At 63.2% G+C, this 57,045-nt stretch carries 53 protein-coding genes (1 of these 53 only partly in view); 32 read left to right on the forward strand and 21 right to left on the reverse strand.

Features of this window, described 5'->3' with window-relative positions:
* Positions 1-47 precede the first annotated feature (47 nt).
* The gene (locus F758_RS0134435) at positions 48-632 is read left to right on the forward strand and encodes a TRAP transporter small permease (protein ID WP_024512123.1); all 585 of its coding nucleotides are present in this window, start codon (positions 48-50) and stop codon (positions 630-632) included.
* Positions 629-1,969 (forward strand): TRAP transporter large permease, encoded by a 1,341-nt coding sequence (locus F758_RS0134440; RefSeq protein ID WP_024512124.1) that lies wholly within the window; start codon positions 629-631, stop codon positions 1,967-1,969. The genes F758_RS0134435 and F758_RS0134440 overlap by 4 nt, the downstream gene beginning before the upstream one ends.
* Positions 1,970-2,241: 272 nt before the next feature.
* Here F758_RS0134440 and F758_RS0134445 read toward each other — a convergent pair whose 3' ends face one another.
* On the reverse strand, positions 2,242-3,042 hold the full coding sequence (locus F758_RS0134445) for an enoyl-CoA hydratase/isomerase family protein (RefSeq protein WP_035724121.1): 801 nt from the start codon (positions 3,040-3,042) through the stop codon (positions 2,242-2,244).
* A 250-nt stretch (positions 3,043-3,292) separates the two neighbouring features.
* Between F758_RS0134445 and F758_RS0134450 the strand changes: the two genes are divergently transcribed.
* Entirely contained in the window at positions 3,293-4,513 is a 1,221-nt protein-coding gene (locus F758_RS0134450; RefSeq protein ID WP_024512126.1) for an NAD(P)/FAD-dependent oxidoreductase, read from the forward strand.
* Positions 4,514-4,678: 165 nt separating this feature from the next.
* On the opposite strand, the gene F758_RS0134455 is transcribed toward F758_RS0134450, so the two are convergent.
* Positions 4,679-5,605: a ribokinase gene (locus F758_RS0134455; RefSeq protein ID WP_024512127.1), complete on the reverse strand. Its 927-nt coding sequence runs from the start codon at positions 5,603-5,605 to the stop codon at positions 4,679-4,681.
* Positions 5,606-5,622: 17 nt separating this feature from the next.
* Positions 5,623-6,516, reverse strand: coding sequence for a sugar kinase (locus F758_RS0134460; protein ID WP_024512128.1), 894 nt, complete (start codon positions 6,514-6,516; stop codon positions 5,623-5,625).
* A 244-nt stretch (positions 6,517-6,760) separates the two neighbouring features.
* Here F758_RS0134460 and F758_RS0134465 point away from each other — a divergent pair, with 244 nt between their 5' ends.
* The 9 genes from F758_RS0134465 to F758_RS0134505 all read left to right on the forward strand — a co-directional run bounded on the left by F758_RS0134465 (position 6,761) and on the right by F758_RS0134505 (position 15,979).
* The gene (locus F758_RS0134465; RefSeq protein ID WP_024512129.1) at positions 6,761-7,606 is read left to right on the forward strand and encodes a VOC family protein; all 846 of its coding nucleotides are present in this window, start codon (positions 6,761-6,763) and stop codon (positions 7,604-7,606) included.
* A 73-nt stretch (positions 7,607-7,679) separates the two neighbouring features.
* Positions 7,680-8,387 carry a TetR/AcrR family transcriptional regulator gene (locus F758_RS0134470; RefSeq protein ID WP_198026636.1) on the forward strand — a complete coding sequence of 236 codons (708 nt, stop codon included), beginning with the start codon at positions 7,680-7,682 and terminating at the stop codon, positions 8,385-8,387.
* A gap of 270 nt (positions 8,388-8,657) precedes the next feature.
* Positions 8,658-9,440, forward strand: a complete 783-nt coding sequence (locus F758_RS0134475; protein WP_502689202.1) for an ABC transporter permease — start codon at positions 8,658-8,660, stop codon at positions 9,438-9,440.
* 64 nt (positions 9,441-9,504) lie between these two features.
* Positions 9,505-10,500 (forward strand): ABC transporter substrate-binding protein, encoded by a 996-nt coding sequence (locus F758_RS0134480; RefSeq protein ID WP_024512132.1) that lies wholly within the window; start codon positions 9,505-9,507, stop codon positions 10,498-10,500.
* A gap of 12 nt (positions 10,501-10,512) precedes the next feature.
* On the forward strand, positions 10,513-11,352 hold the full coding sequence (locus F758_RS0134485; protein ID WP_024512133.1) for an ABC transporter ATP-binding protein: 840 nt from the start codon (positions 10,513-10,515) through the stop codon (positions 11,350-11,352).
* A 7-nt stretch (positions 11,353-11,359) separates the two neighbouring features.
* Positions 11,360-12,763: an enolase-like domain-containing protein gene (locus F758_RS0134490; protein WP_024512134.1), complete on the forward strand. Its 1,404-nt coding sequence runs from the start codon at positions 11,360-11,362 to the stop codon at positions 12,761-12,763.
* Positions 12,760-13,911 (forward strand): Gfo/Idh/MocA family protein, encoded by a 1,152-nt coding sequence (locus tag F758_RS0134495; RefSeq protein WP_024512135.1) that lies wholly within the window; start codon positions 12,760-12,762, stop codon positions 13,909-13,911. Before F758_RS0134490 ends, F758_RS0134495 begins: the two co-directional genes overlap by 4 nt.
* A gap of 11 nt (positions 13,912-13,922) precedes the next feature.
* Positions 13,923-15,116 (forward strand): dihydrodipicolinate synthase family protein, encoded by a 1,194-nt coding sequence (locus tag F758_RS0134500; protein WP_024512136.1) that lies wholly within the window; start codon positions 13,923-13,925, stop codon positions 15,114-15,116.
* Positions 15,116-15,979, forward strand: coding sequence for a sugar phosphate isomerase/epimerase family protein (locus F758_RS0134505; RefSeq protein ID WP_024512137.1), 864 nt, complete (start codon positions 15,116-15,118; stop codon positions 15,977-15,979). The genes F758_RS0134500 and F758_RS0134505 overlap by 1 nt, the downstream gene beginning before the upstream one ends.
* A 327-nt stretch (positions 15,980-16,306) precedes the next feature.
* Here F758_RS0134505 and F758_RS0134515 read toward each other — a convergent pair whose 3' ends face one another.
* A complete protein-coding gene (locus F758_RS0134515) occupies positions 16,307-17,530 on the reverse strand; it encodes a cytochrome P450 (RefSeq protein ID WP_024512138.1) in 1,224 nt (407 codons plus the stop codon).
* Between the two features lie 237 nt (positions 17,531-17,767).
* Between F758_RS0134515 and F758_RS0134520 the strand changes: the two genes are divergently transcribed.
* The 6 genes from F758_RS0134520 to cnbZ all read left to right on the forward strand — a co-directional run bounded on the left by F758_RS0134520 (position 17,768) and on the right by cnbZ (position 24,959).
* Positions 17,768-18,313 carry a phosphonopyruvate decarboxylase gene (locus F758_RS0134520; RefSeq protein WP_024512139.1) on the forward strand — a complete coding sequence of 182 codons (546 nt, stop codon included), beginning with the start codon at positions 17,768-17,770 and terminating at the stop codon, positions 18,311-18,313.
* Positions 18,310-18,900 (forward strand): thiamine pyrophosphate-dependent enzyme, encoded by a 591-nt coding sequence (locus F758_RS0134525; RefSeq protein WP_024512140.1) that lies wholly within the window; start codon positions 18,310-18,312, stop codon positions 18,898-18,900. Before F758_RS0134520 ends, F758_RS0134525 begins: the two co-directional genes overlap by 4 nt.
* Before the next feature lie 91 nt (positions 18,901-18,991).
* On the forward strand, positions 18,992-19,693 hold the full coding sequence (locus F758_RS0134530; RefSeq protein WP_024512141.1) for a TetR/AcrR family transcriptional regulator: 702 nt from the start codon (positions 18,992-18,994) through the stop codon (positions 19,691-19,693).
* 1 nt (position 19,694) lies between these two features.
* Positions 19,695-20,888 (forward strand): efflux RND transporter periplasmic adaptor subunit, encoded by a 1,194-nt coding sequence (locus F758_RS0134535; protein WP_024512142.1) that lies wholly within the window; start codon positions 19,695-19,697, stop codon positions 20,886-20,888.
* A 100-nt stretch (positions 20,889-20,988) separates the two neighbouring features.
* The gene (locus tag F758_RS0134540) at positions 20,989-24,081 is read left to right on the forward strand and encodes a MexW/MexI family multidrug efflux RND transporter permease subunit (protein WP_024512143.1); all 3,093 of its coding nucleotides are present in this window, start codon (positions 20,989-20,991) and stop codon (positions 24,079-24,081) included.
* A gap of 134 nt (positions 24,082-24,215) precedes the next feature.
* Positions 24,216-24,959 (forward strand): 2-amino-5-chloromuconate deaminase CnbZ, encoded by a 744-nt coding sequence (gene cnbZ, locus F758_RS0134545; protein WP_024512144.1) that lies wholly within the window; start codon positions 24,216-24,218, stop codon positions 24,957-24,959.
* 166 nt (positions 24,960-25,125) lie between these two features.
* Here cnbZ and F758_RS0134550 read toward each other — a convergent pair whose 3' ends face one another.
* The 12 genes from F758_RS0134550 to F758_RS0134605 form a co-directional block, all read right to left on the reverse strand.
* The gene (locus F758_RS0134550) at positions 25,126-26,016 is read right to left on the reverse strand and encodes an ABC transporter permease (protein ID WP_024512145.1); all 891 of its coding nucleotides are present in this window, start codon (positions 26,014-26,016) and stop codon (positions 25,126-25,128) included.
* Positions 26,017-26,019: 3 nt separating this feature from the next.
* Positions 26,020-26,961: an ABC transporter permease gene (locus F758_RS0134555; protein ID WP_024512146.1), complete on the reverse strand. Its 942-nt coding sequence runs from the start codon at positions 26,959-26,961 to the stop codon at positions 26,020-26,022.
* Positions 26,962-27,004: 43 nt separating this feature from the next.
* The gene (locus F758_RS0134560; protein ID WP_035724124.1) at positions 27,005-28,531 is read right to left on the reverse strand and encodes an ABC transporter substrate-binding protein; all 1,527 of its coding nucleotides are present in this window, start codon (positions 28,529-28,531) and stop codon (positions 27,005-27,007) included.
* Positions 28,532-28,540: 9 nt separating this feature from the next.
* Positions 28,541-29,650 (reverse strand): ABC transporter ATP-binding protein, encoded by a 1,110-nt coding sequence (locus F758_RS0134565; RefSeq protein ID WP_024512148.1) that lies wholly within the window; start codon positions 29,648-29,650, stop codon positions 28,541-28,543.
* The gene (locus F758_RS0134570) at positions 29,647-30,636 is read right to left on the reverse strand and encodes an ABC transporter ATP-binding protein (RefSeq protein WP_024512149.1); all 990 of its coding nucleotides are present in this window, start codon (positions 30,634-30,636) and stop codon (positions 29,647-29,649) included. The genes F758_RS0134565 and F758_RS0134570 overlap by 4 nt, the downstream gene beginning before the upstream one ends.
* Positions 30,633-31,343 (reverse strand): DUF1028 domain-containing protein, encoded by a 711-nt coding sequence (locus tag F758_RS0134575; protein ID WP_024512150.1) that lies wholly within the window; start codon positions 31,341-31,343, stop codon positions 30,633-30,635. The genes F758_RS0134570 and F758_RS0134575 overlap by 4 nt, the downstream gene beginning before the upstream one ends.
* A 13-nt stretch (positions 31,344-31,356) precedes the next feature.
* Positions 31,357-33,162 carry a gamma-glutamyltransferase family protein gene (locus tag F758_RS0134580; RefSeq protein ID WP_024512151.1) on the reverse strand — a complete coding sequence of 602 codons (1,806 nt, stop codon included), beginning with the start codon at positions 33,160-33,162 and terminating at the stop codon, positions 31,357-31,359.
* Between the two features lie 111 nt (positions 33,163-33,273).
* On the reverse strand, positions 33,274-34,257 hold the full coding sequence (locus F758_RS0134585; RefSeq protein WP_035724128.1) for an ABC transporter ATP-binding protein: 984 nt from the start codon (positions 34,255-34,257) through the stop codon (positions 33,274-33,276).
* Entirely contained in the window at positions 34,254-35,240 is a 987-nt protein-coding gene (locus tag F758_RS0134590; protein WP_024512153.1) for an ABC transporter ATP-binding protein, read from the reverse strand. Before F758_RS0134590 ends, F758_RS0134585 begins: the two co-directional genes overlap by 4 nt.
* Positions 35,241-35,269: 29 nt before the next feature.
* The gene (locus F758_RS0134595; RefSeq protein WP_024512154.1) at positions 35,270-36,244 is read right to left on the reverse strand and encodes an ABC transporter permease; all 975 of its coding nucleotides are present in this window, start codon (positions 36,242-36,244) and stop codon (positions 35,270-35,272) included.
* A 3-nt stretch (positions 36,245-36,247) separates the two neighbouring features.
* Positions 36,248-37,228: an ABC transporter permease gene (locus tag F758_RS0134600; RefSeq protein WP_024512155.1), complete on the reverse strand. Its 981-nt coding sequence runs from the start codon at positions 37,226-37,228 to the stop codon at positions 36,248-36,250.
* 109 nt (positions 37,229-37,337) lie between these two features.
* Positions 37,338-38,939 carry an ABC transporter substrate-binding protein gene (locus tag F758_RS0134605; protein ID WP_024512156.1) on the reverse strand — a complete coding sequence of 534 codons (1,602 nt, stop codon included), beginning with the start codon at positions 38,937-38,939 and terminating at the stop codon, positions 37,338-37,340.
* Positions 38,940-39,244: 305 nt separating this feature from the next.
* Between F758_RS0134605 and F758_RS0134610 the strand changes: the two genes are divergently transcribed.
* Both F758_RS0134610 and F758_RS0134615 read left to right on the forward strand, forming a co-directional pair.
* Positions 39,245-39,502 (forward strand): DUF6489 family protein, encoded by a 258-nt coding sequence (locus tag F758_RS0134610; RefSeq protein WP_024512157.1) that lies wholly within the window; start codon positions 39,245-39,247, stop codon positions 39,500-39,502.
* Positions 39,503-39,535: 33 nt separating this feature from the next.
* Entirely contained in the window at positions 39,536-40,531 is a 996-nt protein-coding gene (locus tag F758_RS0134615) for an alpha/beta fold hydrolase (RefSeq protein ID WP_024512158.1), read from the forward strand.
* Between the two features lie 61 nt (positions 40,532-40,592).
* Here F758_RS0134615 and F758_RS0134620 read toward each other — a convergent pair whose 3' ends face one another.
* Positions 40,593-41,513: an alpha/beta fold hydrolase gene (locus tag F758_RS0134620; RefSeq protein WP_024512159.1), complete on the reverse strand. Its 921-nt coding sequence runs from the start codon at positions 41,511-41,513 to the stop codon at positions 40,593-40,595.
* Between the two features lie 588 nt (positions 41,514-42,101).
* Between F758_RS0134620 and F758_RS0134630 the strand changes: the two genes are divergently transcribed.
* From F758_RS0134630 to F758_RS0134685, 12 genes are all read left to right on the forward strand, one after another.
* Positions 42,102-42,578 carry a phasin gene (locus tag F758_RS0134630; protein WP_024512160.1) on the forward strand — a complete coding sequence of 159 codons (477 nt, stop codon included), beginning with the start codon at positions 42,102-42,104 and terminating at the stop codon, positions 42,576-42,578.
* Positions 42,579-42,799: 221 nt separating this feature from the next.
* Positions 42,800-43,567 (forward strand): esterase/lipase family protein, encoded by a 768-nt coding sequence (locus F758_RS0134635; protein ID WP_024512161.1) that lies wholly within the window; start codon positions 42,800-42,802, stop codon positions 43,565-43,567.
* A 51-nt stretch (positions 43,568-43,618) separates the two neighbouring features.
* Positions 43,619-44,497, forward strand: a complete 879-nt coding sequence (paaX, locus tag F758_RS0134640) for a phenylacetic acid degradation operon negative regulatory protein PaaX (RefSeq protein ID WP_024512162.1) — start codon at positions 43,619-43,621, stop codon at positions 44,495-44,497.
* Between the two features lie 77 nt (positions 44,498-44,574).
* Positions 44,575-45,567: a 1,2-phenylacetyl-CoA epoxidase subunit PaaA gene (gene paaA / locus F758_RS0134645; RefSeq protein WP_024512163.1), complete on the forward strand. Its 993-nt coding sequence runs from the start codon at positions 44,575-44,577 to the stop codon at positions 45,565-45,567.
* 18 nt (positions 45,568-45,585) lie between these two features.
* Positions 45,586-45,873 carry a 1,2-phenylacetyl-CoA epoxidase subunit PaaB gene (gene paaB, locus F758_RS0134650; protein WP_024512164.1) on the forward strand — a complete coding sequence of 96 codons (288 nt, stop codon included), beginning with the start codon at positions 45,586-45,588 and terminating at the stop codon, positions 45,871-45,873.
* 121 nt (positions 45,874-45,994) lie between these two features.
* Positions 45,995-46,768: a 1,2-phenylacetyl-CoA epoxidase subunit PaaC gene (gene paaC / locus F758_RS0134655; RefSeq protein ID WP_024512165.1), complete on the forward strand. Its 774-nt coding sequence runs from the start codon at positions 45,995-45,997 to the stop codon at positions 46,766-46,768.
* A complete protein-coding gene (gene paaD / locus F758_RS0134660; RefSeq protein ID WP_024512166.1) occupies positions 46,762-47,274 on the forward strand; it encodes a 1,2-phenylacetyl-CoA epoxidase subunit PaaD in 513 nt (170 codons plus the stop codon). Before paaC ends, paaD begins: the two co-directional genes overlap by 7 nt.
* Before the next feature lie 81 nt (positions 47,275-47,355).
* The gene (paaE, locus tag F758_RS0134665; RefSeq protein WP_024512167.1) at positions 47,356-48,435 is read left to right on the forward strand and encodes a 1,2-phenylacetyl-CoA epoxidase subunit PaaE; all 1,080 of its coding nucleotides are present in this window, start codon (positions 47,356-47,358) and stop codon (positions 48,433-48,435) included.
* A 94-nt stretch (positions 48,436-48,529) separates the two neighbouring features.
* Positions 48,530-48,988 carry a hydroxyphenylacetyl-CoA thioesterase PaaI gene (gene paaI, locus F758_RS0134670; protein WP_024512168.1) on the forward strand — a complete coding sequence of 153 codons (459 nt, stop codon included), beginning with the start codon at positions 48,530-48,532 and terminating at the stop codon, positions 48,986-48,988.
* Between the two features lie 30 nt (positions 48,989-49,018).
* Entirely contained in the window at positions 49,019-50,350 is a 1,332-nt protein-coding gene (paaK, locus tag F758_RS0134675) for a phenylacetate--CoA ligase PaaK (RefSeq protein WP_024512169.1), read from the forward strand.
* A 35-nt stretch (positions 50,351-50,385) separates the two neighbouring features.
* Positions 50,386-51,399: a quinone oxidoreductase family protein gene (locus F758_RS0134680; protein WP_024512170.1), complete on the forward strand. Its 1,014-nt coding sequence runs from the start codon at positions 50,386-50,388 to the stop codon at positions 51,397-51,399.
* Positions 51,400-51,510: 111 nt separating this feature from the next.
* Positions 51,511-52,593: a YeeE/YedE family protein gene (locus F758_RS0134685; RefSeq protein WP_024512171.1), complete on the forward strand. Its 1,083-nt coding sequence runs from the start codon at positions 51,511-51,513 to the stop codon at positions 52,591-52,593.
* 23 nt (positions 52,594-52,616) lie between these two features.
* Here F758_RS0134685 and F758_RS0134690 read toward each other — a convergent pair whose 3' ends face one another.
* The 4 genes in view from F758_RS0134690 to F758_RS0134705 are tightly spaced (at most 48 nt apart) and all read right to left on the reverse strand, a layout consistent with a single transcriptional unit that may run on beyond the window.
* Complete coding sequence (locus F758_RS0134690) at positions 52,617-53,840, reverse strand: bifunctional alpha/beta hydrolase/OsmC family protein (RefSeq protein WP_024512172.1); 1,224 nt, start codon at positions 53,838-53,840, stop codon at positions 52,617-52,619.
* 48 nt (positions 53,841-53,888) lie between these two features.
* On the reverse strand, positions 53,889-54,551 hold the full coding sequence (locus tag F758_RS0134695; protein ID WP_024512173.1) for a sulfite oxidase-like oxidoreductase: 663 nt from the start codon (positions 54,549-54,551) through the stop codon (positions 53,889-53,891).
* 15 nt (positions 54,552-54,566) lie between these two features.
* Positions 54,567-55,889, reverse strand: coding sequence for an MFS transporter (locus F758_RS0134700; protein ID WP_024512174.1), 1,323 nt, complete (start codon positions 55,887-55,889; stop codon positions 54,567-54,569).
* A 39-nt stretch (positions 55,890-55,928) separates the two neighbouring features.
* Positions 55,929-57,045: the 3' portion of a cytochrome P450 gene (locus F758_RS0134705; RefSeq protein ID WP_024512175.1), read on the reverse strand. The gene runs 128 nt beyond the window's last position; the window shows 1,117 of its 1,245 coding nt (coding positions 129-1,245); its start codon lies beyond the right edge, outside the window; it ends in the stop codon at positions 55,929-55,931.

Raw genomic sequence — 57,045 nt, forward strand, 5'->3', positions numbered from 1 at the left:
AAGCCCGGCCATGACGCAAGCGGATGCGGTGGGGGAGCGCTTAGCGAATGTCCATCGCCGACAAACTGGTGTTGCAGCGGCAGCGTCATTTGAAATGGCGGGCGCTGGACCGGCTCGAACTGGTGCTGATGATCCTGTGCGGCGTGCTCTGCTTCGGCTTTTCGCTGTCGGTCACCGCCGACATCATCACGCGAACGAGCGGCCATCCCTGGCTGTGGCTGCAGGAAGTCACCTCGACGCTTTTCATTTACGCGATCTTCATCGGCGCCGCGGTGGCCACGCGACGCAACGATCATCTCTACCTCACCGCGATTTCCGAGGCGATGCATGGCACGCCGCGTCTGATCGTCGAGATTGCGATCCGCATCGCCGTGCTCGGCGTCGCGGCCTGCCTGGTCTGGTATGGCTATCTCAACTACCTCCGCGGCTTCGGCAGCTTTCGCTTGCCGTCGGGTACACCGATCGCCTCGCTTTATGCGGTGATTCCGATCTCAGGCCTGTTGATCGCGCTGTTCACGGTCGAGCAGCTCGTCAACGGCATCATCAACGGTTTCGACCATCCGGAGCCCGCGGACGACGGCGCTAGCGCGTCGCCGATCGAGGCCGGCATTCGTCGGAGATCGGGCCCGTGAGCGCGCCTGGCATCCTGGCGCTGATGTCGTTCTGCTTCCTGTTCTTCGGCTATCTCGGCGTGCCCGTACCGTTCTCGCTGATGGCCGGCGTATTCGTCGGAGCCGCCTTGGCGGACGTGTCGCTCGCCGCAATCATCCAGAAGATCTTTGACGGCGTGGATTCCGAGGCCTTGCTCGCGATTCCCTTCTTCTTGCTGGTCGGCGAGCTCATGAGCTCGGCCAATGTGGTGGTAAGGATCGCCAACCTGTCGGTCTCGCTGGTCGGCCATATCAGAGGTGGGCTGTCGCAGGTCGTTGTCGTCTTCAGCATGTTCTTCTCGGAAATGTCGGGATCGACCACCGCCGATGTCGCGGTGATGAGCCGGGCACTCGGCGGCCCGATGCGGCGCGAGGGCTACGAGTCTGCCTTCATCGCCGCGATCATCGCCTCCGCGTCCACGATCGCGGCGCTGGTGCCGCCCAGCATCACCGCGGTGGTCTATGGCGCGGTCGGTAATGTCTCCATCGCCGGCCTGTTCATGGCGGGGGTCGTGCCCGGCTTCATGATCGGCTTCGGGCTGATGATCTATTGCTATTTCTTCGGCCCCTCGGGCCTGCGCAAGCCGCGCGCCACCTTCAAGCAGGTGGCTTTCGCAACAGCGGACGCCGCGCTGCCGCTGATGATTCCGGTGATCCTTCTCGGCGGCATCCTGACCGGCTGGTTCACGCCCACCGAAGCTGGCGTGGTCGCGGTGGTCTGGATCATTCTGGTCGTGATCCCCGCGCTCAACCGGGGGCATCTGAAGAAGATCCCTTACGACTTTTGCCTCGCCGGGCTGATCTTCTCGCTGCCGCTGATCACGATCGGGGCGGCCAACGCCTTCGGCTGGATGCTGGCTTACCTGCGCGGTGCCATGGTGATTGCCGACTGGATCACCTCAATGGCCGGCAATGATCCGCATTACATCATGCTGCTGATGGTGGCGTTGTTCACGGTTGTCGGCGACTTCATCGAGCCGGTGCCGACCATCATCATCTTCATGCCGCTGGTGAATGCGTTGACCCAGGCCGGCGACATCAATGGCGTGCATATGGGCGTGGTGCTGATCGCAACGCTCGCCTTCGGTCTGATCACGCCGCCTTATGGTCTGGTGCTGTTGATGGCCTCGAAATTCGTCGGCATCAGCTTCGGCAAGGCGCTGCGTGCCGCATTGCCGATCTATGTGGTATTCCTGGCAACGATCACCTTCACGATCTATTACCCGAACGTGGTGCTCTGGCTGCCCAAGCATGTGATCCCGGAATCGGTAGGCTGCTTCAAATCGCCGGCGGGAGCGGGGTATATCTGCCCGAATTGACATGGATGATGTTGGTCATGCCCCGCCACCGGGTCGGCGCGAAGCGCCGCCCGATGACAGGCTCCGGCGGGCCATCCAGTAACCACAGGCAGCTCGGCCAATTTGCAGCGCCGCGGGGTACTGGATCATCCGCTTGCGCGGATGATGACGGCCACCACAATGGAGGCGGGGGCGGGCACGAGCCGCCGTTCTGCGAGCGAAGCGAAGCAATCCAGAGCCGTAAGAGACTCTAGATTACTTCATTCGCCTCGCTCCTAGGAATGACGGCGGTGCTACTTCCCCCTACTCAGGAACTTCTTGACCGCGAGGCGAAAGTCTTCGGTTTGCATGCAGTTGATGATCGCGTCGCGCTCGGCGTCGAGCTGCTGTTCGATCGGCGTCATGGGCGAGCGATAGATCAACGCTTTGGTCGCAGCCGACCCTGCCGGCGCGTTTTGCGCCAGGCGCAGCGCCAGTTCGCGGGTTGCCGCTTTCAGTTCGGTCGCGGGAACGACCTTTGCGACCAGCCCCCACTCGAAAGCCTGTTGCGCGGTAAAACTGTCTTCTGCGAGAAAGATCTGCAGCGCGCGGCGGATGCCGACGCTGGCGACCACGCCGACCGTGCCGCCGCCGTCCGGTGATACGCCGATCTTCCCATAGGCAGGCGTGAAGCGGGCATCATCGGCAGCAATGCAGAGATCGGCAACGAAGGCGAGCGACAATCCCGCACCCGCTGCCGACCCATGGACGCTCGAGAGCACGATCTTCGGCATCCGCCGCAGGCTGGTGATGAAGGCGTGATAATGCGCCAGCATCTCGCCGACGACGGGCGCGATATTGTCCGCGGCGGCCGCAGCGCCGATGGTCTGCAAATCGCCGCCGGCGCAGAAGGCGCGGCCTTCGCCCTGGATCACCAGCACCTTGATATCGTCGGATGCCTCGACATGGGCGCCCAACTGTTCGAGCTTCCTGGCGATCGACCGATCGATCGAATTGAAGGCCGCGGGGCGGTTGAGGGTGATGGTGGCGATCGCACCGTCGATGCTCAGCAGTGCGGGATCATCGGGCAGGGACGCGGGGGCTGGTGTCGGCATGGTGAAATCCCGGCATGAGATTGTGCCGCAAATAGATCGCAGAAGGCGCGGGGTGACAATCCCCACCAGTCCCGCCGATGGGTTTCCGCCAGCAAGCGCTCTTGCGCCCGCCGGAATTATGGGGCCAAATGGTGCCATCGTCGTTCGGGACGGACACGAGCGCCGCTCTGTCGGACGAGGATAACCAGCCAAAATCGGTGAGAGGATACGACATGGGTAATTCCTGTGCCCTAGCAGTTGGGCTGTCCCGATGACACAAGGACCGGTTCTGATCGTGGGCGCGGGGCATGCGGGCTTTCAGGTTGCAGCCTCCCTGCGCCAGCTCGGTTTCGCCGAGCCCGTCTTTCTGATCAACGACGAAGCGCATCTGCCTTATCAGCGGCCGCCTTTGTCCAAGGCCTATATCAAGGGCTCCGCCGGCCCGGACAGCCTGTTCTTCCGGCCGGAGAAATTCTATGCCGACCAGAAGATCGCGCTGGTCTCCGATCGTGCCGTCGCGATCGACCGCGCCGCGCGCAAGCTGAAGCTTGCCTCAGGCCGCTCGCTCGATTACGGGCACTTGGTGCTGGCGACCGGCGCGCGCAACCGCTTGCTCGATCTGCCCAACGCCAGCCTGCCTGACGTGAAGTATTTGCGCATCCTCGACGAAAGCGAGGCGTTGCGCACCTGCCTTCCCTCGCATCAGCGCGTCGTGATTATTGGGGCGGGATTCATCGGGCTGGAATTTGCCGCGACCGCACGCATCAAGGGGCTCGAAGTCGACGTGATCGAGCTGGGCAGCCGCGTGATGGCGCGCGCGGTGACTGCGGAAGTCTCGGATTATTTCCAGGAGCGCCATCGCGCGGCCGGTATCCGCATCCATCTCGGCGTGCAGGCGACAAGCATCGAGGCCGCGAATGGCAAGGTCACGGGCGTCAGCCTCAGCGACGGCCGCCATCTGCCGGCGGACCTTGTGGTCGTCGGCGTCGGCGTGCTGCCGAACGTCGAACTTGCAGCGGAAGCCGGCCTGCCGGTGGCGTCCGGCATCATCGTCAACCAGCATCTGCTGACTGCCGATCCCAATGTCTCGGCAATTGGAGATTGTGCTTTGTTCGCAAGCCCGCGCTTCGGCGGCTCATTGCGGCTGGAGTCGGTGCAGAATGCCACCGATCACGCCCGTTGCGTGGCAGCGCGGCTCACCGGCGATGACAAGCCTTACGACGGCCAGCCCTGGTTCTGGAGCGACCAGGGCGAAGACAAGCTGCAGATCGCAGGCCTCACGACCGGTTACGATCGCGTGGTTCTGCGCGGCGAGCCTGCGCAAAAAGCGTTCTCGGCGTTTTGCTACAAGGGCGACAAGCTCCTCGGCATCGAGTCCATCAACCGCGCCGGCGACCACATGTTCGGTCGGCGGTTGCTCGGAATGGACCGTTCGATTGCGCCCGAGCAGGCGGCGGATCAAGGTTTTGATCTAAAAAAGGCGCTGGCCTAGCCGGTTGAGAAGATCGTAGGGTGGGTTGAGCGAAGCGAAACCCCATCAGCTTGAGGGACGACCGCCCTTCCGCCAAGCCCGCAGCAAGCCGCTCGCGAGCGCGCCTCCACACAGCGCCGTAGCGCGCGAGCGGCTTGCTATCTGGCGGCCGGCCCGTTACCCCATCTACAAATCGGGGTCGTCGGGAGCGAGCGCCTCACTCACTTCCCCCGCGTCCGGCATCGACGGCGCTGCGCCCATTCGTTGCACGCAGACCGAGGCGGCTGCGTTCGCGTAAACAAGGGCATCGTGGAGCGTGGCCTCAGTCGCGAGCTGCGCGGCCAACGCACCGACAAAGCAATCGCCTGCGCCGGTGGTATCGACCGCCTTCACCTTGCGTCCGGCAATCACATGGTGCTCGCCACCCGCGAGCGCCACCACGCCGCGGCTGCCGAGGGTCACGCAGATGATCCTGGCGCGACCTGTTTCGAGTGTCCTGGCCGCATCGATGATATGCGCGATCTCGTCATCCTCGCGCAGCTTGATGTTCGCAAGCAAACCAAGCTCGGTTTCGTTGAGCACGAGGATGTCGACCAGGTCAAGCAGCTCCCAATCGCAAGCGCGTGCCGGCGCCGGATTGAGGATGGTGAGCGCACCCGCGACGCGCGCCTTGCGGAAAAAGGCCTTGATCGCCGGCAGCGGAATCTCGAACTGGCTGACCGCGACATCGCCCTCGGCCAGCGCTGCCTGGGCAACGTCTTCGGGACTGACCATGCCGTTGGCGCCCGGTATCACGACGATGGTGTTGTCGGCATTGGCGAGCGTGATGATCGCCGTCCCGGTGTGCAGCCCCGTCTGCGCAATCAGGCTCACATCAACGTCTTGGGCCTGAAGAAAGCCCCTCAGCTCCGCACCAAAGGCATCGTCGCCAAGCCGGCCGATCAGCGTCGTCTTTGCACCGAGCTTGGCGGCGGCGACCGCCTGATTGGCGCCCTTGCCGCCGGGGAAATACAGCACCGCGCTCCCCGCAACCGTTTCGCCGACCTGCGGGTGGCGCTCTGCCGTCGCCACCACATCCATGTTGATGCTACCGGCGACGAAGACGCGTCCCATGTGCTGATTCCAATAGGCTAAACCCGAACCTCGAATTCCTGCCGCACCTGCCCGATATCCGCAAGTGTCGGCAGGCCCGCCTCATTGCCGAGGCGCTGAATCTTGTAGGTGGACGCTGCGCGGGCGAAGTCGAAATGATCCTGCCAGCTTTTGCCGGGATTGGCGAGATAGGAGTAGACATAGGCGCCGTGAAAGACGTCGCCCGCGCCGTTGGTGTCGATGACGCGCTCGCGCGGGATCGGCAGTGCCGGCATGGCCTGGACTGCGCCGGTCTCGTCGTACCAGAGCAGGCCTTTCTCTCCCATGGTGACCCCGCCGACCCGGACGCCGCGGCTTTTCAGGTAATCGAGCATCTTCTCCGGCGTCAGGTCCATCTGCTCGCATAGCCGCTCGGCGACGATGGCGACATCGATGAACTGCAGGAGTTCATGGGTGTTGGTGCGCAAGCCGCCGCCGTCAAGTGAGGTCAGAATGCCGGCCTCGCGGCACAGCTTGGCATAATGGATCGCGGCATCCGGCTGGTGACCGTCGATATGCAGCGCGCGACAATTGCCGAGATTGAGATGCGGAAAGGGGTGGATGTGCTTGTCGTCGCGGCAGCGCACGATGGCGCGCTTGCCGTCTTTCGGCATGATGAAGGACAGCGAAGAGGAGTTGACCTTGCGCCCGTGCAAGGAAATTCCGTATTTCGCGCACATGTCCTGAAACATCCGCCCCAGCCAGTCATTGGCGACGGTCGCGATCAGGTCGGGCACGATGCCGAGCTTGGCGCAGCAGAAGGCGGCAGTGACCGCGTTGCCGCCGAACGAGACCGCGTAGGCTTCCGCGACGTGCTTCTCATCGCCGGTCGGCAAGTGGTCGGTGATGAAGGTGACGTCGATATAGGTTTGTCCGATAAAGAGGGCCTGCATTTGGCTTATCCGTCATGCGCTGATGGGTGGTCCCGGCCGACGCCCGAGATTAGCACTGCAAATATACTTCAAACGTTGAAATTATTCGCAATTGTGCCGTCTCGATCGCTTGAGGTCAGGACCATCCCCGGGCATCGTCGGCTTGCCGAGCAGCCCGTCAACGGGCCGCCGGCTGAGCCGGGTTCCGGACGCGCGCTTACAGGGAGGGATCAATGACCGTCTACTTCCACGTGGGATTTTGGCCGTGATCACCGCTCTCGACCACATCGTCGTCCTGCTCGAAGATGTCAAGGCAGGGACGGCGGCCTACGAAGTGCTGCTCGGTCGCGCGCCGTCGTGGCAAAACAGTGGCGACGGCGCCGATCGCGTGCTGTTCACGCTCGACAATATGAGCCTGGAATTGATGGCGCCGCACGGCTCCAGCGCCGAGGCCGACCGCATCCGCAGCGTGATCAAGGCTTCGGGCGAGGGCCTCGCCAGCATCTGTTTCCGTACCCCCGATATCGCCAAGATGCATCGCAGGCTCGAGCGCGTCGCGCTCAAGCCGGAGCCGATCGCGGAGCTTGAAAACCGCGACTCAGTCTCGGGCGCGACCTTGCGCTGGAGGCGCACCCGTGCCGCGACCGATCTGACCCGCGGCGTGCGGATGTTCTTTCTTGAGCTTGCGGGCGAGCGTCCCCGCTCGGTCGCTACGGTGCCGACGCCCGTGCTCGGGCTCGACCACGTCGTGATCGCGACCGAGGAGTCCGAGCGGGCGGCCGCGCTCTATGGCGCGCGGCTTGGGCTCGACATGGCGCTCGACCTCACGCATGCGGACTGGGGCCAGTTGATGTTCTTCCGCTGCGGCGATCTCATCGTCGAACTCGTGCGCCGCCCGGGGACAAGCGGCGATCGGCTGCACGATAAATTGTGGGGATTGAGCTGGCGCGTCGCTGATATCGAGGCCGTGCGGGAACGACTGGTGGCTTGCGGCATCGAGGTCTCGGAGGTGCGCGACGGCCGCAAGCCGGGCACGCGGGTGATGAACGTGCGCTCAGGCACTCGCGGCATCAATACGCTGTTCCTGGAACGAACGCCGCCGGAGCCGTGAGATGCTGCGCGCGACAGGACAAAGGCGGGCGAGCATGCTAAATGCGTCGTGCGAACAGATTTGAGCGACCGTTTTGGCCAAGACAAAACGCATCTTGAAATGGCAGCGCGACCCCGAGGGTATGCGGCTTCGCATTCTCGAGGCCGCCAAGCAGGAGTTCGCCGCGCACGGCCTTGCCGGCGCCCGTGTCGACCGCATCGCGGCGAAGGCCGGCGCCAACAAGCGCATGCTGTACTACCATGTCGGCAACAAGGAGAACCTTTATCTCGCTGTGCTGGAGGGCGCGTATGAGAAGATCCGTGCCGAGGAACGCGGGCTTGATCTCGAACATCTTGATCCGCCCGAGGCGATCAAGCGGCTCATCGAGTTCACCTGGAACTATTTTTTGCGCAATCCGGAATTCCTTGCGCTGCTCAACACCGAGAATCTGCAGCGGGCGCGGCATCTGAAGCGCTCGACCAAGGTCAAGTCGCTGCACTCGCCCTTTGTCGAGATGATCCGCACCGTGGTCACCCGCGGCGTCGAGAGCGGCGATTTCCAGGTCGCGGTCGATCCGGTGCAACTCTACATTTCGATCGCCGCGCTCGCTTTTTTCTATCTCTCGAACAGCGCGACCTTGAGCGTGATCTTCGGCCGCGACCTGCTGTCCCAGCAGGCCAAGCAGGAGCGGCTCGACCACATGGTCGGCCTCGTGCTCGCGGCCCTGACTGGAAAATCATTCGCCATTTTCGGCCGGAACAAGCCCGCGAGGCTGCGCGTTCCGCTGCCGCAGACGGTTTGAGCGTCGCGCGGACCCGCCCCGCACTTTTTCATTGCCCACCGCATTCCGGGATGATGCGAAGCATCGGACCCGGAATCTCGAGATTCCGGGTCCGGTCCTTCGGACTATTCCGAAGTGACGGTACACGGAGATGGAGATCGCCCGGTCAGGCCCGCCTAAGACCACCGCGCGCAATTGTCGCTAGACAGTATTTATCCAGCGGGTTAATTTCTTGCCGAATAGAAAAAAGCCGGGGAGAGACGCGTGGCGGAGGCGAGAGCCCAAGGCACTATGGCCAAGGCGCTGAACGCCGCCTGGGTGCGGCCATTTTTGTTTCTGATCTTCATCGTGGTCGCCTGGGATTTGGCGATCCGGATCTTCAGGATTCCAGCCTATCAGATTCCGGCGCCCGCCGATGTCGTCGCGGTATTGTGGAACGACTGGCCGGAACTCCTGGGCCAAGCTTGGCCCACGACGTATGCGACGATCTATGGTTTCGTGCTGTCGGCTGCATTCGGCATCCCCGTGGCCATGCTGATTGCCGGCTCGAAAACTGTTGAGAGCTACATTTATCCGCTGCTGGTGTTCTCGCAGTCGGTGCCGAAGGTCGCGATTGCACCGCTGTTCGTGGTGTGGTTCGGCTTTGGCATCATTCCAAAGGTGATTTCCGCCTTTCTGCTCGGATTTTTTCCCGTCGTGGTCTCGGCGGTGCAGGGGTTCAAGTCGGTCGACCCTGATATGGTCGATCTCGCCCGCGCGATGCAGGGCAGTCGTTTCCATGTGTTCCGCGCGGTAAACCTGCCGCACGCGATGCCGGCGATCTTCTCGGGCCTGAAAGTCTCGGTGACCCTGGCCGTGGTCGGCGCGGTCGTTGGCGAGTTCGTCGGCTCCAATTCCGGCATCGGCTATGTAATGCAACGCTCGATCGGCACCTTCGATCTCCCGACCATGTTTGCAGCGCTCGTGATCCTGGCGCTGCTCGGCGTCGTCCTGTTCTGGATCGTCGACCGTATCGAGCGCCTGCTGATCCCCTGGCATGTCAGCCAGCGCGAGGAGATCATTTTCGCTTCGTAGACGACAAACGGCCAGCCCGAAGAAAATGTGATGGCCTGAAAAACACGAATGGGAGGAGAAGCAGATGAAGCGATGGACGGCGGTCGCAACGGCCTTGGGCATGGCAGCGCTCTGGATGGCGCCGGCAGCGGCGGCTGACAAGGTCGTGCTGATGCTCAATTGGTATGTCTATGGCGAACACGCGCCGTTCTACTACGGCAAGTCCAAGGGCATTTACGCGGCCGAAGGCATCGATCTCGAGATCCAGGAGGGTCGCGGCTCGGCTGCGACCACGCAAGCCGTGGCCGCCAAGACCGCTGACTTCGGCTATGTCGACGTTCCCACCATGATGCGCGCGGCGGTGAAGGGCGCCCCTGTCATTGCCACCGGCGTATTGTTGCAGACCAGCCCGATGTCGGTGATGGGCTTTGCCGACAAGAACATCCGCAAGCCCGAGGATATCAAGGGCAAGACGGTCGCGATCACGCCGGCGGATTCCATGACCCAGATCTGGCCGCTGTTCCTGAAGAAGACAGGGTTGAAGGAAAGCGACTTCAAAACTGTCGCGGGCGACGGCCAGACCAAGCTCAACGCCGTGATCAACGGCCAGGCCGATCTGCTGCTCGGCTACGTCATGGACCAGTCCATGAAGATCAAGGACGCGACCGGCAAGGACGTCTATCCGATCAAGTTCGCCGACTACGGCATCAACATGATCTCATCGGGTATCATCGCCAATACCGACTACGTCAAGGCGCATGCGGATCTGGTGAAGCGCTTCATGTCGGCGACGACCAAGGCGGTCGAGGCCGCGGAGAAGGACCCCAAGGCCGCCGCGCAGGCGATCCTCGACGCCAACCCGAAGGGCGGCAAGATCGAGACGCTTACGCAAGGGTTTGAGCTGACTATCCCGCTCTACCGCACGGCGGAAACCAAGACCAAGCGGCCGTTCCAGGTCACCGACCAGAACATGACGGATACGGTCAATCTGATGGTCGAATATGGCGGCCTCGACGCCAAGGCGAAGGAGAACCCGAAGGCGTTCTACACCAACGATTATCTGCCCAAGGGCGACTCCTGACGGGATTGCCGCATGAAGCCCGCGACGAGAATGAGTGCCGATCAGAGGTCAGCGCATTTGCGCCTGGTGAGCGATCGCGCCGACGCGTCCGGCATCAAGCTGTCCGGCGTCTCCAAGACCTATCGCACGCGCGATGGCGACGTGCCGTCGCTGCGACCGCTCGATTTTCATATCAGGGACGGCGAATTCTTTGTCGTTGTCGGCCCGTCCGGCTGCGGCAAATCCACGCTCTTGAAAATGATCTCGGGCCTTTTGCCGCCGTCGACCGGCGACATCCTGGTCGAAGGCGAGCGCGTGACACAGCCGCACGGCAATGTCGGTATCGTCTTCCAGAACGCCCTGCTGCTGCCCTGGCGCACCATTCTCGGCAATGTCCTGCTGCCGATCGATATGAAGCGGCTGCCGCGCGGCAAATATCTGCCGCGCGCGAAAGAGCTGCTGAAACTGGTCGGGCTCGAGGGCTTCGAGAAGAAATTGCCCTGGCAGTTGTCCGGCGGCATGCAGCAGCGCGCCTCGATCTGCCGCGCCTTGGTGCATGACCCCAAGATAATGCTGATGGACGAGCCGTTCGGCGCGCTGGACGCGATGACGCGCGAGCGCATGAATGTGGAATTGATGCGCATCCAGCGCGAAACCCGCAAGACGGTGCTGCTGATCACGCATTCGATTCCCGAAGCGGTGTTTCTGGCAGACCGCGTGCTGGTCATGACCGAGCGGCCGGGTGCGATCGCGGCGATCTATGACGTGCCGCTGCCGCGGCCGCGTTCGCTCGAGACCATGGCCGATCCGCTGTTCACGGAATTGGTGCAGCGCATCCGCAAGCACTTCTTTACTCAGGGCGCGCTGGACTAGAGGTGCCATGCCGTTTCGCCTTGCTGTTCGCGATATCTCCTTGTTTGAGCGCCCGGTGCATTTCGCCCGGCCGTTCCGTTTCGGCGCGGTGACCATCAATGCAACCCCGCAGGCCTTCGTGCGGGTCGAAATCGAGGTCGAGGGCAGAGGGCGAGCGATTGGCGGGAGCGCCGAGCTCCTGGTGCCGAAATGGTTCGACAAGCGCCCCGAGCTTTCCCCTGATGCGACGGTCGCCGAGCTGCGCCGTTCGCTCATGATCGCGCACGGTCTCTATCTTGGCCATGCCGGCTTTGAGACCGCCTTCGGGCTGCATGCGGCGTGCATAGGCCCGCTCCTCGCGGCCTGCACCAGGGAAGATATTCCACCACTCGCCGCTGCTTACGGCGCCGCGGAGATCGACAAGGCCATTCTGGACGCGCTGCTGCGCGCCGCCAATCTCGATGTCTTCGACGGCATGGCGCAAAACATCGCCGGCATCGACGCACGCCTGTCGCCCGATCTGTCGGGTCGCGACATCAGCTCATTTCTCGCGCGCAGGCGTATGCTGGAACGTGTCGCGGTCCGGCATACGGTGGGCCTCGGCGATGATGTCGAGGGCGAGGGCGGCGTTGCCGACACTAACGAAAATTCCGGCGCGCGCTATTTCAAGCTAAAGCTCGGCGGCGATCCGGACAGCGATGCGGCTCGGCTTGCCAGGATCGGCGGAGAGCTTGCGAGCCGGCTGCATGATTACAAGGTCACGCTCGACGCCAACGAGCAATATGCGGACCTCAATGCGCTGGGCGCACTGGTCGACCGGCTCGACCGTGATGCCGCCTTGCGTCCGATCGCGAGCAAGCTGCTCTATATCGAACAGCCGATGCCGCGCGATATCACCAGGCAGTCGCCGCTCGGCGCGCTCGCGGCGCGCGATTTCATTATCGACGAAGCGGATGATTCCTACGGTGCCTTTCCGACCGCGCGGGAGCTCGGCTATGCCGGCATCTCCTCCAAGTCCTGCAAGGGCATCTATAAATCCGTCATCAACGCGACCCGCGCCGCCAAGTGGAGCGAGGAGGGCAGGCGCTTCTTCATCACCGGCGAGGACCTCACCTGCCAGGCGGGCCTAGCCGTGCAGCAGGACCTCGCACTCGGCGCCCTGATCGGCGTCACCCACGCCGAACGCAACGGCCATCATTATGTCGATGGTTTTGCCAGCGCGCCGCTCGCGGAGGCGCAGGCCTTTCGGACCGTGCATTCCGATCTATACGCAGGCGAGGGGGACAATATCCGCGTTGCCATTCACGATGGCGATCTCCTGACGGGATCGCTGGCCGTACCAGGTTTTGCCACCTCCGTTCATCCGGACTGGTCGGCGCTGTCGCCGCTCGAAGAAACAAAGCCAAGAACCCTGCAGGAGCAAATGATATGACCACCCGACGCCTCGGCCTGATCATGAACGGCGTGACCGGCCGCATGGGGCTGAACCAGCATCTGATCCGCTCGATCCTTGCAATCCGCGAGCAGGGCGGCGTCAAATTATCGAACGGCGATCGCGTGATGCCGGATCCGATCCTGATCGGACGCAATGCCGAGAAGGTCGAGCGGCTTGCAAAACAATTCCGTATCGAGCGCTGGAGCACCGATCTCGACAAGGCCTTGGCCGAGAGGGACGACACCGTGTTCTTCGATGCCGCCACCACGCAGGCGCGGCCCGAACTGCTGACCAAAGCGATCAACGCCGGCAAGCATATCTATTGCGAAAAGCCCATCGCCACGACGTTTAAGGAGGCTCTGGGTGTGGTGCGGCTGGCCAATGCGACAGGAATCAAGCATGGCACCGTGCAGGACAAATTGTTCCTGCCCGGTTTGAAGAAGCTCGCCTTCTTGCGCGACTCCGGCTTCTTCGGCCGCATGCTCTCGGTGCGCGGCGAGTTCGGTTATTGGGTGTTCGAAGGCGGCTGGCAGGAAGCGCAGCGACCGTCCTGGAATTACCGCGCCGAGGATGGCGGCGGGATCATCCTCGACATGGTCTGCCACTGGCGCTACGTGCTCGACAATCTCTTCGGCGAAGTCGAGAGCGTGTGCTGCATCGGCAACACCGATATTCCCGAGCGCTTCGACGAGGCAGGCAAGAAGTACAAGGCCACTGCCGATGATTCTGGCTACGCGACCTTTACCTTGAAAGGTGGTGTGATCGCGCACATCAACATGTCCTGGGCGACGCGTGTCTATCGCGATGATCTCGTGACCTTCCAGGTCGACGGCACGTTGGGCTCTGCGGTTGCGGGCCTGACCGATTGCATGATCCAGGCGCGGCAGGCGACGCCGCGGCCGGTGTGGAATCCGGACGAGAAGCGGCTGCATGACTTTTATGGCGATTGGCAGAAGCTGCCTGACAACGTCGCCTACGACAATGGCTTCAAGGAACAATGGGAGATGTTCGTCCGCCACGTCTGCGAGGACGCGCCCTACAAATACACGCTGCTGGAGGGCGCCAAGGGCGTGCAGCTTGCCGAATGCGCTCTGCAGAGCTGGCGCGAGCGGCGCTTCATCGACGTCGCTCCGATCGAGCTTTAGGGAGGAAGGTCATGAACAAGCCGGTCCTGCCGATGTCTTCGCTGTCCTTGAAGCTGCCAGGGGCCGACGGCTCGCTCGAAACCTATCGCCTCGCTGCCTCGCGGAGCTTTCCCGCAAGGCTTGAAGGCACGCTGAACCGTGTGGCGTTTTCCGCGGTGCACGTCGTTGCCGATCCGCTCGCCGATGTCGATCCCTGGCTGTCGGTCGCGGTCGATTGGGACAAGACGATCGCGTTTCGCGAACATGTGTGGGATCTCGGCCTCGGGGTCGCCGAGGCGATGGACACAGCCCAACGTGGCATGGGGCTGGATTGGCCGACGTCGCTTGAGCTGATCACCCGCTCGGTGGCGGCGGCCAAGCGGCGCGGCAATGCCCTGATCTTTTCCGGCGCCGGCACCGATCATCTAGCTGTGGACGACGCGCGAAGTCTGGACGACGTTGTTCGCGCTTACGAAGAACAGATCGCGGCCATCGAAAAAGTTGGCGGCCGCATCATCCTGATGGCCTCGCGCGCGCTCGCAGAGCTCGCCGGCAACACCGACGATTACGCAAAGGTCTACCACCGCGTGCTGTCGCAGGTGCGCGAGCCCGTGATCATTCACTGGTTGGGGGATATGTTCGATCCGGCGCTTGCAGGCTATTGGGGCAGTGCAAATCTCGATGCTGCCATGGATACGGCAGTCGGCATCATCAATGCGAATGCGGCCAAGGTCGACGGCGTCAAGGTGTCGTTGCTCGACAAGCAGCGCGAGATCGACATGCGCCGGCGGCTGGATCCGCGCATCAAGATGTATACGGGCGACGATTTCAACTATGCCGAACTGATCGCCGGCGACAGCTACGGCTTTTCGCACGCGCTGCTCGGCATTTTCGACGCGATCGCCCCGGCGGCCTCCTATGCGCTGTCGCGGCTCGCCGCAGGCGACGAGGCCGGTTTCCAAGACGTGCTAGGACCGACCGTGCCGCTGTCGCGCCACATCTTCAAGGCGCCGACACGCTTCTATAAGACGGGCGTGGTGTTCATGGCCTATCTCAACGGCCATCAGGATCATTTCACCATGGTCGGCGGGCAGGAGAGCGCGCGTTCGACGCTGCATCTGGCCGAACTGTTCCGGCTCGCCGACAAGGCGGGACTGCTCGCGGATCCGGAATTGGCAACCGCGCGCATGAAGGCGGTGCTGACCTTGCGCGGTATCGAGGCGTGATGCGCGACTTTTCTTCCGATCATCGCTGGCTCTCGCTCAACACCGCAACCGTCCGCAAGCAGGGTGATCTCATTCACATCATCGAGGCCTGTGCACGCCATGGCATTCGCGCCATCGATCCCTGGCGCGACCAGGTCGCAGCGGTTGGGCTTGAACGTGCAGTGCGTGCGGTGCGCCACGCTGGACTGGAGCTGTCGGGCTATTGCCGCGGCGGCATGTTCACCTCCGATGCGGCGCGGCGCGGCGAGGTGCGCGACGATAATCGGCGCGCCGTCGATGAGGCTGCGGCGCTTGGCGCCTCCTGCATCGTGCTCGTGGTCGGCGGCTTGCCGCAATATTCCCGGCCCGGCAGCGTGACTTCGAAGGATATCGCGGCGGCGCGCGCGCAGGTGGATGATGCCATTGCCGAGATGCTCGACTATGCGAGGGCAGCAAAACTGCCGCTGGCGATCGAGCCCCTGCACCCGGCCTATGCCGCGGATCGCGCCTGCGTCAACACGACAAAACAGGCGCTCGATATCTGCGATCGCCTCGATCCCGGCCACACCGGCGCGCTCGGCGTCGCGCTAGACGTCTATCACATCTGGTGGGATCCGGAGTTGATGGCGCAGATTGCGCGCGCCGGCCGCGACCGCCTGCTCGCCTTTCACGTCTGCGATTGGCTGGTGCCGACAAAGGACATCCTCAACGACCGCGGCATGATGGGTGATGGCGTGATCGACATCCGCTCGGTCCGCGCCGCCGTTGAGGCGCAAGGCTTTGCCGGCTACTCCGAGATCGAGATTTTTTCGAACGATTGGTGGGCGAGGCCGATCGACGAGGTGCTGCGCACCTGCATCGAACGGCATCGCACGGTGGTGTAGCTTTCGTGGGGTGGGTTGAGCGAAGCGACACCCATCATGTGCGACATCAAGGTTGTTGGGTTCTCGGCGCTCAACCCATCCTTCACGTCAATGATGAAAGAAGACCAGAGGCAGGAAAACATACGTCCATAGGACGAAAACCGCCAATCCGCCTAGGACGGTGGCGTCCTCAAACACGTCGTGCATATCGCGACCTCCACGAGTTCGTGAACCGATGCGACCGGTCATCCGAGCCAACGCGCTATTGCGGCATGCGTTGCATCAATTCCGGTTGCCGTGTCGCTACAGCCCGGTTCGGAGCCTTCCGGCGCCGGCCGGAATAAAGGACTATGCTTCGGTCACGCACGGCACGCTCAAAAATCCTCGGAACCGAACTCTGCCGCCGCGCACCGGCTCGCCGTTCAATGCGTAGTTCGGAAAGCGCGCCAAAAAACGAGAGATGGCAATGGCGGCTTCGAGGCGCGCCAGTGCCATGCCGGCACATTGATGCGCGCCGGTTGCGAAGGCGAGATGGCGGTTGGGGGTGCGCGCGATGTCAAACGTTTCAGGATCGGGAAATTGCGCGGGATCGCGGTTGGCGGCGCCGATGCAGAGCGTGATCGGCGTGCCCGCGTCCATCATCACGCCGCCAAGCTCGACGCGTTCGGTGGTCATGCGGTTGCCGAGCTGGTTCGAGCTCTCGTAGCGCAGCATCTCTTCGACCGCGGTCTTGATCAGGTCCGGGTTCTGGATCAACCGCTGCTTTTGCGTCGGATGCTTCAGCAAGGCGACGAGTCCGTTGCCGATCAGGTTGGTCGTGGTCTCGTGCCCAGCGTTGAGCAGGAAGATGCAATTGTGCAGCAGCTCCTTCTCGCTCAGCCGCTCGCCGTTGGGCTCACCCTGAATCAGGCGTGTCAGCACGTCGCGCTCGGGATTGCCCGGTTTTGCACGGCGGCGCGCCACGAGGGTCTCGAGATAGGCGAGGAAGCCCGCAACCGCCTTGTTGCCGCGGGCGGACGCTTCCGGGCCGATGACCGGCTCGAGCGCGCCCAAAATCGCCAGCGACCAGTCGCGCAAGGGCTCGCGCTCCTCATGTGGCACATCGAGCAGATTGCCGATGACCTCGACGGGAATGGCGGAGGCGAAATCGCCGATCAGTTCGAAGCTTCCCTTCGCCGCAATAGCGTCCAGCAGCCGATCGACCAGTGCGACCAGTGCGGGTTCCATCTCCGCGATCGCGCGCGGCGACAGCGCGCCCATGATCAGCCTCCGCACGCGGGTGTGGATCGGCGGGTCGTTGAAGACGAGGCTGGTGGTGTGGTGCTCGTAAAGCAGGGAAGAGCCGTATTTCGGTGCGAATTCCTTCCTCTTGTCGGAGGAGAACGCGCGTGTCGCCTTGTAGGCCGCAACCAGGTCGTCGTAGCGCGTCAGGAAATAGGAGCCGTTGGGCATCCGCTTGACCGGCTCGTTCTCCCGCAGTGCACGATAGGTCGGATAGGGGTTCTCGTAGAATTCGGGCGTCAGCTTCTCGAGATCGAAGCTCGCCGCCAGCTCTCGCGCGTTTCCATTCATCCGTCACACCTTGGCGGCCGGTTATTAGTTTCACTTGCAACGATGTTAGACGGCAGCGCTGCGCCCATGCAACACAATTCGGCCGGTTTGGGAACGCCTTGACCAACTCGGCTGCTCGCTGCGCAGCCAAATGGGGCGATCGTTACCGCAGAGCCTTATGCCGTTTTTGCGCTTTGAGGAAACAACCGGCTCCGTCTACAGTCCCGCCGTTGTTGCTCGCCAACTGGACCCAACCAAATGCACGCGTGCGCCGATGACTCCGTCGATACAGCCCCCGCCTGGCCCGACGATATCTTTGCAATTTTGCAGCGCTTCGAGGTTCGTCAGGTCCCATACGTGCCGGATGCGGGCCATTCGCAGTTGATCCGCCGCGTGCTTGCGTCGTCCACCATGCGCGGCATTCCCTTGACGACCGAAGAGGAGGGCGTAGCGCTTCTGCTTGGCGCGTGGGCCGGCGGTCAACGCGGCGTACTGTTGATGCAGTCGAGCGGTGTCGGCAATTGCATCAACATGCTGTCGCTGACGCAGATCTTCCGCTTTCCGTTCCTGACGCTCGTCACGATGCGCGGTGAATGGGGCGAGTTCAATCCCTGGCAGGTGCCGATGGGATCGGCGACGCAAGCCGCTTTCGAACTCGCCGGCATCAAGGTGTTGCGCGCTTCGCATGCGCAAGAAGTGCGCGAGGTGGTCGAGGCCGCGGCAAGCCAGGCCTATAACGCGTGCACGCCGACCGCCGTGTTGTTGTCGCAGCGCTTGATCGGCGCCAAGGTGTTTGTCAAATGAGCAAGCCAAACCTTCTCCATCGGCGCGACGTCGTCAAAGCGCTGCTCGCTGACCGCAAGGGCGCGATCGCAATCGGCGGGTTGGGGGCGCCGACCAACGACATCACCGCCGCCGGCGACCACGTCCGCAACTTCTATCTGTGGGGCGGCATGGGCGGTGCCGTGATGATCGGGCTCGGCCTGGCGCTCGCGCAACCGAAGCTGCCGGTGGTGGTCATCACAGGCGACGGCGAGATGCTGATGGGCATCGGTGGCCTTGCGACCATCGGCCTGCAGAAGCCGACCAACCTCTCCATCGTCGTGCTCGACAACGAATGCTACGGCGAGACCGGCGGGCAGATGAGTCACACGGCCGTGGCCGCCGATCTGGTCGGTGTCGCCAGATCGTGCGGGATATCGGACAGCCGCGCCATTTCGACGATGCCGGAGGTCGAGGCTTTCGCGAAATCCATGCAGGACGTCTCCGCCGGCCCGCGCTTTGCCAGCGTGAAGATCGATAGCGCCAATTTGGAGCGGGTGTTGCCGACCAGAGACGGTATGTTCATACTGGCGCGGCTGCGCGGCGATCTGGGCTTGGCCCCTCTCTGAACACGCCTAAGAACTCCAAACACGCACGGAGCGAGTTGCGGCGCAGCATAATACCTTGACTTTTGTCGTAGGTGAGTGCTTACTCACAAAGATGAGCACCCTCCGCATGACCAGCGACCTGCGGCGCCAGTTAATCTTGGGCGCTGCCAAGCGTTGCTTCGCCCGCCATGGATTTGCCGGCACAACGACCAAGAGTGTCGCGGCGGCAGCGGCGATTTCGGAAGCGCTGCTGTTCAAGCATTTCCCATCCAAGGCAGCGCTGTTTGCGGAAATCCTGGCGGAGGAGTGCGAGGCCGATCCCGTGCTCGCTGATCTGCTCGAGCGGGAGCCTTCGACCGCGACGCTGGTCGAGTTCGTCAGGACTATGGTCCAGCACTTCCTGCAGGTCTCGAATGGACCGGACAAGGAGGACGAGCAGCGGCTGCGGCTGATGGTCACGAGCCATCTGGACGACGGCGAATTTGCCCGGCTCGTCTATGCCAAGGTCGAGAGTCTGATCGGCGGCATCTTCGTCGCTTCGCTCGAGCGAGCTGTCGCCGCAGGCGATGCGTCACCCATCGGGATCGCGCCGCTCAACCTGTTCTGGTTCGTTCATCATACGCTGCTTTCGACGGCGCTCATGCGGCTTCCCGCCACGCCCTGTCTCGCCTACGACAATGTAATTGATGTGGAGCGCCAGCTCTGCGAGTTCCTTTTACGTGGAATTGGACTTAACCAGGCCGCAATTGCTTCACATTTGGACCGCCAATTGAAGCCGGCGTCGGCTCAATCGGTGATTGCAGAAAGTGCATGACATGAATATCGCGACCGAACCAAAGCTCTCGGGAAAGCCGATCGAGGAGAAGCCGCGCACCCGGCCGGTGCGGATGGTGCGTTGGTTTGCCATCGTCGGCCTGTTGCTGCTGCTCTTGGTCGGCGCGCTGGTTGGCTTCAATGCCTTCCGCAGCCACATGATCGCGCAGTTCTTCGCCAATAATAAGCCGCCGCCGTTCAACGTTGCGGTCGCCGAGGCGAAGGCCGAGGTGGTGCCGAACCTGCTGACCGCGGTGGGCGAACTCGCGGCCGTGCACCAGGTCAACGTCACCTCCGACGTCAGCGGCCGCGTTACGCAAATCCTGTTCACGCCGGGCTCGCGTGTGACGGCGGGCACGCCGCTCGTGCAGCTATTCGATGCGCCCGACCAAGGCGACCTTGCCAACTACAAGGCGCAGGCCACGGTGGCGCGGCTTTCGCTGGACCGCGCCAAGCAGCTCGCCGAGCGCCAATTCGGTCCGCAGGCGACCGTTGATTCGGCGCAGGCGGCATACGACCAGGCCCTTGCCGGCATTGCCAAGACCGAGGCCATCATCTCGCAGAAGCTGGTGCGCGCTCCGTTCGAGGGCGAACTCGGCGTTCGCCATGTCGAGGTCGGGCAATACCTGACCGCGGGCACGGCCATCGTCTCGTTGACCGATCTGTCCGAGCTCTACGCCAACTTCACAGTGCCGGAGAAGGACAGCGGCCAGTTGAAGGTCGGACAGACCGTTCGCCTTGGCGTCGATGCCTATCCGGGGCGTACCTTCGAGGGCAAGATCACGACGATCGAGCCGCAGGTCGCCACCGACACCCGCAACATCCGCGTGCAGGCGACGATCGCCAATCCTGACCGTATCCTGAAGCCGGGCATGTTCGTCACCACTACCGTGGTGCTGCCGGACAAGCCGCCCGTCGTGACCGTCCCCGAAACCGCGGTGGATTACACCCTCTACGGCGACTCCGTGTTCCTCATCACCGAGAAGCAGGAGAACGACGGCAAGACCAGCCTGACCGCGGTGCGCACCTTCGTGCAGGCCGGCGACCGGGTGAACGGTCGCGCCGAAATCCTCAAGGGCCTGAAGCCGGGCGACCGGGTTGTCGCGGTCGGCCAGCTCAAGCTGCAATCGGGCGCGGCAGTCGCGATATCGACCGATCCGCCGCCGCCGATTCCGGCGCAGCCGCCGCGTTACTGAAAGACGCGTAGATACGCGTAAAGAACTGCGCGCAACAGCGTCATGGCCCGTCCTCGGCTTCGGGTCATGCCGGAATATTTGAAAGAACGAGATCGTCGCGATGGCTTTGACCGATATCTTCATCAAGCGCCCGGTGTTGGCGGTGGTGGTCAGCTTGCTGATTCTGCTGATCGGCCTTCGCGCGGCAACCGTCCTGCCGATCCGGCAGTATCCGAAATTGTCGAACACGGTCGTCAACATCACGACCTCCTATCCCGGCGCGTCCGCGGAATTGATCCAGGGCTTCATCACCACGCCGATCGAGCAGGCGGTCGCCTCCGCCGAGGGCGTCGACTACATGACCTCGTCCTCGGTGCTCGGCACCTCTACGATTCAGGTCTACATCAAGCTCAATTTCGATCCGAACCAGGCGTTGACCGAAGTGCTCGCCAAGGTGAACTCGGTCAAATACCTGATCCCGAAGGAATCCAACGATCCGATCGTCACCAAGACCACCGGCCAGACCACGGCGGTGATGTATATCGGCTTCTCAAGCGAGGAGCTGACCGGCAGTGCGATCTCCGACTATCTGACGCGCGTCGTGCAGCCGGTGCTGTCGACTGTCGACGGCGTGGCCTCGGCTGACATCCTGGGCGGCCAGACGTTCGCGATGCGGCTGTGGCTCGATCCCGTGAAGATGGCCGGGCGCGGGGTGTCGCCGGCTGATGTATCGGCCGCCATTGCCGCCAACAACTTCCAGGCCGCAGCCGGCCAGGCGAAGGGCTATTTCATCGTCTCCAACGTCTCGGCCAATACCGATCTGCAGAATGTCAGCCAGTTCAAGCGCATGATCGTGAAGGCGAAGGACGGCGGCTTCGTCCGCATGGAGGATATCGCGACCGTCGAGCTCGCGGCGCAGAGCACCGATGCTAGCGTCGCCTTCAACGGTGAGCACGCGATCTTCATCGGCGTGCAGGCGACCCCGCAAGGCAATCCGCTCAACATCGTAAGAGGCGTTCGCGCGCTGTTCCCCGAGCTCGAACGCAACCTGCCGCCTTCGCTGAAGATGAAGGTTGCTTACGACTCCACCAAGTTCATCCAATCGTCGATTGACGAGGTCGAGAAGACGCTGGGCGAAGCCGTGGTGATCGTCGTGGTGGTGATCTTCCTGTTCCTGGCATCGCTGCGCTCGGTGGTCATTCCCGTCGTCACTATTCCGCTGTCGTTGATCGGCGTCTGCAGCATGATGCTGGCGATGGGCTTCTCTTTCAATTTGCTGACGCTGCTCGCCATGGTGCTGGCGATCGGGCTCGTGGTGGACGATGCGATCGTCGTCGTCGAGAACATTCACCGGCATCTGGAAGAAGGCGCCCCGCCAGTGCAGGCCGCCATGAAAGGCGCGCGCGAGATCGTCGGCCCGGTCATCTCGATGACCATCACTTTGGCCGCCGTGTATGCGCCGATCGGCTTCCTGGGTGGCCTTACTGGTTCGCTGTTCCGTGAATTCGCCTTCACGCTCGCAGGCTCGGTGATCGTCTCGGGCGTGATTGCGCTGACGCTGTCGCCGATGATGTGTTCGGTATTCTTAAAGAGCGCGGAGGAGGGGCGGTTCGCCAGGCTCGTGAACAAGGTGTTCGGCGCGATGACGCGCTGGTACGGGCGCAAGCTCGATCGCACGCTCGACTATCGCCCGGTTACCGGCCTGTTCGCGTTGACGATCCTCGGCTTGGTCGGCTTCCTCTATATGCACACCTCGAAGGAGCTGGCGCCGGAAGAGGACCAGGGCATCGTGTTCGCGGTGACCAAGGCGCCGAAATACGCCAACATCGATTACCTCGACTATTACGGCGACAAGCTCGACAAGGCCTTCCAGAAATTCCCCGAGACCGACCTGCGCTTCGTGCTCAACGGCATCAACGGCCCGCAGGGCGGCATCGCCGGCATGCTGCTGAAGCCCTGGGACGAGCGGAAGCGTTCATCGATCGCGCTCAAGCCCCTGGTGCAGGGGGAGCTCTCGAAGATCGAAGGCGTCAACGCCTTTGCCTTCAACCTGCCGCCGTTGCCGGGCGGTCCGGGTGGTCTGCCGGTGCAGATGGTGATCAACTCGACGCAAGGTTTCCAGGCCGTTTATGAGCAGATGCAGAAGCTCAAGGATGCCGCGCGCAAGAGTGGCCTGTTCATCGTCACCGACAGCGACCTTGAATTCAACCAGCCGGTGGTGCGGATCAAGATCGACCGCACCAAAGCCAATGACCTCGGCATCACCATGCAGAACGTCGGCGGTGCGCTGGCGACCCTGCTCGGCGGCAACTATGTCAACCGCTTCAATCTCGAGGGACGCTCCTATCAGGTGATCCCGCAGGTTCCTCGTGAAAAGCGGCTGACGCCGGAATCGCTTGGCAATTACTACGTGACGACCTCGACCGGCCAGCAACTGCCGCTGTCGACGGTGGTGTCGATCGAGACCGCGACCGATCCCAACTCGCTCACCCACTACAACCAGTTGAACTCCGCTACCTTCCAGGCCGTGCCGATGCCCGGCGTTACGGTCGGCCAGGCCGTGGACTTCCTGGAGGGGGAGGCGAAGAAACTGCCGGCGGGCTTCAGCCACGATTATCTCGCGGACTCCCGCCAATATGTGCAGGAGGGCAACCAGCTCGCCATCACCTTTGCGTTCGCCTTGATCATCATCTTCCTGGTGCTGGCGGCGCAGTTTGAAAGCCTGCGCGACCCGCTGGTGATCATGATCAGCGTGCCCATGGCGATCGTCGGCGCGCTGATCCCGCTGTTCTTCGGCGCCGCGACCATGAACATCTACACCCAGGTCGGATTGCTGACGCTGGTCGGGTTGATCTCCAAGCACGGCATCCTGATGGTGGAGTTCGCCAACGAACTGCAGCTCAAGGAAGGTCTCGATCGCCGCTCGGCGATCGAAATGGCCGCCCGTGTCCGGCTTCGCCCGATCCTGATGACGACGGCGGCGATGGTCACCGGGCTGCTCCCGCTGTTGACCGCCAGTGGCGCCGGCGCCGCAAGCCGTTTCTCGATCGGGCTTGTCGTGGTCGCCGGCATGTCGATTGGAACGTTGTTTACCCTGTTCGTGTTGCCGGCGGTGTATGTCGCGATCGCGACCGATCACCGCGCGGAGGCCGAATCCGAACGGAACAAGGAGATTGCCGAGCTCGATCTCGGCCGCCAGCTCAAGCCGACCTGATCAGGTACAGCCTGATCGGATGTTGGTTAAGGCATGGGCGGCCCTTGTGGTCGCCCATTGTCGTTTGAACCTCCTCTCGTGATATCCTGCGTACGCAGGCATCCGCATGCGAATGGAATAGCGAGAAAGGCAAAATGATCAGCGTATTTGCACCCGGCAATTACCGGTTCATTCCGGCCGTGTTTCAATATTCGAGTGGCGCGGCCGCCGAGGCCGGTTATGAGATCGAACGCGTGCGGTTCGACAGGCTCGTGCCGCTGGCCGAAGGCTTTGCGCAAATCGCAAACCACATTCAGGCTGCAGGCCGACCGTTGACCGCGTTCTGCGCCTGCGAGCTGCGCTCACCGGCCGCCTTTACCGAGGAAGGCTTTCGCGCCTTCAATCTGCATTATGTGAAGACGCTCGCGGAGTGGGGGCTTTACGACGGCTCGACCAATCCGGTGGCGCGCAGCAATGTCTGTCCCGAGATCGATCCGCCTGCCGAGCCGTCGTTTTATGCCTTCTCCTTCACCCGCGCGAGCCAGGGCACATCGCCGAGCTTTGTCATCGCGGGCGGCGCCGAAGCGCGTGGAGGTGCCGGCAGCTATCCCGAACGCATCGTACGCTATCGCGATCTCTCGCCGGAAGGCGTGCAGGAGAAGGTTCGCTTCACCGCCCGATCGATGGAAGAGCGCCTCGCCGCGTTCGGTTTTGCCTGGAAGGACACCACGGGCGTGCAGGCCTACACCATCCGCGATTTCCATCCCGTGTTCGCCGACGAGCTGGTCCGCCGCGGCGCCGCGCGCTCCGGCCTGACCTGGCATTTTGCGCGACCACCGGTGATCGATCTCGAATTCGAGATGGATTGCCGGCGGGTGCTGCGGGAAGTTGTGATTTGAGCCCGCGGATGTGCACAACGTCGTGTCGACCCGTCATCCTGAGGCGCTCGCGTAGCGAGCCTCGAAGGATGAATGGCCCCCGCTGTGAGAGCCGGGCCGTCTCCTTCGAGGCCGTCGCTTCGCGACGGCGCCTTAGGATGACGGGGATGGAGATGCGTTCGCTCAACTACCGCTGGCGCGGATCGAGCGCGTCGCGCAAGCCGTCGCCGACTAGATTGAGCGACAGCACGACCAGAAAGATCGCCAGCCCCGGCCAGATCGCCATCCACGGCGCGTTGGTGAGAAACCGCTGCGCGGCGTTGAGCATGCTGCCCCAGGACGGCGCGGGCGGCTGCTGGCCGAGGCCCAGAAACGACAGTGCGGCTTCCGCGATGATCGCGGCTGCGATCGACAGCGTCGCCTGCACCAGCAGCGCGGGCAGGATATTCGGCAGGATATGGACCAGCGCGATCCGCCAGGGTGGATTGCCCACGGCGCGCGCGGCCTCGACATAGTCCTCGATCTTCACCGCCATGACCTGTCCGCGAGTCAGGCGGATGAATACCGGCGTCGCGGAAATGCCGATCGCGATCATCGCATTGCCGAGGCTGGGACCCAGGAAGGCGGCGAGCGCAATCGCCAGGATCAGGAACGGGCAGGCCAGCATGGCGTCGGTAATGCGGCTGATCAGAGCGTCGACGAAGCCGCCGCGATAGCCCGCTAATAACCCCAGCGGCACGCCGATCGATAGCGCGATGCTGACCGAGATCAGGCCGGCGAGCAGGGAGGCGCGGGCGCCAAAGATGACGCGGGCGAGAATATCGCGCCCCAAATCATCCGTGCCGAACCAGTGCAGCGCGGAGGGTGGTTTTCGTACCAGTGTCCAGCTCGTCGCAATGGGATTGTAGGGCGAGATCAGCGGCGCAAACAGGGCGAGCAGGATGAAGGTCGCGATCACGACGAGGCCCGCAATCGCGCCCTTGTGCTTGAGGAGCCGGCGCAGCGCGCGGCGGGCCGGGCTTTCCAGCGTCTCATTCGAGGCGGTCACGCCGATGGCGGCGAGAGCGGCGTCGCTCATGATTCAGCCTCTCAGCCGCGGATTGACGAGGATATAGGCGATGTCGGCGACAAGGTTCAGCAGGATATAGACGGTCGCCGTCACCAGCACCACGCCCTGCACGACGGCATAGTCGCGGTTGAACACCGCGTCCACGATCAGTTTGCCGAAGCCGGGGATCGAGAATATCTGCTCGGTCAGCACCGCGCCGGAGAGCAGCGTACCCAGCTCAAGCGCGCCGAGCGTGATCACCGGCGTTAGGGCATTGCGCATGGCGTGCTTGAGGATGACGGAACGTTCGGACAGCCCTTTGGCGCGCGCCGTACGCACATAGTCGCTCTCGAGCACTTGCATCATGGCGCTGCGAGTGTGTCGCATCAGGATCGCCGCGATCGCATTGCCGAGCACGAAGGCCGGTAGGATGGTCGAGGCGAGGCTGCCGCGTAAGCTCTCGGTGAGCGGCACGTACCCGGAGGCGGGCAGCCAATTCAGCTTGATGGAGAACAGGAAGATCAGGAGGATCCCGAGCCAGAAATTCGGTGTGGAAATGCCCCAGAGCGCGAACAGATTGGCGCCGTAATCCCAGGCGGTGCCGCGCTTGACCGCCGAGACGATTCCGGCGGGGATGCCGATCAGGAAGGCGATCACGATCGCCATCGAACCGAGTTGCAGCGTCACCGGCAGTTTCTGCGCGATCAGGTCGCGCACCGGCGCCTTGATGCGCAAGGACTCGCCGAAGTCACCGGACAGCACGCCCTTGAGCCAATAGGCATATTGCACGGGGATCGGCTGATCGAGCCGGTACAGTTTCCGGATCTGCTCGATCACGGCGGGATCGCGCTCCTCGCCCGCCATCGCCAGCGCGGGATCGCCGGGCAGGAGATGCTGCAGCGAGAAGATCAGGACCGACACGAAGAACAGTGTCGGAACGAGCTGGGCGAGGCGGCGGGCAAGAAAGTTCAGCATGAGGTGCACGTGCCTCCATGCAAAGCGGAGAGGGTGCGCATGCTCATTTCAGCTTCAGCCCGACCACGCGCACCAGGCCGTCTGGCATCGACCGATAACCTTCGAGCTTCTTGGTGTGTGCGATGAGGATCTTGCGGTGGAAGAGATAGATGATCGGTTCATCGTTGAGCAGGATCTTGGTCAGCTTCTCGTAGATCGCCTTGCGCTGGGCGGGATCGTTGACGAGGCGCGCGTCCTCCATCAGCTTGTCGGCCTCGGGATTGGAATAGCCGCCGTCGTTTTGCGGCGCCTTGGTATGCATGAAGACATAGGAATTGCCGTCGGGATCGATGCGGCCGCTCCAGTCGATCTGGAAGATCTGGAAATTGCCGGCCTGCGCATCCTTGAACGAGGTCGCAAATTCTATCGTCCTGATCTTGAGATCAAAGCCTGCTTCCGCCGCCATCGATTGCACCACCTGCGCAACCGCCTGCTCCTCAGAGCCTTGCGGAACCATCATGTCGACGGTGATGGGGGGACTGACGCCAGCCTCCTTCAACAGCGCCTTGGCCTTCTCGACGTCGCGCCGGGGAATCGGAAACGCCTTCTGATAATAGGGATGCTCCGGGCTGACCCATTGATTGCCCGGGGTGAACTCGCCGTTGAAGACGACCTGGTTCAATGCCTCGCGGTCGATCGACAGCTCGAGCGCCTGGCGCACCTTGGCCGACTGGCTCAGCGGGCCTTTATTTTTGTCGTTGGCGATGTTGATGGTAAGCCCGAGATAGCCGAGGGAGGGGGCGGTTGCCAGCACGAGGTTCGGATCGGAGCGCACGTCCTTGATGTCGGTCGCGAGCACACGTTCGATCAGGTCGAGACTGCCGGATTTCAGGTTGGCAAGACGAACCGTGGCATCGACAATCGGCTGGTAGACGATGCGGTCGATGAAAACGTTGTCCTTGTTCCAATAGTCGGCGAATTTCTCGAACACGATGCGGTCCTGCTGCACGCGCTCGACGAACTTGTACGGACCGGCGCAGACGGGGTGCAGGCCGAACTTGTCGCCTTCCTCCTTCGCTGCCTTCGGCGAGACCATCATGCCGGCGCGATCGGTGAGCTGCGTGATCAGCGGCGCGAAAGGCGTCTTCAGCACGAGCTTGATGGTCAAGGGATCGACGACCTCGACGTGATCGACGCTGGCGAGCTCCGACTTGCGGAAGGAGGTCGGCAGCGTCATGTGACGCTCGATCGAGAATTTCGCCGCTTCCGCATCAAGCGGTTCGCCGTCGTGGAATTTGACGCCCGGCCGCAGCTTGATCGTCATCGCCTTGCCGTCGGCGGACGTCTCATAGGACAGCGCGAGCTGCGGGACGATGTTGAGCTTCTCGTCGATATCGAACAGCTTGTCGCAGAAGGCGGAGAACACGATCCGGCCGACATAGGTGCGGCCGATCGAGGGATCGAGGATGTCAGGGTCCTGGGCAATGCCGACCCGCAGCGTCGTTTGGGCGAACGCGCCTGCATCGCAGGCGAGGCACAGCGCCGTCGCGAGCCCCGCCAAACCCAATTTCCTTATCGCACTTGTTCTCATCACTCTCACCTACAACGCCTTTGTCGTGGTCTTGCTGGTACCAACCCCGACGCCCGTCTCGACTTCCTTGCCATCGCTGAAGGCTGAGATCAGCCTTTCCAGGGCCGGCGAAAAGCCACCGTCGGACGGCACGATCGCCTCCGCCGGCGGCAGTTCCGCCACGCGATGGCAGGCGGTTGCATGACCCGTGCCATCTGACATCAAGTGAGGCTCTTCGTCGCGGCAACGCGCGACCACATAGGGGCAGCGGCTATGAAAACGGCAGCCCGAGGGGGGATTGAGCGCGCTCGGCAGTTCGCCCTGCAGCACAATACGGCTGCGTTTTGCCTGCGGCTTGGGCACGGGAATGGCCGACAGCAACGCGCGGCTATACGGGTGGCGCGGCGAGGCAAACAGCGCATCCGTCTGCGCGGTCTCAACGATCTTGCCGAGATTCATCACGGCGACGCGGTCGGCGATATGCTTGACCACCGCGAGATCATGAGACACGAAGATATAGGCGAGCCCCAGCCGGTCCTGCAGGTCGCGCAGGAGGTTCAGGATCTGCGAGCGGATCGAGACGTCGAGTGCGGACACCGGCTCGTCGCAGATGATCAGTTTCGGCTCGACCGCCAGCGCGCGTGCGATCGCGATGCGCTGGCGCTGGCCGCCGGAAAACTCATGCGGATAGCGGCGCGCCGCGTTCGACGCGAGCCCGACCAGCCGCAGCAATTCCTCCACCCGCTGGCGGCGCGCCTGCGGCGGCACCAGATCGTGCAGCGCCAACGGTTCGCTCAGGACCTGGCCCACGGTCATGCGCGGATTGAGCGAAGCGTAGGGGTCCTGGAAGATGAGCTGGGCCTTGCGGCGGAAGGCGCGCAGCTCGTTCGCATCCAGCGCGAGCAGGTCGCGACCCTCGAAACGGATTTGGCCCGCATCCGGTTCGATCAGGCGCAGCACCAGGCGGCTGACGGTGGATTTGCCGCAGCCGGATTCGCCGACCAGTGCCAGCGTCTCGCCCGCGTCGACGCTGAAGCTGACGCCTTCGACCGCTTTCACGAACGAGGTCGGCCGGCCGAACAGTGAACGCGCAGCGGCAAAATGCTTGATCAGGCCTTCGGCTTCAAGCAACGCGGTCACGATACCAGCCTTTCCAGCGGCGCCTTGATGCAGCGTGAGGCGTGATTTGCGCTCACCGCGACCAGCGGCGGCGGTGCCTTCAGGCAGATGTCGCTGACGAAGGGGCAGCGCGCCGCGAAGCGGCAGCCGGGTGGCGGCTGAGCCATGTTCGGTACCATGCCTTCGATAGTGGCCAGATGTGTGGTGCGGCGATCAAGCCGTGGGATCGAGCCGAGCAGGCCGACCGTGTAGGGATGCTGCGGCGAGGCGAACAGCTCATCGACGGCGGCGCGCTCAACGATCTCGCCGGCATACATCACCGCGACCTCGTCGCAGACCTCCGCAACTACGCCGAGGTCATGGGTGATCAGGATGATCGCCGCGCCGCTCGCGGCTTTCAGCTCGCGCATCAGGTCGAGGATCTGCGCCTGCAGCGTGACGTCGAGCGCGGTGGTCGGTTCGTCCGCGATCAAGAGGCGTGGATCGCAGGCAAGCGCCATCGCGATCATCACGCGCTGGCGCATGCCGCCCGAGAGCTTGTGCGGATATTCGTCGATGCGCTTCTCGGGCGAAGGAATATGCACGCGGCGCAACAGCTCGATCGCGCGATCACGCGCGGAGCGGCGCGATCCGCCGCGATGGCGCAAAACGGTCTCGACGATCTGGTCGCCGATGGTGAAGCTCGGATTGAGCGAGGTCATCGGCTCCTGGAAGATCATGGCGAGGCGATTGCCGCGCAAATCGCGCAGGGTCTCGTCCGGCGTTTGCAGCAGATCGAAGCCGTCGAAGCGGATCGAGCCGGAAATCTCGGTCGAACGTTTGGGCAACAGGCCCATGATCGCAAGGGATGTGACGCTCTTGCCGCAACCGGATTCGCCGACCAGGCCCAGCGTCGCACCATGGGCGACGGAGAGGTCGACGGCATCGACCGCGTGCATGGTGCGGCCGTCATCGTCGCGAAAGAGAACGCGCAGGCCCTCGATTTCGATCAGCGGGTGCGTGGTCATGGCTTGCTCGCCTGTGCAGCCTGAAGGCTTGCGTCGATAATGGCGCGGTCGGTGATCCCGGCCGGGCTGTCGCGGGTCGGCAGGAATTGTCGGAAATGCACCCAGCGCTCGCGGCTCACCCGCTCGAGCCGCTCGAGCTCGATCAGCGGATCCGGATGATCGTCGACGCGCAGGTCGAGCGCCGGCCACTCCTCGCTTCCGTAGATCAACAGCGCCGCCGATTGCTTGCCGCGCTTGTCGCCGCCGGCCGCCTCGCCGGCGCGCATCGCCGCGATCAGCCGCTGCGGGAATGGCAGGCTGTGATTGGCGGCGTAGGCGCTAGCCGTGTCATCCAGCACATGGGCACCGGCAAGCATGTTGCCCGCGATGGAAAGACCGTCGCCCTGGACATGGCCGCACCAGTCGATGCATTCGCGTCCCGTATGCGCGGCGATCCGCCCTTGCACATCCAGGATGTGGAGCTGCCGGCTTTCGCGGCCCGGATCCGCCGCAGTCAGGCTGTTCACGATCTCCTGCGGGCTCTTGCCGTCGCGCAGCAATTTCAGCCCGTCGATGCCGTAATAGGGATTGACCAGCGCTTGCGTCGCGATGCCGCCGAAGCCGGCCGCAACGAACGGCACGTGCGCGCCGGCCGCAAAGAATTTCGTGGCAACCGCAATGCCGATCTCGCCGTTGGCACTATCCCTCGCGATGATCGACCAGGTCATGCCGCAGAACCTGTCAACGACCGGCCGCGTAGCCCTGCATGCCGCGCGGATTGGCGGCGGCGCGGCGGCGGCGGCCGACACGGGAAGCCGCGGTCAGGCGGCCTTCCGACCAGTCGGGACCGATCTCGACAATGTGGCCGCGACGCTTGAGCTCATCCATGGTCGCTTTCGGTACGCGGTTTTCCAGCACGAGCACGCCAGGGCGCGCGGTGCGCGGCCAGAACGAGATCGGGAAGTGCTCGGAATGCCAGGCCGGCGCATCGATCGCTTCCTGCAGGTTCAGTTTCGCGTGAACGTGGCGCAGGAAGAATTGCGTGATCCACTGATCCTGCTGGTCGCCGCCGGGCGAGCCCCACGCCAGATACGGCTCGCCGTCGCGCAGCGCCATGCTGGGCGAGAGCGTCGTGCGCGGGCGCTTGCCCGGCGCGAGCGAGGCCGGATGGTTCTCCTCCAGCCAGAACATCTGCGCGCGGCTGCCGAGGCAGAAGCCGAGCTCGGGTATGACAGGCGAGGATTGCAACCAGCCGCCGGAGGGCGTCGCCGAGATCATGTTGCCATCCTTATCGATGATATCGAAATGCACGGTATCGCCGCGCACCTCGCCAAAGCGCCCGACGGTCGGCTCGCCGGCGCCCATAGCGCCGACCGCCTCGCGATGCCCCTCGGCGCGGCGCAGCTTGACGACCGAGCCAAAACCTTCGACCGAGCCTGGAACGAAATCGAGCGAAGCCTTCTCGCCGACCAGCTTGCGCCGCGCGTCGTTGTAGGCATCCGACAACAGCGTGGTGATCGGAATGTCGGTGAACTTGGGATCGCCGTAAAAGGTCTCGCGGTCGGCGTAGGCGAGCTTGGCGCATTCGATCTGCAGATGGATGAAGTCGGGCCCGGCGGGATCGAGGCCGTCCAGCTGAAAACCCTTGAGGAGCGCAAGCTGCTGCAGCATCACCGGTCCCTGGCTCCACACGCCGGCCTTGCACACCGTGTAGCGGCCATAGTCGTAAGTCAGCGGCGCCTCGATCGTCGGCTGCCAGCGCGCCATGTCGTCGGCGGAGAGCACGCCTTTGTGCGGCAAGCCTGAGACGTCCATCACCTCCTGGGTCCGGCAAAATTTGTCGATCGCTTCCGCGACAAAACCTTTCGACCAGGCCGCACGCGCGCGTTCGATCTGCGCCACGCGATCGCCGCCGCCGCTCTCGGCCTCTTTGAGGATGCGCGTGTAGGTTTCCGCAAGCTGCCCGTTGGTGAAGATGGTACCGCGCTTCGGCACTTCATTGTTGGGTAGATAAACCGCCGCGGATGTCGGCCAGTGCTGCCGGAACAATTGCTCGACCGTCTTGATGGTGGCGCAGGCGCGCTCGACCAGTGGATAGCCATCGCGGGCATAGGCGATCGCGGGCTCGAGCACGTCGCGCAGCCGCATCGTACCGTAATCGCGCAAGAGCAGCATGTAGGATTCGAACGTGCCGGGCACGCACGCGGCGAGCAGCCCGGTGCCGGGCACCATGTTCAGCCCCTCGCTCTTGTAGTGCGCGATAGTGGCGCGCGCCGGCGCCGGACCCTGGCCGCAGATCACTTCGGTGCGGCCTCGCTTGACGTCATGTACGATGATCGGCACGTCGCCGCCGGGGCCGTTGAGATGTGGCTCGACCACTTGCAGCGTGAAAGCCGTGGCGACACCGGCGTCGAACGCGTTGCCGCCTTTTTCCAGCGTGGCCATCCCGACTGCGGTTGCGATCCAGTGGGTCGAAGTCACAACACCGAAGGTGCCCTCGATCTCGGGGCGGGTCGTGAACGGATCGGGGTTGATATGATTGGCCATGGCTTATCCATTGGTTTGGCATTTGGCATGCAACGCGAGCGAGCGCACTTGATCACAGCAATAAGCCGCTGCCAACTGGCCTCGCCGCAAGCCTGTTTCGCATCTGCGTCATCATGCCGGTGCGGGCGCCGTGTTGACGGCGTGGCAGGCGACGCCGTCGATCAGTTCGGGCGTTTCCTTGCGGCAGAGGTCGAAGGCGAGCGGACAGCGCGGATTGAAGGCGCAGCCTTGTGGCGGATCGATCGGGTTGGGGATCTCGCCCTTCACCGGGATGCGCTGGCGGCCGGTCATCGCCAGATCCGGCACCGCGCCGAGCAGCATCTTGGTGTAGGGCATGCGGGGTCGGCTGAACAGCTCGCGGCCTTCCGCAATCTCCACGATGCGGCCGAGATACATCACGCCGATGCGGGACGCCATGTGGCGCACCACGGCGAGGTTGTGACTGATGAAGAGATAGGTCAGGCCGAACTTGTCCTGCAGATCGCGCATCAGATTGAGGATCTGCGCCTGCACCGACACATCAAGCGCCGAGGTCGGCTCGTCGCAGACAATGAACTCGGCTTCCGAGGAGAGCGCACGCGCGATCGCGATGCGCTGCCTCTGTCCTCCGGAAAATTCATGCGGATATTTCAGGCCGTCGTCGGGATGCAGGCCGACCAGGGTCAGCAGCTCGTCGACGCGCTCCTTGATCTGGCGTTCGCCCTGGATCAGGTCGAAGGCACGGATCGGCTCGGCGATTGTGGCATCGACCCTGAAACGCGGGTTCAGGCTCGCATAGGGGTCCTGGAAGATCATCTGGATGCGGCGGCGCAGACGCTGCCGCATCTGCGCCTGGCGCGGATCGGTCATTGAGACGCCGTCGATCACGACATCACCGGAGCTGGGCGGCAGCAGGCCGACCACCATGCGCGCGACGGTGGTCTTGCCGGACCCGGATTCGCCGACCAGCGCAAAGGTCTCGCCCTTCTTGATGTCGAAGCTGATGCCATCAACTGCTTTCAGGAACTCGAGATGGCCGCCCTCGAGTACGCGGTTCAGCCACGGCTTGGAGACGTCGAACACGCGCCGCAGATTCCTGATCTCGACGAAGCTCATGCCGCGCTCTCCTTGAGCGAGCTGTCGTAGAGATGGCAGGCGACCGCCTGGGCTCCCCGCTGGATCGGCTCGGGCCGCTCGACGCGGCAGCGCTCGAAGGCAAAGGCGCAGCGTGGATTAAACGGACAACCCGGTGGAATAGCGGACAGCCGCGGCATCGAACCGGGGATTTGCACCAGCCGGAGGTCTTCGCCCGTCAGGGTGGGGATCGCGCCCATCAGCCCCTTGGCGTAAGGATGCAGCGGATTCCTGATGACGTCCTGCACCGGGCCGATTTCGGCAATGCGCCCCGAATACATCACGGCCACGCGGTCGCAGGTCTCGGCGATCACGCCCATGTCATGGGTCACCAGCATCACCGCCGTGCCGTGATCGCGGCCGAGCCGCTTGATCAGGGCGATGATCTGCGCCTGCACCGAGACGTCAAGCGCGGTGGTCGGCTCATCGGCGATGATCAGTTCCGGCTCGGCGCAGATCGCGAGCGCAATGACAACGCGCTGGCGCATGCCGCCGGAGAATTCGTGCGGATAGCCGTCGATGCGTTTTTCCGGCGCTGGGATGCCGACCTCGGCGAGCAGGTCGATGGCGCGCTTGCGCGCGGCCTGTTCCGACATGCCGATGTGGGTCCTGATCGTCTCCACGATCTGGTCGCCGATCCGGTAGAGTGGATTGAGACTGGTGAGCGGATCCTGAAAGATCATGCCGATCCGTTTTCCCCGGATCTTTCGCATCTCCTCCGGAGGGAGGTTGTCGATGCGTAAGCCCGAGAGGTGGATTTCGCCGCCCGCGATCCGGCCGGGCGGATCGATCAAGCCGACCACCGCCGAGCCCGTCACCGATTTGCCGGCGCCGGATTCGCCGACCACGCCCAGCACTTCGCCTTTGGCGATGTCGAACGAAATGCCGTCGATGGCGCGCAACCTCTCGCGGCGGGTTTTGAACTCCACCTGGAGGTTACGCAACGAAAGCACGGGTTGGGTCATGCGGTCAGGTCTTCAAGAAAAGTGGCGGCTCATCTGAGCTTCGGATTGAGCGCGTCGCGCAACCAGTCGCCAAGCAGGTTGATGGACAGGATCAGTGCGGCCAGTGCAAAGCCGGGAAAGGCCACGATCCACCATTCGCCGGAAAACAGATAATTGTTTCCGATCCGGATCAAGGTGCCGAGCGAGGGCATGGTGTCGGGCATGCCGGAGCCGAGAAAGGACAGCGTCGCTTCCGTGATGATGGCAAGCGCGAGATTGATGGTGGCGATCACCAGGATCGGGCTCATGGTGTTGGGCAGCACATGGCGCAGCATGATAACGGGCGCGGGCAGGCCGATCAGTTGGGCTGCTGCAATGTAATCCTTGCTCTTCTCGACCAGCACCGAGCCGCGCACCGTGCGCGCATATTGCACCCAGAAGCTCAGGCCGATCGCGAGCACCAATACGCCCAGCATGCTCGCAGCATCGAGCCGGTTGCCGAACACCGACTTGACCACGCCATTGACCAGCAGCGCGATCAGGATGGCAGGGAAGGTGAGCTGCACGTCGGCGATCCGCATGATGAGACTGTCGACCGCGCCGCCGACATAGCCTGCAATCAGGCCGAGCAGGATGCCGAGCGCGCCGGAGAAGGCGACGCCGAGCACGCCGACGACGAGCGAAATGCGCAGACCATAGAGGATGGCCGAGAGCACGTCGCGGCCTTGCTCATCGGTGCCGAGCAGGAACGGCGTCTGGCCGTCAGCGGTCCAGAGCGGCGGAATACGCGAATTGATGAGCTGCAACTGCGCCGGGTCGAACGGATTTTGCACTGAGATCAGGGGCGCGAAAATCGCGAGCAGAAAGAACAGTAGCGTCACAAGTGCCGCTGTTATCGTTAGCTTGGAACGGCAGAACGAATAGAACAGGTCGCTCTCGATCACGCGCGTGAACCAGCCGGACGCCGAGGCGTGTGCTGCTGGTGCGCCGGCATCGGTTTTGTGCGGTACGACGGCGTCGCTCATGCGTCAGGCCGGACGGCTGATGGTTGCGCGCAAGCGCGGATCGACGACGGTGTAGAGGATGTCGACAACGAGATTGATGGTGACGAAGATCAAGGACACCATCAAGAGATAAGCCGCCATGATCGGGATATCGACATTTTGCACGGCTTGCACGAAGAGAAGGCCCATCCCCGGCCACTGGAACACGGTCTCGGTGATGATCGCGAATGCAATTACCGAGCCAAACTGCAGTCCTGTCACGGTGATGACCGGAACCAGCGTGTTCTTCAGCGCATGCCCGAAATGAATAGCGCGCGTGGTCAATCCGCGTGCGCGGGCGAAGCGGATGTAGTCGGTGCGCAAGACTTCCAGCATCTCGGCACGCACCAGGCGCATGATCAAGGTCATCTGGAACAGGCCGAGCGTGATCGAGGGCATGATCAGGGCCTTTAGCCCCGAGAGCGTGAGCAGCCCCGTGCTCCACCAGCCGATCTTCACGACCTCGCCGCGGCCGAAAGAGGGCAGCCATCCCAGCGTGACCGAAAACAGATAGATCAGCAAAATGCCGATCAGGAAGGTCGGCAGCGAGATTCCGATCAGCGAAATCGCCTGGAACGCCTTGGCAAGCAGCGTATCACGGCGCAGCGCCGAATAGACGCCCATGAGAATACCAAACACCATCGCGAGGATGGTGGCGCAGGTGGCGAGCTCCAGCGTCGCGGGCATCCGCTCCTTCAACAGGTCGGCAACCGGCAGGCGGAATTGGTAGGAAACGCCGAACTTGAACTGCGCGGCATTGGCGAAGTAATGGGCGAACTCCACGATGATCGGATCGTCGAGGCCGAGCGATTTGCGGATCGCTGCGCGCTCGGCGGCCGATGTATCGATTGAGACCATCTGGTTTACCGGATCGCCTGCGAAGCGGAACATCGCAAAGGCGATGATGCCGACCGCGAGCATCACGCCGATCGCCTGAATCATGCGGCGAAGAGTGAAAGCGAGCATCTCTTCCTTTTACGTCTCTTCTACGTCTCTTCAAGACGCGCCGCGCCGGTGCGGCCAACCCACAAGTGCCGGGAAGCGAATGCTTCCGGGACTTCACGGGCACCGACGCCTACTCTTCCTGTTTGGTGGCCCAGTACAGCAGCACCTGGTTGTCCGCGCGCTGGGTCAATTTCACTTTCTTCGACACGCCCCAGGACAGCGCCTGCTGATGCAGCGGGATATAGGCCCAATCCTTGATCGCGATCTCGAAGGCCTGCTTGATCATCTGGTCGCGCTTGGCGGTATCGCTCTCGACCAGGATCTTGTCGGCCAGCGCATCGAGTTCCTTGTTGCAATAGCCGGCGAGATTGGCTTCGCCGCGCGTGGGGTCTTTGGGGTCATCGCGGCAACCGAGGATATCGTGCAGCACGTTATGTGAATCCTGGGACGCCGGCGTCCAGCCCAGGAGGTAGAACGAGGTCTTGTAACCGCCCGGCTTCAGCACCTTGCCGAAGTACTGTGCCTTTGGCTGCGCCAGGAGATCCACTTTGACGCCGATGCGTGCCAGCATGCCGACCACGGCCTGGCAGATCGCGGCGTCGTTGACGTAGCGATCGTTGGGGCAGTCCATGGTGACCTCGAAGCCGTCAGCGTAGCCGGCCTCGGCCATCAGTTTCTTCGCACCGTCGATATCGGCTTTCGGCCGCGTGAAATCCTTGGACAAGGCGAAGAGTTGCGGCGCGATCATCAGGGCGGATGGCGTCGACAACCCGCGCATCACGCGGTTCTTGATCAGGTCGACATCGATCGCCTTGTAGAAGGCCTCTCGGACACGGATGTCCTTGAACGGGTTCTTGCCCTTGACATTCGAATAAAGCAGTTCGTCTCGCGCCTGGTCCATGCCGAGAAAGATCGTGCGCAGCTCCGGTCCGTTCATGACGGTGGCGACGCCGCTGGCGTTGACCCGCTGAATGTCCTGGATCGGAACCGGCTCGATCACGTCGACTTCGCCCGACAGCAGGGCGGCGACCCGGGTCGCGTCCGAGGCGATCGGGGTGAAGATGATCTCCTTGAGGTTATGTTCCGGCTTGCCCCACCAGTTCGGGTTGACCTTGAACACGGTCTTCACCCCCGGCTGATGGCTCTCGATGATGAAGGGGCCGGTGCCGTTCTCATGCAGTGCGGCATAGCTCGGCGTGGTGGCGGAAGCCGGCGTCGGCGCGATCGAGTCGTGCTCCTCGCTCCATTTCTTGTCCATGATGTACCAGCCATCCCATTGCGAGATCAGGATGGGGTTGGGCGCCGAGAGCATCACGTCGACGGTGTAATCATCGACCTTGACGAACTTCGCGTCCCCCGGGACGTTGGACAGGAAGTTGGAGCCGTTGGCACGCACCCGGTCGGCGGAGAACAGGACGTCGTCGGCGGTGAAGGGATCGCCATTGTGGAATTTGACGCCCTTGCGCAGGTGGAAGCGCCAATGGGTCGGATCCAGGGTTTCCCAGCTCTCCGCGAGCGCCGGGACGATCTTCAAATCCTTGTCGCGCCCGACCAGGCCCTCATAGACATGGGCGTGATGGGCGATGGTCGTCGTTTCCTTCAGCGTGTAGGGATCGAGCGACTTCAATTCGCCCTGGTTGGCATAGCGCAGCACCTGACTTGAAGCCGGTGACGCCGCGACAGCCACCATTGCGGCGACAATCGCCGCGAGCAAGTTTTGACGTACCGACATTACCAACGTTCTCCAACATTCTCCGCTGATGGCGCTGCTCGTCCAGCATCGCGACCTTGCAAGGATTGAGCCATGTTGGATCGAGTTTTCCACCCGCGCAAGCGCGATTTCCCCGAGAAACCAGCGGTTTGCACCTGCGAGCGACGGCTTTGCAACTGCAGCGGAGGGACGAGTCTTGATTGGCGGCAAATGGGTAGCGGCAGCGATGTTCACCTTGAGCACGATCAGACCATCAGTTCGCTTGCGCAGCACGGGTCGTCGCGGCGATACTGCAGCTGGCCAGCACAGCGCGCTCAGGAGTGGAAATGAAGGTCAATATCGAGATCGATTGCACGCCTCTCGAAGCCCGGCAATTTTTCGGATTTCCCGACGTCGCGCCCATGCAGACGGCGGTGATGGACAAGCTGCAGCAGCAGATGATGACGAACATCGAAAAGATGTCGCCGGAGGCCTTGATCCAGAGTTGGCTGACCTTCGATCCCAAGCTTGCCGAACGCTTTCAGGACATGTTCGTGACCATGGCCGGTCTCGGCAGCTCCCGCCCGAACGACAAGAAGAAATAGCGGCAGCCGCGGGCCGAACGCCGGGAGGCAATCATGATCGATATGCCGCCGCTCCAATTCGCGCATGTGAACGGCATCCGTATGGGCTTTTATGAAGCCGGCCCGAAGACCGACACGCCGCCGCTCGTGCTTTGCCATGGCTGGCCCGAACTGGCTTTTTCGTGGCGGTATCAGATCAAGGCGTTGAGCGAAGCCGGAATTCGTGTCATCGCGCCCGACCAGCGCGGCTATGGCGCGACCGACTGCCCGGAGCCCGTCGAGGCCTATGACATCGAGCATCTGACCGGCGACCTCGTCGGCCTGCTCGATCATCTCGGCATCGACAAGGCGATTTTCGTCGGCCACGACTGGGGCGGTTTCGTCGTCTGGCAGATGCCGCTGCGGTACCTTGAGCGCGTTGCCGGGGTCGTCGGCCTCAACACGCCGCACACCAACCGTGCCTGGGCCGACCCGATCGAGCTGTTGCGTGCTCGTTTCGGCGCGGACATGTATATCGTGCAATTCCAGGACGGCGCGCACGAGCCGGACAGAATCTTTGGCAGCCGCGTGGAGCAGACCTTCGACTTCTTCATGCGCAAGCCGCTGCCGCGCAACGACGCACCATCGGCCGAGCCGCCGGTTGCGGGCATCGGCGCCTTGCCGAAGGTCAATCTCGCTTTTCCGCAGATCGTCGCCAGCTATGACGGAAAACTCGATCCCCGACAGCCATTTCTTTCGTCGGAGGAGATGCAGGTCTTTGTCGACACCTTCACGCGGACCGGCTTCACCGGTGGCATCAACTGGTACCGCAACATGTCACGCAACTGGCAGCGCTCGGCCGATCTCGATCACATCGTGCGCGTGCCGTCCCTGATGATCATGGCCGAGAACGATCGCGTGCTGCCGCCGTCGGCCGCCGACGGAATGGAGAAGCTGGTGCCGGACCTGGAGAAATATCTTGTGCGCGACAGCGGCCACTGGACCCAACAGGAAAAGCCGGACGAGGTCAGCGCCAAGCTGATCGAATGGCGCCGACGGCGGTTCGGGTAGACGTGCACTCCCTTTCGTCGTCCCGGATCGCGCTCGCTCGTCCGGAACGACGAAGAAGATGCTACGCCGCCTTCGCCGCCGCCCCGTGCGCGTGCGCTGCGATCGCATCGATGATCTGCGGCCACAGCTCGACCGCGAGCACATGCCCCATGCCTTCGATCATCAGGAGCTTTGCCCCGGGAATAGATGCCGCGGTGTCCTTTCCGCCAAAAGGGTGCACCAGTGGATCGGCCGTGCCGTGGATGACAAGCGTCGGCGCCTTCACCGATGCCAGCCGCTCCTTGCGGCTGCCGGAAGCGAGGATCGCGCGCAATTGCCGCCCGCTGCCGGCGGGGCTCAGGCCGCGCGCAAAGATGCGTTCGGCGCGGGAGCGGTCGAGCGCTTCATCTTGCGGAAAGCGGCCGGTGCGCAGAATCTTGTAGGTCTGCGCAAAGCGCGTGATGAATTCGTCTTTCGTGTTGGGCGGCGGCGCCATCAGGACAGCCGTCGCCTGGCGGCTCGGCGGCGGCACGCGCGGATTGCCCGTGGTCGACATGATCGACGTCAGCGAACGCAGCCGGTGCGGGAAGGAGATAGCCACTTCCTGGGCGATCATGCCACCCATGGACGCGCCGACCAGATGCGCCGAGTGGATGCCGAGCGCATCCATGACGCCAACCGTGTCCTTGGCCATGTCATCGAGCTTGTAGGGCGCAGTGACCGGAATGTGGAGGAAACGTAGTTTGAGCAGTTCGAGCGGGGTCAGCCGCTTGCCGCCGGAAAGCTTTGAGGATCTGCCGATGTCGCGATTGTCGAAACGGATGACGCGGAAGCCGCGCGCGGCGAGGTGCGCGCAGAATGCGTCGTCCCACAGCACCATCTGCGCGCCGAGCCCCATGATGAGGAGCATGGGTTCGGCATCGGCAGCGCCAAAGATCTCGTAACAGATGTCGATGCCGTTGGCGCGGACGAACTGTTCTCCCTGATGGGCGACTGAGCTCACGTCGGTGTTTCCTCTGCAGGTTGGCTTTGCGAGGTCATACTTAAGGAGAAGGGTTCAAATCACGGCCTTGAGTATCGCAGAATAGATGCCAGCGGTATTGCTGTTTCGGCCACGGAGCTTGAGCACTCGGCTCGGCTCGTCGCAGCCGCATGGCCGGCCGACAAGCGGACCAGCCGCGTGGCCGACCAACAACAAGGCCGCAAATCCCGCGCGATGCGGAGTTGGCATGGCTGAAAGACCAGCGACGCTCTCGCGTTATGGCAAAAGATGTTTGGCGAGATGCAGAAGGGGTTCAATTCCCTCGCCAACTGGGGCGTGGCTGCAGAAGGTGCCGGAAGCCGCAGCCCGGGCGCCAAGACCGTCGCGGTCCAAGGCCTCCGCCTTCGGCTGAAGAAAATAAGTGAGCGACGCGACCGCAGTTTTAGCGGATTAGAGGTATCATGAAACCTATAATGATCACGGATGCGTGATACCGCAATGCAACATATATGTTGCGATGCACAATCAATTTTGGCATAACGAGCGTGTGCCCTGGGCCAATCCGGACGGGGTGAGCCCATAGCTCGAATCTGAGGATGGAGAGAACCTATGACCACTGAGACGAATTCCGTGTTCGACAGTGTGAAGGAAGCCTTCGCGCCCGTCACCGAGGCGTTCAAGAATCTGCAGAACGCGGAAGTTCCCGAAGCCGCCCGCGAGTTCGTGAAGCGTGCGGCCAATACCGCGAAGGAGCGGGTTGCCGAAGCCTATGCCGGCTCGGAGAAGGTGACTGCCGTGATCGAAACCGCCGTTGCTGATTCCATCAGCGAGGCGACCAAGATCGGCCGCAACATTCAGCAGGCGATCTATCAGGACACCGAGGCGTTCTTCGCTGGCATCGACAAGCTGGCCTCCGCCAGGACCTTCAACGAAGCGGTGCAGATCCAGTCGGACCTTGCGCGCGCCAGCGGCGAAACCTTCCTCTCGCGGGCCAAGTCGACCGGCGAGTATTTCGGCAAGCTCGTCGCGAACGGTGCGAAGACCGTGCAGGACAACTTCGCCAAGGCCTACAACAAGACGGCCTGATTGCACTTCAAATCGGCGGATCATTCGCAAGGCCCGCTCCGCGCGGGCCTTTTTTTCTTCGTGCGAGGGGCGCAAGCGACGACGCAATCCAGACAGCCCGCCCCATATGGTCCGCTTGAATGGCGGAGAAGTCGGCCTAGCTAAATTGAAGGCCGCAGAGTGCCCTCATGCATCGGCGCACTCATCCGCCGGAGAGGCGAGATCAAGCGAGAAAATCGAGGATGTCCATCCCCGCGCAAATCCCGCGCCCACCGTCCAAGACTTTGATGCTGCTCGAGGGCAGAGCGATCCACGAACTCGGCGCTTTTATCGGCAGCCTGCCGCTGCTGAGCCTGGCGCCACGCGGCGACGGTCACCCGGTTCTCGTATTGCCGGGTCTTGTCGCTTCGGATCTGTCGACACGGCCGCTGCGCAGCTTTCTGAAGAACCGCGGCTACGCGGTGAGCGGCTGGCGCTTGGGGCGCAACTATGGCCCTCGCGACGGTGTGCACGAGGCCATGGTCGATCTGGTCCGCGAGCTGAACGACGCGCATGGGCGCAAGATCAGCCTGGTTGGCTGGAGCCTTGGCGGTCTCTACGCCAGGCAGCTTGCCAAGATGATGCCGGAACGGGTGCGCAGCGTGATCACGCTGGCAAGCCCCTTCGCGGGCCATCCCAAGGCGACCAATGCCTGGCGCGTGTATGAACTCGTCAGTGGCCGTCGGGCCGACGAGGTCGATCCGCGCTTTGGCTCGCTTGCCGAGCCGCCGCCAGTGCCAACCACCGCGATCTACAGCCGCAGCGACGGCATCTGCGCCTGGCAGGGCTGCATGGAAAAGAAATCGGCCAATTCGGAGAGCATCGAGGTGCAAAGCAGCCATTGCGGGATGGGCTATCATCCCGCGGTCGTCTATGCGATCGCCGATCGCCTGGCGCAGCCGGAGGGCCGCTGGCGGCCGTTCGACCGCAGCGGTTGGCGTGGTCTCCTCTATCCCGATCCACATAGGTAGATCGCTGCGCGACGTTGTGCCTAGGCTGAAAATCGCGGTAAGCGTGGGCGCATGCCGCAGCCTGCCGCGCTCAGTCGCATCATCCATCAGCTCAAGCGCGAGCCCTCGCGCACCGGCTCCATCGTCATCACCGTGTTCGGCGACGCCATCGTGCCGCGCGGCGGCTCGGTGTGGCTCGGGACGCTCCTGGAATTCTTCACGGCCCTCGACATCGATAGCGGCGTGGTGCGCACGGCGATGTCGCGGCTCGCCGCCGACGGCTGGCTGGAACGCGAAAAGGTCGGCCGCAACAGTTTCTACCGATTGGCCGAGAAGGGCAGGGAGACCTTCGCGGCTGCGACGCGGCACATCTACGATCCGCCGCCGTCGGACTGGAGCGGACGCTTCGAACTGCTCTTGATCGCTAATGGCGAGGACCGCGAGGCCTCGCGCGAGGCGCTGAAGAATGCCGGCTTCGGCAGTCCGTTGCCCGGCGTGTGGGTGGCACCGTCAGGCGTTGCCGTTCCGCAGGAGGCGAGTCGCGCCATCCGTCTCGAAGTCTCGGCCGAGGATGACAGCGGCCGGCGGCTCTTGCGCGAGAGCTGGCCGCTCGAACGCACTGCGGACGCCTATCTGAAATTCATGAAGACCTTCGCGCCGCTGCGCGACTGGATCGGCCGCCGTGAGCGGCTCACCGACCTGGATGCCTTCATCGCGCGCATCCTCCTCATCCATTATTACCGCCGCGTGGTGCTGCGCGATCCGCTGCTGCCGGCAAAGCTCCTGCCGCGGGATTGGCCGGGGAGTGCGGCGCGCCAGCTTTGCGGCGAGATCTATCGCGCGCTGCTGATCCCGTCCGAACAATGGCTCGACAGCCACGGAACCAACGAATCCGGGCCGCTGCCGCAGGCGCGCGCGATATTGTCGCGCCGGTTCGCGGTCGCGGATTGACCGATATGTTACAAAAATATCTTGATTGACGATGATTATGATATATATTTCCCTTCAATTAATTTGGGAGGTGCGCCATGTACACCCAGGCGCTGAATACGTCGCATGCGGACGATCGCAGCCTTGAGGATGCCGCGCGCGCCGCGCATTTCCAGGCGCGCGTCGATGCGGAAGAGCGCATCGAGCCGAACGACTGGATGCCGGCCGCCTACCGCAAGACCCTGGTCCGGCAGATCTCCCAACACGCTCATTCAGAGATCGTCGGCATGCTCCCGGAAGGGAACTGGATCACCCGCGCGCCGACCTTGCGCCGCAAGGCGGCGCTGCTCGCCAAGGTTCAGGACGAATGTGGGCACGGGCTTTATCTCTATGCCGCCGCCGAAACGCTCGGCGCCTCGCGCGAGGAACTGGTCGATGCGATGCTGGCCGGAAAAGCGAAGTACTCTTCAATCTTCAATTACCCGACCCTGACCTGGGCGGATATCGGCGTGATCGGCTGGCTGGTCGACGGCGCCGCGATCATGAACCAGATTCCGCTCTGCCGCTGTTCCTATGGCCCTTATGCGCGCGCCATGATCCGGGTCTGCAAGGAAGAATCCTTTCACCAGCGCCAGGGCTACGAGATCATGCTGACGCTTTGCAGCGGCTCCGACGAGCAGAAGGCGATGGCACAGGATGCGCTGAATCGCTGGTGGTGGCCGGTCTTGATGATGTTCGGTCCGCCCGACAAGGCGAGCCAGCACGGCGACACTTCCACCAAATGGAAGATCAAGCGCTTCTCCAATGACGAGCTGCGCCAGAAATTCGTCGATGCCACCGTCCCGCAAGCGCAATTTTTGGGGCTCACCATTCCGGATCCCGGCATGACACAGGATGCGGACGGGCATTGGCGTTACAGCGAGATCGATTGGGATGAGTTCAAGCAGGTGCTCGCCGGCAACGGCCCCTGCAACCGCGACCGTCTGGCGGCGCGGCGCAAGGCGCATGACGAGGGCGCCTGGGTGCGCGAAGCCGCCGCGGCTTACGCGGAAAAGCGCAAATGCCGGCAGGCCGCACAGGCCGCCGAATAGGTCTTGAGGGAGGTCAGCATGGCCACGCCGAACACGCCATTGTGGGAGGTGTTCATCCGTAGCCGCAACGGGCTTGCGCATAAGCATGTCGGCTCTCTGCATGCGAGCGATGCCACCATGGCGCTGCAGGCTGCGCGCGACATCTACACCCGCCGCGGCGAGGGCCTTTCGATCTGGGTGGTGCCGTCGAGCGCGATCACCGCGTCCGATCCGGCTGACAAGGCCATGATGTTCGAGCCGGCGGCGTCCAAGATCTACCGGCATCCGACGTTCTATGAAGTGCCAGAAGAAGTCGGGCATATGTGACTTTCAATCCTCATGGTGAGGAGGCGCGGCAGCGCCGTCTCGAACCATGAGGCCCGGAGCCCATCCTTCGAGACGCCTGCTCACGCGGGCTCCTCAGGATGAGGAAGGAGCAAGTTGATCGATGGTCTCCAATATCCAGGTCTCCGAAACGCCGCTGGTGCTGTACACGCTGCGTCGCGCCGATGACGCGCTGGTCCTCGGGCATCGGCTGTCGGAATGGTGCGGCCACGCGCCGATGCTGGAGGAGGACATGGCCTTGTCAAACATCGCGCTCGATCTCCTCGGCCACGCGCGCGAGCTCTATTCCTACGCTGCCAAGGTCGAGGGCAATGACAACGAAGAGGACAAGCTCGCCTATCTGCGCGACGTCAGGCAATACCGCAACCTGCTGCTGCTCGAACAGCCGAACGGCGATTTTGCGCGCACCATGGTGCGGCAATTGTTCTATTCCGCCTTCGCCGATCTCTATTGGCGCGCCATGACCAGATCGAGCGATGCCACGCTCGCGGCGATCGCGGGCAAATCGGAGAAGGAGAGCGCCTATCATTTGCGCCACTCCTGCGAATGGATCATCCGGCTCGGCGATGGCACAGAGGAAAGCCACGCGCGCACGCAGGCCGCGATCGAGGATCTCTGGGCCTTCACCGGCGAGATGTTTTCGGTCGATGACGCCGAGCGCGGCTTGATCGATAACGGCGCCGCGATCGATCCGGCCGGCTTGCGCCAGCAGTGGCTGACGACAATTTCCGATGTCGTCGGCGAAGCGACTTTGACGCTGCCAAACACTAGCTGGATGCAGCAAGGCGGCCGCAGTGGCCGGCACAGTGAGCATCTCGGCCACCTTTTAAGTGAGCTGCAATATATGCAGCGGACATTTCCGGGTCTGACATGGTAGCCGTGCAGGACAAAGTCGATCACGAAATCGACGACCAGCGACGCGCCTGGGAAGCGGCCGCGAGCGTCGTCGACCCGGAGATTCCGGTTTTGACGATCGCCGATCTCGGCGTGCTGCGGCATGTCGCGGTCGCCGGTGATCGCGTCGAAGTTGCGATCACACCGACCTATTCCGGCTGCCCCGCCATGAACATGATTGCGCTGGAGATCGAGCTGGCCCTGGAGCGCGAGGGGTTTCGCAATCCCAAAGTGCGCACCGTGCTGTCGCCGGCCTGGACGACTGACTGGATGAGCGACGAGGGGCGCCGCAAACTAAGGGAGTTCGGCATCGCGCCGCCTCTGTCTGCGAGCTCGCGCCGCGCGCTGTTTGGTGTGCAGCAGGTGGCTTGTCCGCATTGCGGTTCGGACAACACCGAGCGGCTCTCGGAGTTCGGCTCGACCTCCTGCAAGGCCCTGTGGCGCTGCAAGAGCTGCCGCGAGCCTTTTGATTATTTCAAATGCCATTGACGTCACGCGTGAGACTTTGGGTTGCTTCGTCGCTCCGCTCCTCGCAATGACGCCGGCATGTGTATTGAGAGCAGAATTGTAATGTCCCACGCCCCTCGCTTTCATCGCCTCGCGGTCGACGATCTTCGTCGCGAAACTGCCGATGCAATTTCGCTCACCTTCGCGATCCCTAAAGAGCTCGCCGATGACTATTGTTTCACGCCGGGCCAATACCTCACCCTGCGGACCACGCTGGACGGTGAGGAAGTGCGTCGTTCCTATTCCATCTGCTCCGGCCCCGATGATGGTGAGCTGCGCATCGCCGTGAAGAAGATCGACGGTGGCGCGTTTTCGAACTGGGCCGCGGAGGACTTGAAGAAAGGCGATCAGCTTGACGTGATGACGCCGACCGGCCGCTTCGGGGTCGCGCCATCGGCCGCTGATGCACGCACATATCTCGGCTTTGCCGCAGGCTCCGGTATCACCCCAATTCTGTCCATCATCAAGGGCGTGCTCGCCCGCGAACCGAAGAGCTGCTTCTTCCTGTTTTACGGCAACCGTACCACCGAGGGCATGCTGTTCCGCGAAGCGCTCGAGGAGTTGAAGGACCGTTTCATCGACCGTTTCTCGGTGTTCCACGTGATCTCCGGCGAGGAGCAGGACATCGCGATCCTGCATGGGCGGCTGGACGGCGACAAGGTGAAAGTGTTGCTGCGAGCGATGGTACCGGCCGAAAGTGTCGATCATGTTTTCATCTGTGGCCCGATCGGCATGAGCGAGGAGGTCGAGGCGACTTGCCGCGCGCTCGGCATCGCGGCCGAGCGCATTCATGTCGAGCGCTTCGTCTCCGAATTCGGCGGCAAGCCGCGGCCTAAGGCGCTGGTTTCGGCCTCGGCGCCGCCGAAAGCATTCGCGTCACTGATCATCGACGGGAAGCGCCGCGACGTGCCGGTGGCGGAAGGCGAGGCCATCTTGGATGCTGCGTTGCGCGCCGGTATCGATTTGCCATTTGCCTGCAAGGGCGGCATGTGCTCGACCTGCCGCGCCAAGCTTGTCGAAGGCAAAGCGGAGATGGACAGCAACTATTCGCTGGAGCCGTGGGAGTTAAAAGCTGGATTTGTTCTGACGTGCCAGGCCAAGCCGGTGTCCGAGCGCGTGGTAGTGGACTACGACCACGTCTAAAATATGAGGCGTCGTTGACTCATCGGTCGCTTCGCCGCAGCATGCAATCTCAAGAGGCTTGCTCGAACAAGCCCGAGAATCCGGGGAGTTGTAGGTGAACGTCAAGGCCACACTATCGCCCGACGATCTTGCGCGCGCCTGTGCCGATGCGATGTGGAAGGAGGACGATGCGAGCTCGGGGCTCGGCATGGAAATCCTGAACGTCAAGCCGGGCGAAGCGACGCTCGCCATGACCATCCAGCCGCAGATGGTGAACGGCCAGCGTATCGCCCATGGCGGATTCATCTTCACGCTCGCCGATTCCGCATTTGCCTTTGCCTGCAACAGCCGCAACGAGCGCGCTGTGGCCGCGCACTGCCAGATCAGCTTCATTCGCCCGGCGAAGCTCGGCGATCGCCTCATTGCCGTCGCGCGCGAAATCTCGCGCAATGGACGCTCCGGAATTTACGATGTGCGTGTCACCGCGGGCGACGAGGTGATCGCCGAGTTTCGCGGCCATTCTCGCACCGTTGTAGGGACGTGGCTGCCGGAGAGCGAGAGCAAACAACAATGAAAATGTCTGGGGAACGCCGAGGACAACGAGATGGCTACGACAAGCCTGAAAGTAAGGGCCAGCAGTTATAATCCCGAAATGGATGAGGCGGAGCGCGCCTCGCGCGACGAGATCATAGCGCTGCAGACGCGGCGCCTGAAATGGTCGCTCGCCCATGCCTATGAGAACGTCGCGCACTACAGAAAGGCTTTCGACAAGGCCGGCGTGCATCCTTCCGATTTCGAAGAGCTGTCGGATCTTGCCAAATTCCCGTTCACGTCGAAGACAGACCTGCGCGAAAACTATCCTTTCAACATGTTCGCGGTCCCGCGCGAGAAGCTGGTGCGTGTGCATGCGTCGTCGGGCACGACCGGCAAGCCGATCGTGGTCGGCTACACCAAGGCGGATATCGCAACCTGGTCGAGCGTGATGGCCCGTTCGATCCGCGCCGCTGGCGGCCGGGCCGGCATGATCATCCATAACGCCTATGGCTATGGTCTCTTCACCGGCGGCTTGGGCGTGCATTACGGCGCGGAAGAGCTCGGCTGCACCGTGGTGCCGATCTCTGGTGGCATGACCGAGCGGCAGGTGCAGCTCATCAATGATTTTCGCCCTGATATCATCACGGTGACACCGAGCTACATGCTAGCGATCCTCGATGAGTTCAAGCGCCAGGGCCTCGACCCGCGCAAATCGTCGCTCAAAATCGGTATCTTCGGCGCCGAGCCCTGGACCAACGCGATGCGCGCCGAGATCGAGGACGCCTTCGACATGGATGCGACCGACATTTACGGGCTATCCGAAGTGATCGGTCCGGGCGTCGCGCAGGAATGCGTCGAGACCAAGGATGGTTTGCACATCTGGGAGGACCACTTCTATCCCGAAGTGATCGATCCCGAGACCGGCAAGGTGCTGCCTGACGGCGAGAAGGGCGAACTCGTCTTCACCTCCTTGACCAAGGAGGCTTTTCCGGTGATCCGCTATCGCACCCGCGACCTCACGCGGCTGTTGCCGGGCACCGCGCGGCCCGGCATGCGGCGGATGGAGAAGGTGACGGGACGTTCGGACGATATGATCATCCTGCGCGGGGTCAACCTGTTCCCGACCCAGATCGAGGAGGTGCTGCTCGCGACCGACTGGTGCGGCGGCCATTTCATCCTCGAACTGACCCGCGACGGCCGCATGGATGAACTGACCATCATCGCCGAGTCTCGCCCCGAGAGCTGGGACGGCCGCGGCCTCGTCGAGCACGCCGAGCGGATCACCGCGCATATCAAGAACACCATCGGCATCACCGCCAAGGTGAAGGCGGTCGCGCCGGAGACGCTGGAGCGTTCGCTCGGCAAGGCCAAGCGGGTTTACGACAAGCGCCCGAAGGGGTAACAGCAGCCGGAGTGAGAACTTCCGGAATTCCCCTGATGTCACCAAAGCCCGAACTCCCACCCATTGCGGTCGAAGCGCGCTGCGTGCGGCTGAACGCGAAGGCGGCTGATGCCGCTTCGCTTTCACCGGTGATCGAGCGACGCACGCTGTCGCGCCGTGACAATGAGGTGCTGATCGAGATCAAGGCCGCCGCGGTCAATCCGTCGGACGTGAAGGCCGCGACCGGGCTGATGGCTTACGCCGTGTTCCCGCGTACGCCGGGACGCGACTATGCTGGCGTGGTGATCGATGGCCCGGAAGGGACGATCGGGCGCGAGGTGTTCGGCTCCTCCGGCGACCTCGGTATTCGGCGCGATGGCACTCATGCCACGCATCTCGCCGTCGAAGCCGGGGCCGTGGTCGAGAAGCCGAAGACGGTCTCCTGGGAAGAGGCGGCGGGGATCGGCGTTCCCTTCGTCACCGCGATGGAAGGTTTCCGCCGCGCCGGCATACCGAATGCCGGCGAAACCGTGCTGATCATGGGCGTCAACGGCAAGGTCGGCCAGGCGGCGACACAGATCGCGACGTGGCATGGCGCGCGGGTCATCGGGGTGGTGCGCAAGAACGAAGCCTATGAGGGTCACGCCAACGCAACGATCGAGGTGATCGACGCCTCCGCGACCGATGTCGCCGCGAGGGTGCGAGAGCTGACCGATGGCAAGGGCGCAGCGATCGTCTTCAACACGGTCGGTGATCCCTATTTCCAGGCGGCGCACAAATCGCTCGCCCTCCGCGGCCGGCAGATCCTGATCGCAGCCGTCAATCCGGTCGTGCCGTTCAACATCCTGGAATTCTATCGCGGACAGCATACTTATGTGGGCGTCGATACACTGGCGCTGTCGTCGGTCGCGACTGGTGATGTGTTGCGGGAACTCGCGCCCGGCTTTGCCAGCGGGCACCTGAAGCCGTTTTCGATCAATTCGACTGCGATCTATCCGTTGGAAGACGCCGGGCGCGCCTATCTTGCGGTCGCCGGTTCCTCGCGCGACCGGGTGATCTTGCGGCCGTAATACGCGGTCATTCCGGGGCGATGCGAAGCATCGAACCCGGAATCTCGAGATCCGGGTTCGCCTCTTCGAGGCGCCCCGGAATGACACTGAGAATACTCAGCGGATACTTTGATGGATTCCTCTCACCTCGTCGTTCTCGCCGGCCTCGCCATCGGCCTCATCTACGGCGCGATCGGGCTTGCGAGCGGCTTTTGCCTGATGAGCAGCCTTCGCGGCTGGTGGGCGAAGGGGGACACGCGCCTGGTGCGCACATATGCGCTTGCGATCGCAGTCGCGATTGCCGCCACCCAAACGCTTGCCGCCTACGGCCTCGTCGATCTCGGCAAGTCGATCTATCTGCAGCCGACCTTCTCAGGCCCGCTGATGTTCTTCGGCGGTTTGTTGTTCGGCTACGGCATGGTGATGGCGAACGGCTGTCCCTCCCGCGCGCTGATACTGCTCGGGCGCGGCAACTTGCGCTCCTTCGTCGTGGTCGTCCTGGTCGGCATTTCCGCGGAGGTGACGCTGAAGGGTCTGATTGCGCCGATGCGCATCGCCGCGCTGCAGGTCTCGCAGAGCACCGTCACGGTCACCTCGCTGCCGGCCTGGCTGTCGAGCGTTGGTCTGCACGGCGCGCCGGCGCGGATCGTGGCCGCTGCCGCGATCGGCGCAGCCTTTCTGATCTTCGCCTTCGCGCATCGGCCGTTCCGCCGCGCACCGGACCAGATCGGGGCGGGCATTATGATCGGCCTCCTGGTCGCGGCCGGTTGGTTTGCGACCGGTTATCTCGGCGCCGATGAGTTCAACCCGGTGCCGATAACTTCGCTGACTTTCATCGCGCCGATCGCCGACGCGTTGCAGTACGTGATGTTGTCGACCGGTCTCACGTTGAATTTCGGCATAGCCACCGTTGCCGGCGTGTTCGCCGGCAGTGTTGCGACCGCGCTCGTGACCGGGCGTTTCCGCCTGGAAGGTTTCAGCTCGCCGCGCCACATGTTGCGGTCGGCGGGCGGGGCGGTGCTGATGGGCGCGGGCGGCGCAATGGCCCTTGGCTGCTCGGTCGGGCAGGGGTTGACCGGGCTGTCGACGCTGGCGCTCGCCTCTTTCATTGCGGTGGCCGGCATTCTGGCGGGGACGGCCGCGGGCCTGCGCGGCGCGCTGCGGGTGCGGCCGCTAACGCCCATGATCGAAGCGCAATCAAGCCCATGGACCTGAAGCGCCAGGCCGCCGGATCTTTGTCAATCGGCGGGCCTGGTCAGGATGCGGACTTCGGACGTCAGCGTGCGGTGCACCGGGCATTTGTCCGCGATCTCCATCAGTCGCTTGCGCTGCTCGGTATCGAGCGCGCCTTCGATGCCGATCACCCGGTCGATCTGGTCCAGCAGGCCGATCTTGGTCTCGCACTCGGCGCAGTCCTCCGCGTGAATCTTGCTGTGGGCAAGCGTCACGGTGACGCGGTCGAGCGGCAGAGCCTTGCGTTCGGCATAGAGCCGCATGGTCATGGAGGTGCAGGCCCCTAACGCCGCCAGCAGGAAGTCGTACGGCCCCGGTCCTGAGTCCTCGCCGCCCGCCGCAATCGGCTCGTCAGCAAGCAATTGATGCGGCCCGACGGCGATGGTCTGCTGGAATTTGCTCTCGCGCGTTTCGCGCACCACGACGTGGCGCGGCACCTCGCCGAGGTTCAAGGTCGCCGCGGGACCGGCGGGCTCCAGATATCGGCTCGCCCAGGCTGCGATGACATCGGCGACGTAGGTCGCATCGCGCCGGATGGTCAGCAGATGATCGGCATCGTCAAGCGAGACAAAGCTCTTCGGATGCTTGGCCGCGAGAAAGATGCGCGTGGCATTCTCGATCCCGACGGTGTCGTCTGTCGGCGCATGCATGACCAGGAGCGCCTTGCGCAGATGCGCAATGTGCCGCATCAGTTCATGCTCGGCGACATCGTCGAGGAATTCGCGCGTGATGGGGAACGGGCGACCGGCGAGAGAGACTTCGGCCCGGCCGTTTGCCCTGATGTCCTCGAGACGATCCTTGAACAGGCCGGTGACATGGTTCGGATCGGAGGGCGCGGCGATGGTGACCACGCCGAGCGCCTCCGGGATCTTTTCCGCCGCGGCCAGCATGGCGGCGCCACCCAGGCTATGGCCGATCAGGATCGCCGGTGCTTTCCGCGTTTCGCGCAAATGATCGGCGGCGTGCACGAGATCAGCGACATTGGAAGAAAAGGTGGAATTGGCGAAATCGCCTTCGCTGGACCCGAGCCCGGTGAAGTCGAACCGCAGCACGGCGATGCCCTTGGCGGCAAGCGCCACCGCGATCCGCTTCGCCGCCAGCACGTCCTTGCCGCAGGTGAAGCAATGCGCGAACAGCGCGTAGGCGATGGGCGCACGATCGGGCAGGTCGAGCGTTGCCGCGAGCTGGTGGCCGCCTTCGCCTTTGAATTGGAAGCGTTCGCTCGGCATGAGCTCCTCCCGCTTGGTTTCACCTCTCCCGGTGAGAGGTGAAAGGCGTCAATCGCCGGAATAGCGTTGCTCGGCCCAGGGGTCGCCGCGGTTATGATAGCCGCGCACTTCCCAGTAGCCCGGCGCGTCCTTGTCGAGGAATTCGATCGCTTGTAGCCATTTCGCACTTTTCCAGAAATAGAGATGCGGCACCACCAGCCGCACCGGGCCGCCATGTTCGGACGAGAGCGGCTGACCCGACCAGCTATGGGCGAGCAGCGCGTCCTCGGCGGCGAAATCCTCCAACGCCAGATTGGTGGTGTAGCCGTCGTAGGAGTGAAGCACGACGAAGCGCGCGTCCTCGCGGGGCTGGCAGGCCGTGAGCAGGTCTTGCGTCGCGAGCCCTTCCCATTGGTTATCGTAACGCGACCAGGTCGTGACGCAGTGAATATCGGAGGTGAATTGCCTCTGCTGCTGCGCCATGAACTGGGCGAAATCCCAGAAGATCGGCTGCTCGACCGCGCCGTAGACGTCGAGCCGCCAGCGCTCCCGCGAAATTTCCGGCGTCAGTCCGAGATCGAGCACCGGCCAATCCCGAGTCAAATGCTGCCCGGGCGGCAGGCGCTGTTCCTCGGGACGACTGACCTTCCCGGTGAGGAAGCGACCCTCCTGGGCCCAGCGCTGCTTGGTGCGGGTCAGCTTGCTCTCGGGGGGCTCGTTCTCATCGGCCATTTCCTGCGGCCTCCGCTATTCGTGCCGGTGCATTGCCGATTCGTGCTTGGTGTCGCGCATCGTCGAGTAGATCAGCAGCGAAAGGAAGATGATGCCGCTCAGATAATAGTAGAACCAGGTCTCGTGCCCGATGCTTTTGAAATAGAGCGCAATCGCCGGCGCCGTGCCGCCGAACACCGACACCGTGATGGCGTAAGGTAGCCCAACCCCGAGCGCGCGGACATTGGTGGGGAACAATTCGGCCTTCACAATGGCGTTGATCGAGGTGTAGCCCGCCACGAAGATCCAGGCCGCGCAGATCAGAAGGAACACGATGAACGGCGACTTGGTCTCCTTCAGCGTCATCAGGATCGGAACGGTCGCAAGCGTGCCGACGATGCCGAAGAACACCAGCAGCGGCTTGCGGCCGATCTTGTCCGACAGCGCGCCATAGGTCGGCTGCAAGAGCGTCGCGAACACCAGCGTGCCGAAGATCACGATCGTCGTTTGATCCTCGGTGAGCCCGACCGAAAGCTTTACAAACGTCTGCATATAGGTCGTGAAGGTGTAGAACGCCGCTGTGCCGCCGGCCGTGAGACCGACGACGAGCAACAGCTCACGCGGATAGCGGAAGAGGTCGCGTAGCGAGCCCCTCGGCTTGACGGCTTTCTTGGCTTCGATGAAAGCCTCGGTCTCATGCAGGTTGCGCCGCATCACCGCGGTGAAGATCGCGAGCAAGGCGCCGATGACGAAGGGGATGCGCCAGCCCCAGGTCTTGAGCTGCTCAGGCGTGAGAAACACCTTCTGCAGCAACAGCAGCACGATGATCGCAGTGAGCTGGCCGCCGATCAGGGTGACGTATTGGAAGCTGGAATAGAAGCCGCGGTGCTTGGCGTCGGCGACCTCGCTCAAATAGGTGGCGCTCGCGCCGTATTCTCCCCCTAAGCTCAGGCCTTCGATGACGCGGGCGAGCGCCAGGATCGCCGGCGCGGCAAGGCCAATCGAGGCATAGGTCGGCGTCACCGCGATCACGAGCGAGCCGAAGCACATGCACAGCACCGAGAGCGTCAGCGACAGTCGCCGGCCGAAATGGTCGGCCAGATAGCCGAACAGCCAGCCGCCGAGCGGCCGCATCAGGAAGGTGGCGGCGAACAGCACGGCCGCGTTGAGCTGCTGCACCACCGGGTCGGCGGCGGGAAAGAACGCCGGCGCGAAGTACAACGCGAAAGCGGTGTAGGCGTAGAAATCGTACCACTCGACGAGGTTGCCGGCCGAGCCGATGAAGATCGCACGAACCCGGCGCTCGACGTCGGCGACGTCGAGTTTCTCGGGGGCCCGGGTTAGTGTTTGATCTGTCATTGTCGGGCCTCCGAATGCCTTGTTGTGGGTTTCGGGGCCTCAGGTAGCCTTTTCGAATAGGATCGGCAACTGTCTGGGTCCGCGCACCGTGCCCTCCGACCACGTCACCTTGCCGGCCGGGTCGAGCCAGAAGTTAGGAATGCGCTTCAGCCATTCCTGAAGCGCAACCGTCATTTCCATCCGCGCCAGATTGGAGCCGATGCAGCGGTGAATGCCCAACCCGAAGGCAGCATGCGGGTTGCTCTTGCGGTCGAGCACGATCTTGCCGGCATCGGGGAAGACGGCGGGATCGCGGTTGGCCGCCGGGAACGACAGCAGCACCATATTGCCGGGCTTGACCGGGCAGCCGGCGATCGTGGTCTCCTTCATCACCTCGCGTGCCATGGTCACGGGCGAATAGGCTCGCAGCAGTTCCTCAACCGCCGTCGGCATCAGTTCCGGCTCGCTCACCAGCCGCTCGCGGTCGGCAGGCGTCTTCGCCAGATGCCAGAGTGAGGCGCCGATCGCGCTCCAGGTGGTGTCGATGCCGGCGATCAGCAGCAGCCGCAAGCTGCCCAGGACATGCGTGTCGTCGAGCGGCTGGCCGTCCTTGCCCTTGGCGCGCATGAGGGTGGTGATCAGGTCGTCGCTCGGTCGCTGCTTGCGCTCTTCGATATGGGCGGCGAAATAGGCGGTCATCTCCTGCACCGCCTGCTTCAGCATGCCTTCGTCCTTGATGCTGAGCTCGAGGATCATGTGGATCCAGTTGATGAAGAGATCGCCGTCCTTCTCGGGGATGCCGAGCATGTGGCAGATCGTGCGCACCGGGACGTGCTTGGTGTAGCGCGCGGCCGCGTCGCACTGGCCGTCGGAGATGAATTCGTCGATCAACTCATTGCAGATCGCGCGCACCCGCGGCTCAAGCTTCTTCATGGCATCGGGGGTGAAGGGCGGCAGCAGGAGCTGCTTGGCAGACTTGTGCTCGGGCGGGTCGGAGGTGATCGGCGGCGCGGCATTCTTCTGGATCTCGGGGCGCTCGTCGCGGACGATGATGCGGCGCGAGGAGAAATGTTCGGTATCGTGCGCGATCTGTTTCACCGCCTGATAGCTGGTCGGCAGATAGCAGCCCTGAAAGCGCTTGGTGTGCACCACGGGGCACGTCGCGCGTAACTCGTCC

Origin of the sequence: Bradyrhizobium sp. ARR65 (assembly GCF_000472385.1) — a bacterium.
In the GTDB taxonomy this organism is placed as follows: domain Bacteria; phylum Pseudomonadota; class Alphaproteobacteria; order Rhizobiales; family Xanthobacteraceae; genus Bradyrhizobium.

Bases quoted from the DNA above. Each gene is read 5' to 3' on its own strand.
- F758_RS0134435 (WP_024512123.1), top strand. From the start codon at position 48: ATGTCCATCGCCGACAAACTGGTGTTGCAGCGGCAGCGTCATTTGAAA.
- F758_RS0134445 (WP_035724121.1), bottom strand. From the start codon at position 3,042: ATGCCGACACCAGCCCCCGCGTCCCTGCCCGATGATCCCGCACTGCTG.
- F758_RS0134450 (WP_024512126.1), top strand. From the start codon at position 3,293: ATGACACAAGGACCGGTTCTGATCGTGGGCGCGGGGCATGCGGGCTTT.
- F758_RS0134455 (WP_024512127.1), bottom strand. From the start codon at position 5,605: ATGGGACGCGTCTTCGTCGCCGGTAGCATCAACATGGATGTGGTGGCG.
- F758_RS0134460 (WP_024512128.1), bottom strand. From the start codon at position 6,516: ATGCAGGCCCTCTTTATCGGACAAACCTATATCGACGTCACCTTCATC.
- F758_RS0134475 (WP_502689202.1), top strand. From the start codon at position 8,658: ATGGCCAAGGCGCTGAACGCCGCCTGGGTGCGGCCATTTTTGTTTCTG.
- F758_RS0134480 (WP_024512132.1), top strand. From the start codon at position 9,505: ATGAAGCGATGGACGGCGGTCGCAACGGCCTTGGGCATGGCAGCGCTC.
- F758_RS0134485 (WP_024512133.1), top strand. From the start codon at position 10,513: ATGAAGCCCGCGACGAGAATGAGTGCCGATCAGAGGTCAGCGCATTTG.
- F758_RS0134490 (WP_024512134.1), top strand. From the start codon at position 11,360: ATGCCGTTTCGCCTTGCTGTTCGCGATATCTCCTTGTTTGAGCGCCCG.
- F758_RS0134495 (WP_024512135.1), top strand. From the start codon at position 12,760: ATGACCACCCGACGCCTCGGCCTGATCATGAACGGCGTGACCGGCCGC.
- F758_RS0134500 (WP_024512136.1), top strand. From the start codon at position 13,923: ATGAACAAGCCGGTCCTGCCGATGTCTTCGCTGTCCTTGAAGCTGCCA.
- F758_RS0134505 (WP_024512137.1), top strand. From the start codon at position 15,116: ATGCGCGACTTTTCTTCCGATCATCGCTGGCTCTCGCTCAACACCGCA.
- F758_RS0134515 (WP_024512138.1), bottom strand. From the start codon at position 17,530: ATGAATGGAAACGCGCGAGAGCTGGCGGCGAGCTTCGATCTCGAGAAG.
- F758_RS0134520 (WP_024512139.1), top strand. From the start codon at position 17,768: ATGCACGCGTGCGCCGATGACTCCGTCGATACAGCCCCCGCCTGGCCC.
- F758_RS0134525 (WP_024512140.1), top strand. From the start codon at position 18,310: ATGAGCAAGCCAAACCTTCTCCATCGGCGCGACGTCGTCAAAGCGCTG.
- F758_RS0134530 (WP_024512141.1), top strand. From the start codon at position 18,992: ATGAGCACCCTCCGCATGACCAGCGACCTGCGGCGCCAGTTAATCTTG.
- F758_RS0134535 (WP_024512142.1), top strand. From the start codon at position 19,695: ATGAATATCGCGACCGAACCAAAGCTCTCGGGAAAGCCGATCGAGGAG.
- F758_RS0134540 (WP_024512143.1), top strand. From the start codon at position 20,989: ATGGCTTTGACCGATATCTTCATCAAGCGCCCGGTGTTGGCGGTGGTG.
- cnbZ (WP_024512144.1), top strand. From the start codon at position 24,216: ATGATCAGCGTATTTGCACCCGGCAATTACCGGTTCATTCCGGCCGTG.
- F758_RS0134550 (WP_024512145.1), bottom strand. From the start codon at position 26,016: ATGAGCGACGCCGCTCTCGCCGCCATCGGCGTGACCGCCTCGAATGAG.
- F758_RS0134555 (WP_024512146.1), bottom strand. From the start codon at position 26,961: ATGCTGAACTTTCTTGCCCGCCGCCTCGCCCAGCTCGTTCCGACACTG.
- F758_RS0134560 (WP_035724124.1), bottom strand. From the start codon at position 28,531: ATGAGAACAAGTGCGATAAGGAAATTGGGTTTGGCGGGGCTCGCGACG.
- F758_RS0134570 (WP_024512149.1), bottom strand. From the start codon at position 30,636: ATGACCACGCACCCGCTGATCGAAATCGAGGGCCTGCGCGTTCTCTTT.
- F758_RS0134575 (WP_024512150.1), bottom strand. From the start codon at position 31,343: ATGACCTGGTCGATCATCGCGAGGGATAGTGCCAACGGCGAGATCGGC.
- F758_RS0134580 (WP_024512151.1), bottom strand. From the start codon at position 33,162: ATGGCCAATCATATCAACCCCGATCCGTTCACGACCCGCCCCGAGATC.
- F758_RS0134585 (WP_035724128.1), bottom strand. From the start codon at position 34,257: ATGAGCTTCGTCGAGATCAGGAATCTGCGGCGCGTGTTCGACGTCTCC.
- F758_RS0134590 (WP_024512153.1), bottom strand. From the start codon at position 35,240: ATGACCCAACCCGTGCTTTCGTTGCGTAACCTCCAGGTGGAGTTCAAA.
- F758_RS0134595 (WP_024512154.1), bottom strand. From the start codon at position 36,244: ATGAGCGACGCCGTCGTACCGCACAAAACCGATGCCGGCGCACCAGCA.
- F758_RS0134600 (WP_024512155.1), bottom strand. From the start codon at position 37,228: ATGCTCGCTTTCACTCTTCGCCGCATGATTCAGGCGATCGGCGTGATG.
- F758_RS0134605 (WP_024512156.1), bottom strand. From the start codon at position 38,939: ATGTCGGTACGTCAAAACTTGCTCGCGGCGATTGTCGCCGCAATGGTG.
- F758_RS0134610 (WP_024512157.1), top strand. From the start codon at position 39,245: ATGAAGGTCAATATCGAGATCGATTGCACGCCTCTCGAAGCCCGGCAA.
- F758_RS0134615 (WP_024512158.1), top strand. From the start codon at position 39,536: ATGATCGATATGCCGCCGCTCCAATTCGCGCATGTGAACGGCATCCGT.
- F758_RS0134630 (WP_024512160.1), top strand. From the start codon at position 42,102: ATGACCACTGAGACGAATTCCGTGTTCGACAGTGTGAAGGAAGCCTTC.
- F758_RS0134635 (WP_024512161.1), top strand. From the start codon at position 42,800: ATGTCCATCCCCGCGCAAATCCCGCGCCCACCGTCCAAGACTTTGATG.
- paaX (WP_024512162.1), top strand. From the start codon at position 43,619: ATGCCGCAGCCTGCCGCGCTCAGTCGCATCATCCATCAGCTCAAGCGC.
- paaA (WP_024512163.1), top strand. From the start codon at position 44,575: ATGTACACCCAGGCGCTGAATACGTCGCATGCGGACGATCGCAGCCTT.
- paaB (WP_024512164.1), top strand. From the start codon at position 45,586: ATGGCCACGCCGAACACGCCATTGTGGGAGGTGTTCATCCGTAGCCGC.
- paaC (WP_024512165.1), top strand. From the start codon at position 45,995: ATGGTCTCCAATATCCAGGTCTCCGAAACGCCGCTGGTGCTGTACACG.
- paaD (WP_024512166.1), top strand. From the start codon at position 46,762: ATGGTAGCCGTGCAGGACAAAGTCGATCACGAAATCGACGACCAGCGA.
- paaE (WP_024512167.1), top strand. From the start codon at position 47,356: ATGTCCCACGCCCCTCGCTTTCATCGCCTCGCGGTCGACGATCTTCGT.
- paaK (WP_024512169.1), top strand. From the start codon at position 49,019: ATGGCTACGACAAGCCTGAAAGTAAGGGCCAGCAGTTATAATCCCGAA.
- F758_RS0134680 (WP_024512170.1), top strand. From the start codon at position 50,386: ATGTCACCAAAGCCCGAACTCCCACCCATTGCGGTCGAAGCGCGCTGC.
- F758_RS0134685 (WP_024512171.1), top strand. From the start codon at position 51,511: ATGGATTCCTCTCACCTCGTCGTTCTCGCCGGCCTCGCCATCGGCCTC.
- F758_RS0134690 (WP_024512172.1), bottom strand. From the start codon at position 53,840: ATGCCGAGCGAACGCTTCCAATTCAAAGGCGAAGGCGGCCACCAGCTC.
- F758_RS0134695 (WP_024512173.1), bottom strand. From the start codon at position 54,551: ATGGCCGATGAGAACGAGCCCCCCGAGAGCAAGCTGACCCGCACCAAG.
- F758_RS0134700 (WP_024512174.1), bottom strand. From the start codon at position 55,889: ATGACAGATCAAACACTAACCCGGGCCCCCGAGAAACTCGACGTCGCC.